Origin of the sequence: Microcoleus sp. FACHB-SPT15, from assembly GCF_014849525.1 — a bacterium.
In the GTDB taxonomy this organism is placed as follows: domain Bacteria; phylum Cyanobacteriota; class Cyanobacteriia; order Cyanobacteriales; family Coleofasciculaceae; genus Symplocastrum; species Symplocastrum torsivum.
In genome coordinates this window covers 173015-229970 of record NZ_JACJNU010000007.1, presented here as the reverse complement: position 1 = coordinate 229970, position 56956 = coordinate 173015, and the positions used below count along the sequence as shown (strand labels likewise).

At 46.2% G+C, this 56956-nt stretch carries 58 protein-coding genes (2 of these 58 cut by a window edge); 35 read left to right on the top strand and 23 right to left on the bottom strand.

What is annotated here, in order from left to right; all coding sequences use genetic code 11:
• Both H6F98_RS03610 and H6F98_RS03605 read left to right on the top strand, forming a co-directional pair.
• On the top strand, positions 1-599 hold the 3' end of the coding sequence (locus H6F98_RS03610) for a cytochrome P450 (RefSeq protein WP_192217299.1). 799 nt of this gene lie to the left of the window's left edge; the window shows 599 of its 1398 coding nt (coding positions 800-1398); its start codon lies off the left edge, out of view; it ends in the stop codon at positions 597-599.
• Between the two features lie 236 nt (positions 600-835).
• Positions 836-2218: a cytochrome P450 gene (locus H6F98_RS03605; RefSeq protein ID WP_192217298.1), complete on the top strand. Its 1383-nt coding sequence runs from the start codon at positions 836-838 to the stop codon at positions 2216-2218.
• A gap of 64 nt (positions 2219-2282) precedes the next feature.
• Here H6F98_RS03605 and H6F98_RS03600 read toward each other — a convergent pair whose 3' ends face one another.
• Positions 2283-2711: an anti-sigma regulatory factor gene (locus H6F98_RS03600; RefSeq protein ID WP_192217297.1), complete on the bottom strand. Its 429-nt coding sequence runs from the start codon at positions 2709-2711 to the stop codon at positions 2283-2285.
• 236 nt (positions 2712-2947) lie between these two features.
• Between H6F98_RS03600 and H6F98_RS03595 the strand changes: the two genes are divergently transcribed.
• Complete coding sequence (locus H6F98_RS03595) at positions 2948-4093, top strand: PP2C family protein-serine/threonine phosphatase (protein WP_192217296.1); 1146 nt, start codon at positions 2948-2950, stop codon at positions 4091-4093.
• Between the two features lie 30 nt (positions 4094-4123).
• On the opposite strand, the gene H6F98_RS03590 is transcribed toward H6F98_RS03595, so the two are convergent.
• Positions 4124-4450 carry an STAS domain-containing protein gene (locus H6F98_RS03590; RefSeq protein WP_192217295.1) on the bottom strand — a complete coding sequence of 109 codons (327 nt, stop codon included), beginning with the start codon at positions 4448-4450 and terminating at the stop codon, positions 4124-4126.
• A gap of 415 nt (positions 4451-4865) precedes the next feature.
• Between H6F98_RS03590 and crtO the strand changes: the two genes are divergently transcribed.
• Complete coding sequence (crtO, locus tag H6F98_RS03585; RefSeq protein ID WP_192217294.1) at positions 4866-6560, top strand: beta-carotene ketolase CrtO; 1695 nt, start codon at positions 4866-4868, stop codon at positions 6558-6560.
• Between the two features lie 86 nt (positions 6561-6646).
• Here the strand turns inward: crtO and H6F98_RS03580 are convergent, their stop codons facing one another.
• Positions 6647-6895 carry a hypothetical protein gene (locus H6F98_RS03580; protein WP_192217293.1) on the bottom strand — a complete coding sequence of 83 codons (249 nt, stop codon included), beginning with the start codon at positions 6893-6895 and terminating at the stop codon, positions 6647-6649.
• 108 nt (positions 6896-7003) lie between these two features.
• Here H6F98_RS03580 and H6F98_RS03575 point away from each other — a divergent pair, with 108 nt between their 5' ends.
• Positions 7004-8293, top strand: a complete 1290-nt coding sequence (locus H6F98_RS03575) for a DEAD/DEAH box helicase (RefSeq protein WP_192217292.1) — start codon at positions 7004-7006, stop codon at positions 8291-8293.
• Positions 8294-8314: 21 nt separating this feature from the next.
• Positions 8315-8494 carry a nucleotidyltransferase family protein gene (locus H6F98_RS34360; protein ID WP_313929791.1) on the top strand — a complete coding sequence of 60 codons (180 nt, stop codon included), beginning with the start codon at positions 8315-8317 and terminating at the stop codon, positions 8492-8494.
• Here the strand turns inward: H6F98_RS34360 and H6F98_RS34355 are convergent.
• Positions 8415-8576: a hypothetical protein gene (locus tag H6F98_RS34355; RefSeq protein WP_313929792.1), complete on the bottom strand. Its 162-nt coding sequence runs from the start codon at positions 8574-8576 to the stop codon at positions 8415-8417. The genes H6F98_RS34360 and H6F98_RS34355 overlap by 80 nt on opposite strands.
• Between H6F98_RS34355 and H6F98_RS03565 the strand changes: the two genes are divergently transcribed.
• Positions 8575-8826, top strand: coding sequence for a DUF433 domain-containing protein (locus H6F98_RS03565; protein ID WP_192217291.1), 252 nt, complete (start codon positions 8575-8577; stop codon positions 8824-8826). The genes H6F98_RS34355 and H6F98_RS03565 overlap by 2 nt on opposite strands.
• A complete protein-coding gene (locus tag H6F98_RS03560) occupies positions 8810-9178 on the top strand; it encodes a DUF5615 family PIN-like protein (RefSeq protein WP_192217290.1) in 369 nt (122 codons plus the stop codon). Before H6F98_RS03565 ends, H6F98_RS03560 begins: the two co-directional genes overlap by 17 nt.
• Positions 9179-9211: 33 nt before the next feature.
• On the opposite strand, the gene H6F98_RS33900 is transcribed toward H6F98_RS03560, so the two are convergent.
• A complete protein-coding gene (locus tag H6F98_RS33900; RefSeq protein WP_277927499.1) occupies positions 9212-9340 on the bottom strand; it encodes a hypothetical protein in 129 nt (42 codons plus the stop codon).
• A 113-nt stretch (positions 9341-9453) separates the two neighbouring features.
• Between H6F98_RS33900 and H6F98_RS03555 the strand changes: the two genes are divergently transcribed.
• Positions 9454-10005, top strand: a complete 552-nt coding sequence (locus tag H6F98_RS03555) for a nucleotidyltransferase family protein (protein WP_242058317.1) — start codon at positions 9454-9456, stop codon at positions 10003-10005.
• Positions 9947-10219 (top strand): hypothetical protein, encoded by a 273-nt coding sequence (locus tag H6F98_RS33065; RefSeq protein WP_206759632.1) that lies wholly within the window; start codon positions 9947-9949, stop codon positions 10217-10219. Before H6F98_RS03555 ends, H6F98_RS33065 begins: the two co-directional genes overlap by 59 nt.
• Positions 10220-10239: 20 nt before the next feature.
• On the opposite strand, the gene H6F98_RS34350 is transcribed toward H6F98_RS33065, so the two are convergent.
• On the bottom strand, positions 10240-10722 hold the full coding sequence (locus tag H6F98_RS34350; RefSeq protein ID WP_192217288.1) for a DUF3368 domain-containing protein: 483 nt from the start codon (positions 10720-10722) through the stop codon (positions 10240-10242).
• Complete coding sequence (locus H6F98_RS33895) at positions 10719-11012, bottom strand: UPF0175 family protein (protein WP_192217287.1); 294 nt, start codon at positions 11010-11012, stop codon at positions 10719-10721. Before H6F98_RS33895 ends, H6F98_RS34350 begins: the two co-directional genes overlap by 4 nt.
• A 47-nt stretch (positions 11013-11059) precedes the next feature.
• On the opposite strand from H6F98_RS33895, the gene H6F98_RS03535 reads away from it, so the two are divergent.
• The 3 genes from H6F98_RS03535 to H6F98_RS03525 all read left to right on the top strand — a co-directional run bounded on the left by H6F98_RS03535 (position 11060) and on the right by H6F98_RS03525 (position 12830).
• Positions 11060-11641, top strand: coding sequence for a nucleotidyltransferase family protein (locus H6F98_RS03535; protein ID WP_192217286.1), 582 nt, complete (start codon positions 11060-11062; stop codon positions 11639-11641).
• A 294-nt stretch (positions 11642-11935) separates the two neighbouring features.
• Entirely contained in the window at positions 11936-12322 is a 387-nt protein-coding gene (locus H6F98_RS03530) for a hypothetical protein (RefSeq protein WP_192217285.1), read from the top strand.
• Between the two features lie 19 nt (positions 12323-12341).
• Positions 12342-12830 carry a hypothetical protein gene (locus H6F98_RS03525; RefSeq protein ID WP_192217284.1) on the top strand — a complete coding sequence of 163 codons (489 nt, stop codon included), beginning with the start codon at positions 12342-12344 and terminating at the stop codon, positions 12828-12830.
• A 164-nt stretch (positions 12831-12994) separates the two neighbouring features.
• Here the strand turns inward: H6F98_RS03525 and H6F98_RS03520 are convergent, their stop codons facing one another.
• Both H6F98_RS03520 and H6F98_RS03515 read right to left on the bottom strand, forming a co-directional pair.
• Positions 12995-13213, bottom strand: coding sequence for a hypothetical protein (locus H6F98_RS03520; RefSeq protein WP_192217283.1), 219 nt, complete (start codon positions 13211-13213; stop codon positions 12995-12997).
• 267 nt (positions 13214-13480) lie between these two features.
• The gene (locus H6F98_RS03515; protein ID WP_192217282.1) at positions 13481-13720 is read right to left on the bottom strand and encodes a helix-turn-helix transcriptional regulator; all 240 of its coding nucleotides are present in this window, start codon (positions 13718-13720) and stop codon (positions 13481-13483) included.
• A gap of 116 nt (positions 13721-13836) precedes the next feature.
• Between H6F98_RS03515 and H6F98_RS03510 the strand changes: the two genes are divergently transcribed.
• From H6F98_RS03510 to H6F98_RS03485, 6 genes are all read left to right on the top strand, one after another.
• Entirely contained in the window at positions 13837-14127 is a 291-nt protein-coding gene (locus H6F98_RS03510) for a hypothetical protein (RefSeq protein ID WP_192217281.1), read from the top strand.
• Positions 14128-14146: 19 nt separating this feature from the next.
• Positions 14147-14356: a hypothetical protein gene (locus tag H6F98_RS03505; protein WP_192217280.1), complete on the top strand. Its 210-nt coding sequence runs from the start codon at positions 14147-14149 to the stop codon at positions 14354-14356.
• On the top strand, positions 14353-14904 hold the full coding sequence (locus H6F98_RS34345) for a hypothetical protein (protein WP_313929790.1): 552 nt from the start codon (positions 14353-14355) through the stop codon (positions 14902-14904). Before H6F98_RS03505 ends, H6F98_RS34345 begins: the two co-directional genes overlap by 4 nt.
• 41 nt (positions 14905-14945) lie before the next feature.
• Positions 14946-15560: a PAP/fibrillin family protein gene (locus tag H6F98_RS03495; RefSeq protein ID WP_192217279.1), complete on the top strand. Its 615-nt coding sequence runs from the start codon at positions 14946-14948 to the stop codon at positions 15558-15560.
• A gap of 188 nt (positions 15561-15748) precedes the next feature.
• Positions 15749-17638: a tetratricopeptide repeat protein gene (locus H6F98_RS03490; RefSeq protein ID WP_192217278.1), complete on the top strand. Its 1890-nt coding sequence runs from the start codon at positions 15749-15751 to the stop codon at positions 17636-17638.
• A 54-nt stretch (positions 17639-17692) separates the two neighbouring features.
• Complete coding sequence (locus tag H6F98_RS03485) at positions 17693-17848, top strand: hypothetical protein (protein WP_192217277.1); 156 nt, start codon at positions 17693-17695, stop codon at positions 17846-17848.
• Positions 17849-17855: 7 nt separating this feature from the next.
• Here the strand turns inward: H6F98_RS03485 and H6F98_RS03480 are convergent, their stop codons facing one another.
• From H6F98_RS03480 to H6F98_RS03460, 5 genes are all read right to left on the bottom strand, one after another.
• On the bottom strand, positions 17856-18119 hold the full coding sequence (locus H6F98_RS03480; RefSeq protein WP_192217276.1) for a hypothetical protein: 264 nt from the start codon (positions 18117-18119) through the stop codon (positions 17856-17858).
• 20 nt (positions 18120-18139) lie between these two features.
• A complete protein-coding gene (locus H6F98_RS03475; RefSeq protein WP_192217275.1) occupies positions 18140-18898 on the bottom strand; it encodes a PAP/fibrillin family protein in 759 nt (252 codons plus the stop codon).
• Between the two features lie 142 nt (positions 18899-19040).
• Entirely contained in the window at positions 19041-20387 is a 1347-nt protein-coding gene (locus tag H6F98_RS03470) for an N-acetylmuramoyl-L-alanine amidase (protein WP_192217274.1), read from the bottom strand.
• A 253-nt stretch (positions 20388-20640) separates the two neighbouring features.
• A complete protein-coding gene (locus H6F98_RS03465; RefSeq protein ID WP_192217273.1) occupies positions 20641-21756 on the bottom strand; it encodes an ABC transporter ATP-binding protein in 1116 nt (371 codons plus the stop codon).
• 152 nt (positions 21757-21908) lie between these two features.
• Positions 21909-22157 (bottom strand): Asr1405/Asl0597 family protein, encoded by a 249-nt coding sequence (locus H6F98_RS03460; protein ID WP_192217272.1) that lies wholly within the window; start codon positions 22155-22157, stop codon positions 21909-21911.
• A gap of 302 nt (positions 22158-22459) precedes the next feature.
• On the opposite strand from H6F98_RS03460, the gene H6F98_RS03455 reads away from it, so the two are divergent.
• A complete protein-coding gene (locus tag H6F98_RS03455; RefSeq protein ID WP_192217271.1) occupies positions 22460-23014 on the top strand; it encodes a Dps family protein in 555 nt (184 codons plus the stop codon).
• Between the two features lie 219 nt (positions 23015-23233).
• On the opposite strand, the gene H6F98_RS03450 is transcribed toward H6F98_RS03455, so the two are convergent.
• Both H6F98_RS03450 and H6F98_RS03445 read right to left on the bottom strand, forming a co-directional pair.
• Entirely contained in the window at positions 23234-23614 is a 381-nt protein-coding gene (locus H6F98_RS03450; protein ID WP_192217270.1) for a hypothetical protein, read from the bottom strand.
• A 169-nt stretch (positions 23615-23783) separates the two neighbouring features.
• A complete protein-coding gene (locus tag H6F98_RS03445; RefSeq protein WP_192217269.1) occupies positions 23784-25886 on the bottom strand; it encodes an ATP-binding protein in 2103 nt (700 codons plus the stop codon).
• A gap of 326 nt (positions 25887-26212) precedes the next feature.
• On the opposite strand from H6F98_RS03445, the gene coaD reads away from it, so the two are divergent.
• From coaD to H6F98_RS03425, 4 genes are all read left to right on the top strand, one after another.
• The gene (gene coaD, locus H6F98_RS03440; RefSeq protein WP_192217268.1) at positions 26213-26767 is read left to right on the top strand and encodes a pantetheine-phosphate adenylyltransferase; all 555 of its coding nucleotides are present in this window, start codon (positions 26213-26215) and stop codon (positions 26765-26767) included.
• Entirely contained in the window at positions 26674-27375 is a 702-nt protein-coding gene (locus H6F98_RS03435; RefSeq protein ID WP_192217267.1) for an ATP synthase F0 subunit B, read from the top strand. The genes coaD and H6F98_RS03435 overlap by 94 nt, the downstream gene beginning before the upstream one ends.
• Positions 27376-27527: 152 nt before the next feature.
• Positions 27528-28871 (top strand): glutathione-disulfide reductase, encoded by a 1344-nt coding sequence (gor, locus tag H6F98_RS03430; RefSeq protein WP_192217266.1) that lies wholly within the window; start codon positions 27528-27530, stop codon positions 28869-28871.
• Positions 28872-29136: 265 nt separating this feature from the next.
• A complete protein-coding gene (locus H6F98_RS03425; protein WP_199348264.1) occupies positions 29137-29925 on the top strand; it encodes a DUF3891 family protein in 789 nt (262 codons plus the stop codon).
• A 161-nt stretch (positions 29926-30086) separates the two neighbouring features.
• Here the strand turns inward: H6F98_RS03425 and H6F98_RS03420 are convergent, their stop codons facing one another.
• The gene (locus tag H6F98_RS03420) at positions 30087-31856 is read right to left on the bottom strand and encodes an N-acetylmuramoyl-L-alanine amidase (protein ID WP_192217265.1); all 1770 of its coding nucleotides are present in this window, start codon (positions 31854-31856) and stop codon (positions 30087-30089) included.
• Positions 31857-32004: 148 nt separating this feature from the next.
• Entirely contained in the window at positions 32005-32550 is a 546-nt protein-coding gene (locus H6F98_RS03415) for a pyridoxamine 5'-phosphate oxidase family protein (protein WP_192217264.1), read from the bottom strand.
• A gap of 237 nt (positions 32551-32787) precedes the next feature.
• Between H6F98_RS03415 and H6F98_RS03410 the strand changes: the two genes are divergently transcribed.
• A complete protein-coding gene (locus H6F98_RS03410; protein WP_192217263.1) occupies positions 32788-34500 on the top strand; it encodes a CTP synthase in 1713 nt (570 codons plus the stop codon).
• A 76-nt stretch (positions 34501-34576) separates the two neighbouring features.
• Complete coding sequence (locus H6F98_RS03405; protein ID WP_192217262.1) at positions 34577-34996, top strand: hypothetical protein; 420 nt, start codon at positions 34577-34579, stop codon at positions 34994-34996.
• A 69-nt stretch (positions 34997-35065) separates the two neighbouring features.
• Here H6F98_RS03405 and H6F98_RS03400 read toward each other — a convergent pair whose 3' ends face one another.
• Positions 35066-36304, bottom strand: coding sequence for a DUF4336 domain-containing protein (locus tag H6F98_RS03400; protein WP_192217261.1), 1239 nt, complete (start codon positions 36302-36304; stop codon positions 35066-35068).
• Between the two features lie 645 nt (positions 36305-36949).
• On the opposite strand from H6F98_RS03400, the gene H6F98_RS03395 reads away from it, so the two are divergent.
• From H6F98_RS03395 to H6F98_RS32655, 4 genes are all read left to right on the top strand, one after another.
• Positions 36950-41122 (top strand): filamentous hemagglutinin N-terminal domain-containing protein, encoded by a 4173-nt coding sequence (locus H6F98_RS03395; RefSeq protein WP_206759631.1) that lies wholly within the window; start codon positions 36950-36952, stop codon positions 41120-41122.
• A 38-nt stretch (positions 41123-41160) separates the two neighbouring features.
• A complete protein-coding gene (locus H6F98_RS03390; RefSeq protein WP_242058314.1) occupies positions 41161-43827 on the top strand; it encodes a CHAT domain-containing protein in 2667 nt (888 codons plus the stop codon).
• A gap of 406 nt (positions 43828-44233) precedes the next feature.
• The gene (locus tag H6F98_RS03385) at positions 44234-44965 is read left to right on the top strand and encodes a DUF928 domain-containing protein (protein WP_192217258.1); all 732 of its coding nucleotides are present in this window, start codon (positions 44234-44236) and stop codon (positions 44963-44965) included.
• Between the two features lie 75 nt (positions 44966-45040).
• Positions 45041-47911 (top strand): adenylate/guanylate cyclase domain-containing protein, encoded by a 2871-nt coding sequence (locus H6F98_RS32655; protein WP_199348263.1) that lies wholly within the window; start codon positions 45041-45043, stop codon positions 47909-47911.
• 35 nt (positions 47912-47946) lie between these two features.
• Here H6F98_RS32655 and H6F98_RS03370 read toward each other — a convergent pair whose 3' ends face one another.
• Positions 47947-49065, bottom strand: a complete 1119-nt coding sequence (locus H6F98_RS03370) for a precorrin-8X methylmutase (protein ID WP_192217257.1) — start codon at positions 49063-49065, stop codon at positions 47947-47949.
• Between the two features lie 208 nt (positions 49066-49273).
• Here H6F98_RS03370 and H6F98_RS03365 point away from each other — a divergent pair, with 208 nt between their 5' ends.
• Complete coding sequence (locus H6F98_RS03365; RefSeq protein WP_192217256.1) at positions 49274-51262, top strand: heavy metal translocating P-type ATPase; 1989 nt, start codon at positions 49274-49276, stop codon at positions 51260-51262.
• A 46-nt stretch (positions 51263-51308) separates the two neighbouring features.
• Here H6F98_RS03365 and H6F98_RS03360 read toward each other — a convergent pair whose 3' ends face one another.
• Positions 51309-51983 carry a response regulator transcription factor gene (locus H6F98_RS03360; protein WP_192217255.1) on the bottom strand — a complete coding sequence of 225 codons (675 nt, stop codon included), beginning with the start codon at positions 51981-51983 and terminating at the stop codon, positions 51309-51311.
• Between the two features lie 210 nt (positions 51984-52193).
• On the opposite strand from H6F98_RS03360, the gene H6F98_RS03355 reads away from it, so the two are divergent.
• Positions 52194-52664: a DM13 domain-containing protein gene (locus tag H6F98_RS03355; protein WP_192217254.1), complete on the top strand. Its 471-nt coding sequence runs from the start codon at positions 52194-52196 to the stop codon at positions 52662-52664.
• 170 nt (positions 52665-52834) lie between these two features.
• Here H6F98_RS03355 and H6F98_RS03350 read toward each other — a convergent pair whose 3' ends face one another.
• Positions 52835-54022 (bottom strand): RNA-guided endonuclease TnpB family protein, encoded by a 1188-nt coding sequence (locus H6F98_RS03350; RefSeq protein ID WP_192217253.1) that lies wholly within the window; start codon positions 54020-54022, stop codon positions 52835-52837.
• A 129-nt stretch (positions 54023-54151) separates the two neighbouring features.
• Between H6F98_RS03350 and H6F98_RS03345 the strand changes: the two genes are divergently transcribed.
• The 3 genes from H6F98_RS03345 (at position 54152) to H6F98_RS03335 (ending at position 56852) form a co-directional block, all read left to right on the top strand.
• Positions 54152-54880, top strand: a complete 729-nt coding sequence (locus tag H6F98_RS03345) for a DUF4079 domain-containing protein (protein ID WP_192217252.1) — start codon at positions 54152-54154, stop codon at positions 54878-54880.
• A 278-nt stretch (positions 54881-55158) separates the two neighbouring features.
• Complete coding sequence (locus tag H6F98_RS03340; RefSeq protein ID WP_192217251.1) at positions 55159-55314, top strand: hypothetical protein; 156 nt, start codon at positions 55159-55161, stop codon at positions 55312-55314.
• Between the two features lie 179 nt (positions 55315-55493).
• Positions 55494-56852: an ATP-binding protein gene (locus tag H6F98_RS03335; RefSeq protein ID WP_192217250.1), complete on the top strand. Its 1359-nt coding sequence runs from the start codon at positions 55494-55496 to the stop codon at positions 56850-56852.
• 51 nt (positions 56853-56903) lie between these two features.
• Here the strand turns inward: H6F98_RS03335 and H6F98_RS03330 are convergent, their stop codons facing one another.
• Positions 56904-56956: the 3' portion of a DMT family transporter gene (locus H6F98_RS03330; protein WP_192217249.1), read on the bottom strand. Its footprint extends 1003 nt past the window's final position; the window shows 53 of its 1056 coding nt (coding positions 1004-1056); its start codon lies beyond the right edge, outside the window; it ends in the stop codon at positions 56904-56906.

Sequence of the window (56956 nt, the reverse complement as noted above, 5' to 3'; positions counted from 1 at the left end):
CAACTGCCTTGGCTTGGGCATTGTACTGGATTCACAAGTTGCCATCGGTGCGCGAGAAGCTGATACAGGAACTCGATAGTCTGGGTGATGACTCAGACCCTAGTGCCATTTTCCGACTGCCCTACCTGAATGCCGTTTGCTGTGAAACCCTGCGGATTTACCCAGTTGCGATGCTAACATTCCCACGGATGGTGAAAGTCCCAGTATCACTAATGGGTTATGACTTTGAGCCAGGGACAGTGGTGATTGGCTCGATTTATCTGACGCATCGCCGGGAGGATTTATACCCCGAACCGGAGCAGTTTAAGCCAGAGCGCTTTTTGGAACGTCAATTTTCGGCTTATGAGTATTTGCCGTTTGGTGCTGGTGCTAGACGCTGTATAGGTTTAGCATTTGCCCAGTTTGAAATGAAGGTGGTACTGGCTAAGATACTGTCCCGTTTTGAACTGGCACTGGCAGACAATCGTGAGGTACGACCAACTCGTCGAGGTTTAGTCACAGCACCATCTGGCAGCATCCGGTTCGTGGTGACAGGTGAGCGCCAAGACAAAGAGCGTGAAGCAGAACTAGCCCGTTCGCGTAGCCTTCCCGTAGGGTAGAAAATCCCAGAAAGCGGCGCGAAGCCCACTTCTTCAAGCAAGGGGCGGCAGGGTCATTCCATCCGCCCTTTGTGTTTGTTGTTTGTTAAAGAATATAAATAACTAATAACCAACAACAACTAACAGTTTCATCAAGACCTTAAAGCGTGTGTGAAGATGAGTCCACATTGACGGCGAGGTCGTTATGCTGAAAGAGCATTCTACTGAATACTGTGTAAACGTTTCACTAATCGCTCATGAGACTGCCCGACGGCCCTCGTACACCGTCTTTGCTACAGACGATTCAACTCATTGCTCAACCCACTGAATTTCTAGACGCTTGTTACGAGCGCTATGGAGACCCCTTTACCTTGCGGGTACTCGGTTTAAATTCGCCACCAGTAGTCTTTTTCAGTCAACCTCAGGCGATTCAAGAGATTTTTGCTGTTCCTTCATCAAAGTTAGACTTTCGTAAGGCGACTCATGTATTTGAGCCACTAATGGGAGAACAGTCAATCATTTTGCAGGAAGGACGAAGCCATCAGCGTCAGCGTCAGTTGATGATGCCGTCCTTTCATGGCGATCGCATGAGAAGTTATGGTCAGCTAATTTGTGAGATTACTAAGCAGGCAACAGCACCCTGGACAATAGGTTCCTCTTTTTCTATGCATAAGGTGATGCCAGAGATTACCCTCCAGATTATTCTGCGGGTTGTCTTTGGTATCAATCCAGGTCCGCGCTATCAGCAGTTAGAAAAACTCCTGAGTTCACTTCTGGAAGACGTTACCAGTCCTTTATATTCCAGTCTGTTTTTCTTTCCGCCTCTACAACGAGATTTAGGCGCATGGAGTCCTTGGGGGCAGTTCCTACGGCGTCGTCAAGAAATTGATGCTCTGATTTATGCTGAAATTAGCGATCGCAGATCAACCTACGATGAGTCTCGTACAGATATCCTCTCACTGCTCATGTCAGCCCATGACGAGAACGGTCAGCAGATGAGTGATGTTGAGTTACGCGATCAGTTAGTCTCCCTGCTACTACTCGGTTACGAAACTACAGCCGCTGTCCTAGCGTGGGCGTTTTACTGGATTCACTCCTCACCGTCTGTACTCAAGACGCTGCAAGAAGAACTGAATTCTCTAGGAAATCCCTTAAATCCAGACGCTTTAGCGCAACTGCCTTACCTCACTGCTGTTTGTGCCGAAACCTTGCGTATCAACCCAATTGCTTTAATTTGTACACCTCGGAGGACTTTGGAACCTTTGCCGTTGGCAGGTTACCATTTTGATGCAGGTGTAATTCTGATTCCTTGTATTTATCTTGCTCACCAACGTTCAGAGACGTTTCCTAATCCCAAAGAGTTTAAGCCAGAGCGCTTCCTCAATGAAAAATTTTCGCCCTATGAGTATTTCCCCTTTGGTGGTGGTTATCGAGGCTGCATTGGAGCTGCATTTTCAATGTTTGAGATGAAACTAGTAATAGGCACAATATTGTCCCGTTGTCAACTATCCTTAACAAGGCAACATCCCGTGCGACCAATACGTCGAGGGATTACGATTGTTCCTTCTGGAGGAGTCTCAGTTGTTATGACTAGCGAGCATCCAGCCAAAACTGTTCAGCCTGTGCGAGGTAAGGAGTGAGAAGCAATAATTAAAAATTAAAACACCTACCATAAAGATTTGAAGTTTTTACGCCGTTTTCCCATCAAATCTCCTGATAGCGCTTCACAATCAACAGACAATTGCGGTTGTTATTTGTACGGGTATAAGTGATCTTGTCTGCGATTTTCTGCAAAATGGCGATACCGCGACCACCTCCCGCCTGCTCATCTACGAGTCGATCCAATTTCTGAAGACGCTGTTCTAAATCAAAGGGTTGTCCTTGATCCCAGATGCATATCTCTAAATGTTCAGGAAATAGAGTGACTTCGAGATCGATGGGAACGTCAGGTGAGAGGTTTTTATGGGCATGGCGAACCGCATTGGTAAAACCTTCCGCCAAGGCGAGTTGGCACTGTAACCAAACTTTCTTGGGAATAGACGGTTGTTCGAGTTGGTTAAACCAGGATAAAACCTCGTCTAACGCTTTAAGGTCTGTGAGAACTTGCTTTCTCGATTTCTTCAGGTCCTTCAACTGTTCAAAGCCTTTTACATCAACAACACCAAAACCTAGTCATAAATGCACCCATACACTGTAGAACATCTCAGTCTAGCCTGAATTTAATCCCTGTTTTAGGATTGATACCTTAACCTAGAGACTTGTACCACTTCCTACTCATTAAACTACACGCAACTGAATCCAGTTGCCGCCCTCATTGTCATAAGAGTGCATCTGCAATCTCCAAGAGTGACTTGTAGTACCTCGATCCCATGAACCAAATTCTGATTATTGATGACGACCCAGCTATTCAGATGTTGTTGAAACGAACACTTCATAACCAGGGTTATGAGGTTACCGTTGCCAGCGACGGTGAAGAAGGTCTAGAACAGGCACGACAGTTACGTCCGGGCTTAGTGATTTGCGATTGGATTATGCCACGCATGAACGGACTGGAGGTCTGTCGCCAAGTTAAAGCAACGCCTGAACTTTCAACGACGATATTTATTTTACTGACCTCTCTGGGTTCAGTTGAAGATCGGGTGAAGGGATTGGATGCTGGCGCAGACGACTTTCTGTGCAAACCTATCGAAATGCTTGAATTGAAGGCGCGAGTACGAGCAAACTTGCGGTTGCATGAAGCTAGCCACGAGTTGCAAGCTCAGAAACAATTGTTGGAGGCGGAACTCGCTGAAGCGGCTGAATATGTGCGTTCAATTCTGCCTGACGAACTGACAGAACCGCCAGTGACGATTGATGCGCGCTTCATTCCGTCACGGCAGCTAGGAGGTGATGGCTTTGATTATTATTGGCTTGATCCAGAGCATCTGGCAATTTATCTCTTGGATGCAGCCGGACATGGTTTGAGGGCAGCGCTACCCACACTTTCGGTGTTGAATTTGCTGAGGTCGCGAGCGCTTCCGAAGATTAATTACTATCAACCCAGCGATGTGCTGAGGGGATTAAATGAAACGTTCCAGATGACTCAGCGCAATGATAAGTACTTCACCATCTGGTACGGGGTATATAACCGGGTTAAGCGTGAACTTGTCTATTCTAGTGCTGGACATCCACCCGCTGTATTGCTGAGTGGGAGTCCAACAACAACGTCGTCCCTGGAAGTAAAACGCTTGAGAACGATGAGTTTACCCGTTGGCATGTTTCCGGATGCCAGTTATGTTGATCAATGCTGCGAAGTCGCAAAATCTAGCACCCTGTATATTTTTAGTGATGGGATTTACGAGATTAATCAAGCGGATGGCACCATTTGGGGACTCGATCCATTTATTCAGCTACTACTAGACTGTCGAAATAAGAGTAGCTCTAATCTAGAACAAGTGTTGCATTCCCTCAAATCTGTGAATCCCAAAGACTATTTTGATGATGATTTGTCCTTGCTAGAAATCAACTTCGATTAATTATCTTCCTTAGGCAAGAGGAATCTTGCCTTAACTTTTGGCAATAACAGTGTTATCGAAGTCTTCTCGCGTTGGAAAAATTTCAAAAACACGATCCATGCTAGTCAATTCAAATAACATTTTTATTTGTTCATTGACTGAGCAAACAAAAAGCTTGCCTCCGGCAGCACGAACTGTCTTCAGTGCCAGGACAAGCGCCCCTAAACCTGAGCTATCCATGAACGTAACATCTTGGAAATCAATCAATACGATATCGACATTAGATTCCACAAGATTACTAATCTCTTGACGAAATTGACCAGCTTTTGTTCCGTCTAAGATGCCAGAGGGTCGAACAACTTCAACAACAGGATTCATACTACTATAGGCTTGCTAGTTACACAGAACGTCTAGACTTTGCCAGTATAGCTGTGGCAATTAGTTTCAGCCAGACTGATTGGGCTTATTTGACAGCAATTTTATATTAGCTTTTAGGTAATGAAATAGGTGGATGGCGGATACAGAGTGTATTTTAGGATTTTGACATCAATATATTTATCGAGATAATTTTATAAATTTAACTTAAAGGCTTGCCAAAGCTGGCTGTTTTTGGCATAGCTCCAAAAAGGGCGATCGCATCATAGCCCTAGCATTAGTGAAGACTCAGTGTTTCTACCCCTCGCCTAGTCTCCCTAAATACAATCTCCTTCCCCTGATAGACCAGATGTCCGTTTTCATTTCTTTACAATGCAGGAAGTTACTAGGTTGTAGATAGTAGAACTTTATTAGATACATGCAAGCTTACGATGTCATTATTATTGGCGCGGGTCATAATGGTCTGGTCTGTGCTTCCTACCTGCTGAAGGCAGGTTATAGTGTCCTGTTACTCGAAAAGCGTTCTGTCCCTGGCGGGGCAGCAACGACCGAAGAAGTCATGCCAGAGGAAGCACCGGGTTATAAGTTCAACCTCTGTGCGATTGACCACGAATTTATTCACTTAGGACCTGTTGTTGAGGAACTCGAACTGGAAAAGTACGGGTTAGAGTACCTGTTCTGTGACCCTGTTACTTTTTGCCCTCATCCAGATGGGACTTATTTCTTTGCTCACAAGTCGGTGGAAAAGACTTGCGCTGAGATTGCAAGATTTAACGAACGTGATGCCAAAAAGTATGCAGAATTTAGTGACTACTGGGAGCGCGTTATCAAAGGCATTACTCCCGTCTTTAACGCTCCACCCAAATCAATTTTCGATATCGCAGGCAACTATGGCTTGAAAAACATTCAAGACCTTTTGTCACTCATGGGTGGCGTTGATAAGGCACTGGACTTGATACGCACCATGCTAACCAGTCCAGAAGATATCCTGAACGAGTGGTTTGATTCCGAGTTTGTCAAAGCCCCACTAGCAAGACTCGCCGCTGAATTAGGCGCACCGCCTTCCCAAAAAACCATTGCGATTGGAGCAATGATGATGGCGCTACGTCACAACCCTGGTATGGCGCGACCTCGTGGCGGCACTGGCGCACTTGTTCAAGCCTTATTAAAGCTGGTTAAGAGCAAAGGTGGTGTTGTCTTAACAGACCAACACGTCGAGCAAGTTTTAGTAGATGATGGTCGTGCTGTCGGGGTGAGGGTAGCTGGAGGGAAAGAGTATCGCGCGACGAAAGGCGTAATTTCCAATATTGATGCCAGACGCTTATTCCTGCAAATGGTTGACCCGGCTGATCTGGCTTCCGCAGACCCCAATCTACGCGATCGCGTAGAGCGACGTATCGTCAATAACAATGAAACAATCCTCAAGATTGACTGTGCATTATCAGAGATACCGCGCTTTGAAGGCTTCGATCACAAAGATGAGTACCTGATTGGTTCTGTACTGATTGCTGATTCTGTGGCTCATGTTGAAGAATCACACTCTTTAGCAACAATGGGGCAGATTCCTGACTCTAACCCTTCAATGTATCTAGATGTGCCAACAGTTCTAGACCCATCGATGGCACCAGATGGGAAGCATACACTCTGGATTGAGTTCTTTGCGCCTTATCAAATTGCTGGGGCAGAAGGAACAGGATTGAAGGGTACAGGTTGGACCGATGAGTTGAAGAACAAAGTCGCTGACCGAGTGATTGATAAATTGGCAGATTACGCACCGAATGTTAAAAATGCGATTACGGCTCGTCGTGTGGAAAGTCCAGCCGAATTGGGAGAGCGGTTGGGAGCCTATAAAGGCAACTATTACCACATCGACATGACGCTCGATCAAATGGTTTTCTTCCGTCCTTTACCGGAAATTGCGAATTACAAGACACCGATTGATAACTTATACCTAACAGGTGCAGGGACTCATCCAGGTGGTTCAATTTCTGGAATGCCAGGGCGTAACTGTGCTCGTGTATTCCTAAATACTGAGCAGCCAATTGCTCAGAAGGTGAAAGAAGCAGGGAATGCTCTCAAATCTCTGTTGACATCACCCTTTAATCGAACATAGCGGTTCTTTCTCACTTGTGCGTGGTACAGTTTTAACCTCTTTCCTACAAGGATATTGCTTGCGAATCAGGAGTAACACCCCTCACTTCAACGAAAAATTAATGCTTTCGGCTGGCGATCGCCTTGTTTAGCTTGCCTAGTAAACCCTGTAAATTCGTTGGAGTGAAGAGTCAAACTCACCATTCGCCAGCAGTATCCTACAAGGGCTAGGGTGAGGGCGAAAGGGCTAATGTATGGGCAAATGCTAGGCGATCGCCAACTTTCTCTCGATGAAGAGCCATAATTTCTGTTATGATGAATCGAAAGCCAGTACATTCCGGTCTGTTGCTGGCGCATTGGAAAAAGCTCATTCAAGCTATCCAACTGAATTACAAATTTCCTGCTCTTAGACTGGCCCCAGGCACTTGATTTGGGATAGGGGCACCACTAGGAGTAATTACATCCATGACATTTCGTAACCTCGGTCTTTCGACCGACCTACTTCGTGCTGTTGCTGACTCTGGCTACACGGAACCAACCCCCATTCAGCAGCAAGCAATTCCCGCTATTCTGCAAGGACAAGACGTTTTCGCCAGTGCCCAAACGGGAACAGGAAAGACGGCTGGATTTACCCTGCCTCTACTGCAACTTTTGGGCACCACCAACCCTAATAAGGTGCATCGCACACCTCGCGCCCTCATCCTCACCCCCACTCGCGAACTAGCAGATCAGGTCAACGATAGTGTCAAAACCTATGGCAAATACCTGTCCCTGAGATCAGCAGTTGTCTATGGCGGTGTCGGAATTGGGCCGCAAATTCAAATGCTGCGTCGGGGGATTGATATTCTAGTCGCCACACCCGGACGCTTGCTCGACCACCTTGGACAAAAGACCGTAGATCTCTCCCAGATAGAGATATTGGTGCTGGATGAATGCGATCGCATGTTAGACATGGGCTTCATCCACGACATCCGCAAAATCTTGGCGAAACTACCTCCATCTCGGCAAACGCTGATGTTTTCTGCCACATTCTCTAAAGAAATCCAGCAACTTGCCAACACTTTGCTAAAGTCTCCAACTCAGATCGAAGTGGCTCGCCGCAATACCGCCGCAGAACAGGTAGAACAGGTAGTTCATCCTGTTGATCGCGATCACAAGCGAGAACTGCTTTCTTATATGATCGGGTTCCACAACTGGAAACAGGTGCTGGTCTTCACCCGCACAAAACATGGTGCCAATCGTCTCGCCGAGCAGCTTGCTAAAGATGGACTGAAAACCGCTGCAATTCATGGCAACAAAAGTCAGGCAGCCCGCACCCGTGCCCTGCAAGACTTTAAGCAAGGGAAAGTGCGTGTATTAGTTGCCACCGATGTAGCATCACGGGGTCTAGATATCGATCAGCTCCCTCACGTCGTCAACTTTGAACTTCCTAACGTACCAGAAGATTACGTGCATCGCATTGGTCGCACAGGTCGCGCTGGCAACGAAGGACGCGCTGTTTCCCTGGTCTGTAGCGATGAATATCCACTTCTGAAGGACATCGAACGGTTGCTCAATCAAACTCTTGCCAAAGAAGTGATTCCAGGATACGAGCCAACATCAATTGCCCAACCTCAGGCAGAGCAACCGAAGCCTCAGCGATCGAATCAACGTCGCAGTAACCGGGCAAAGCCCCAGACACCATCGGCACCAACCCGCACCCAAAAGCCCACAAAAGCAGGGAATCGCCCTCGCAAACGCCTCCACACGGCTTAATCCCTCGGCGATTGCTGCCTAGTGAAGGCGAGATCCCGGACTTCTTTAAGAAGTCCGGGAGCTAAACCGCTAACTCACAACTCAAATAGGATTGCTCTATATTTACAGGCGATCGCATTTCTCAATCTCCCCAACTGGTGGTTGGCGGGTGGTGCGGTACGAAATACAGTTTGGCGATCTCACCAGATGTTGATTCGATAGCACAAATTAGCGATCGCGGCTTATCAAGTGCTAGGATTTCATCAACTAGATTTTCATCAACTAGATTCAGTGAACTCGTCATGAAAATCCAACAAATTCTTGACCGTCAAGGGATTGTTCATAGCGATCCAGAAATTATGAGCGGAGTTCCTGTCTTTGTTGGCACACGGGTTCCCTTACAAACCTTTTTTGATTACCTAGAAGGTGAATCAGGTTTAGCTGAGTTTCTGGAAGACTTTCCCCATCTGAAAATACCAGCCTTGCAAGTTTTGGAAGCGATCGCAAAAGCGATGCTAAACCAGGAGCGAGAAGCTAGTGCTCATTCTGCTTGATGAAAACCTGCTCAGCAAAAAACTGAAAAAACCGTTCCTAGATGTCGGGCACACCGTGCAAAATGTGGAAGATATGGGCTGGCGCGGCACAAAAGATCGAGAGCTTTTAGCCCTAGCAAATGTATTTCCATTTGATGTTTTCATCACATCTGACAAAAACTTACCCTACCAGCAAAATTTGCAAAATCTAGCGTTGCGGGTTGTAGTACTCAATGCCAGCAGTACCCGCCCCGATCATCTACTGCCCCTGATCGTGCAAATCATCCCTCTGCTGCAATCCTTAGTTCCTGGCTCCATAACGTTGATTGATGATGCAGGTGATATAACTCTTTTTAACTTAAGCAATATTTGACTTTCCTGAATCAACCAAGTGAAGGCGATCGCGCTAATGGATGTTGGTTTCCTTGATAAAGGCTTCCCGTGCTTTGCGCTCGGCTTCTAACCTCTGATCCTCATCGATTTCAGGAATCGCGATCGTGAACTTGACTTCAATCTCTTGCGAACTGACTGACACGACTGTTAACCTCGACTGGCATGATGATTCGGCTGCTTATCGCCATTATGAATCAGATTTACTGTGCTACGGAGGAGACTTTCGCTTCAGCGAACAGACAATCGGCAACAGCAATGGAGAGACAAAACATGGATAGTGCCACTCGCCTCCAGACGATTTTGGTTGATTCGCCTGTTGGAGCTGTATTGCCTGCGATCGCTCTTCTTAATCTCCCGAACTGGTGGTTGGCGGGTGGTGCGGTGCGAAATACGATTTGGCGATCGCTCTTTGGCAATGAGTGTCAGTTAGTCATCAACGACTTTGACATCGCTTTTTTTGATGCACTTGGCGATCGTTCTCAAGAACTCACTGCTAAGGCAACCCTCACAGAACAGTTTCCTGACTACAAATTTGATGTGAAAAATCAAGCGAGTTTTGCACGTTGGCGTCCTGGTCGCAGACCTTACAGCAGCACGGAAGATGGGGTTACTGATTGGCTCCACACGGCAACGGCTGTAGGGGTTCGGTTAGATGATGGAGGACAATGGCAGATGTTTACTCCTTATGGTCTGGATGATTTGCTTAATGGCATCATCCGACCGACTCCATCACATATACACAACCCGGATGCTGAGAGTAAAGCGGCTTCGTTTTTACAAAAATGCCCTTGCCTGCGTATGGTCTAGCAATATATGGCTGTCGTCAGTAACAAATTATCGTCAGCATCAGACGATTCGAGCTTTGATTTTGACTGGTGTAATCGCCTTTACAGAAGAACTGCCGCGATCGCTCTTCTCAATTTCCCCAACTGGTGGTTGGCAGGTGGTGCGGTGCGAAATACGATTGGCGATCGCAAAGCAAGAGACTAAGGTTGCTATATCGAACCATGCAGCCTTGTGACTTCTGCTAAACCACTCATGCTACTCTTGCGCTTGAGTTAGAACATCTTGATATAGTTTTTGACTGATGTATGTTCCCTGAGCAATCAGATCATCAAGTATTTGTCTGACGCTAGGAATCAGTCCTCGCCGTTTGGCAAGTAGCAGAACACCCACCGTACCAATAACAGGTAAGTTGCGAGATAGTGCTTCTGTGCGTGCTTCCTGGTCGTCTAGCAGTAGCCGAGTAGCACCCAACTCTTCAGCAAGGATAATCGCTCCACACTCCCCTAAGCCAAGTTGAGTTTGTGTTCTAAGCGTTGATACTTTCTGGGAATCGCTGACTGATCGCACCTCAATCCAATCAACTGCCTGTAGGGCGACTATGGCTGGATGGTTGCCTTTGGTCAACTCATCATGAACTTCTTTGGGAATAATAACTTGCCCAAAGACACCCTGTAAAAGAGCCACCTGTCCCACTTTTGCCAGTTCGCTCAAGGGTGTTGTGTCTGAGACGATTATCACTGCGAAGATTGCTCCAACAGACGGGCAGTTGCAGCAACTTCGCGTTCTAGTTCTTCTGGAGTTTGGGGTGCAAAGGGTGAGATTCGATAAAGTCCCATGAGATCGGACAACTGCCAGCGATCGATGCTTAATAGTTCTGCGGCTCGTCCAGCGCTGATGTTTCCCTGTCTGAGTAGTTCCATGATAAAGGCTTCCCGTGCTTTGCGCTCCGCTTCTAACCTTTGAGCCTTATCGATTTCAGGAATCGCGATCGTGAACTTGACTTCAATCTCTTGGGAACTGACTGACACGACTGTTAACCTCAATTGGCATGGTGATTCGCCTGCTTATAGCCATTATGAATCAGATTTATTGTGCTAGTGAGGAGGCTTTCGCTTCAGCGAACAGACAATCGACGGCAACACTGCACAGACAAAATCTGGATAGTTCCACTCACTTAGCTTGCTTGATCGCATTTCTCAATCTCCCCAACTGGTGGTTAGCGGGTGGTGCGGTGCGAAATACAGTTTGGCGATCGCTGTTTGGCAATGAGTGTCAGTTAGTCATCAACGACTTTGACATCGCTTTTTTTGATGCACTTGGCGATCGTTCTCAAGAACTCGCTGCTAAGGCAACCCTCACAGAACAGTTTCCTGACTACAAATTTGATGTTAAAAATCAAGCGAGTTTTGCGCGTTGGCGTCCCGGTTGCAGACCTTACAGCAGCACTGAAGATGGCGTTACTGATTGGCTCCACACGGCAACGGCTGTAGGGGTTCGGTTAGATGAGCAAGGACAATGGCAGTTCTTTACTCCTTATGGTCTGGATGATTTATTTAATGGCATCACCCGACCGACTCCAGCACATATACACAACCCGGATGCTGAGATTAAAGCGGCTTCGTTTTTCCAAAAATGCCGTTGCCTGCGTTTGGCATAGAAGTGTCGGCGAGGTCAGGCCAGAGAATTGTTTGTAATACGCTAGGTGATACATTTAGTCAGTTTATAAGGACTATTTTTCTCTCAAAAGAGTAGTAAAAAATAGCTATAAATATGAAAAAAATAATTGCATTTTAAAATAACTGTGTTAGGTTATCAGAGAAAAGAAAATAACTTTCCTCTCCAAAAGTGAATTTAAAGCTAGTGCTAGTTTATTGCTTCTACACTGCTTTAAGTATCTAATTTAATTTCTTTTCCCAGATTTAGTAGTGTATTTACCAAGGGTTTAGGGTACATGGAGCTAACGCTTTTAGCTGCGGAAGTCGCACGTTTCTTCTTTATGAAAGCTTCTGAGGGAGCTATTACAAAACTCGGTGAAGATTCTTTAAGCAAACTCTATAAATTGAAAGGTATAATACAAGACTGGTTACAAGAGAAGGCTATAAGAAAGGAAGCAGCAGAAAATCCAGAAGTTTTACAAGCAGAGATTTTAGAGGAGTTTTCCAAAAATGGAAATAATTCCTTCAAGAAGAAAGTGGAAGATTTAGTTGAAGACCTCCGGCAAGTAGAATCTAATAATGTCAATGCCAATCAAACTAATCAGTTTGGAAGCAATCAGGCTATAGGTTCACTTCAGGGAGATGCAATAGGTCGAGACAAAAATCAAAACTTTTTTCGCTGACCTAATTAATATTGTACAGTTGATATCAGTTCCAGAACTTAATCAAAAAACCAAGCTGCTAGCTCTTGAGCAATTACCATCAAGCATTGCTACTCAGTTAGCCATAGATGCAATTACGAAAGATATTCAGGCTCATAAGCAAGCTAAGAACTGGTTAAATCATCGAGAAGTTCGGCTGAATTTAGCATTTGCTCTAGCTAAGGCTGTTTTAGAGAATGAATCCTTAGGTGTTTATTCAACAGTCGAAGAAAAACGTAATGATAAAAAATACTTTATCTATAACCTATACGAGTGTTTAACCTGCCTATTTGAATCCTTTCGGACTGGTGTGGACAAAGAAATGGGTAGTAAGCTTAGAAGAAAACTGCTTAGGCATGATTTAAATTTTTATGTTAAAGCTCTTTGTATTTTAAAGCACAAAGCTAAGGAGGTTTTTGTCAACAAAGAAGATATAACTAATTTGATAGACGAATATATTGAAAACTTAATAAAAAAAATAGTAACCTAAGCTAAAATAAATTTTATTCAAAGAGAAATTCAAACATTATCTGAGTTTTTATATCTTTTGAAATTGTTGATGCAAAATCCTGGTTTCCCATTTTTCTTGGGTCGTCTAACTCAGTATCTACCAATTCTACGCTCTGATGTCATTGGAATAACTTTGTTCTTTTTTTAGAGTCGCTCGTCTTCGTCTATCCATTGAAGAATGTTCTCTTCTTCTGTATCTGATTCTCCTTCATACACTTTTTCTCTGTTATAATAATCTTCAAGAAATTCTATCACTTCATCCAAATATAAAATATAGCTTTCAGCTTGTGGATCGTTTAAATCAAACAAGCCTAGTCGAACCTTTTTTAAACTATTTATCCATAGAGTTACGCCAGTATTCATCAAAAGTTTTATAGTTAAACTAGATTACATTCCACTATTCAGGACTTGAAGGAGATTTCAGGATTTCCTCTATTGGCGTTTTGTAGATAGATAACAGGCAATCTGTTTGTGTTTCGTCGTGACAATCGCATCAGAGGTCAGAATCGAGCGATCACCCTTCAGTTGTAGGGTGGGCACTGCAAAGCCAAAATACTTGGTTTTCAGCAGTTAAGCTAACAGTGCCCACCTTGCATGTTGCAGTTGAGCGATCGCCTTTCTTCCCCTACGCTACTCCTCATCCTCGCTTGACTCATACATATAAAGCATCACAAACTCCTCAGCCGCCGCCGGATCGATTTTCTGAAGTCCCTGCCGAATTTCAAATGCTGCCTCAGCCGAAGGGTCTCTATTTTCACTCACCCATCGACTAACATTTGCAGCGGCGATAGCCATTGCGATCGCCAGTTGGTTTTGGCTAATGCCGTAAGTTTTTAACACCTGCCTGAGTGCTTTGCCTGCTCTTCCCATGCCTCAGATTCTGTCAGAGGCACATAACCGCGTAAATATTTCCAATTGGTACAACTTATGCGAATATAGAATTACCAATTGGTACAATTAGTATTTTTTAGCATCAACCATTACCAATGAAAAAATCCAAAGCGACCGAAGCACACCGAGTCGCCACAGATGTTGCTGCCATAAAAGCAGCACTGCATCAACGCGGCTACCAACTTCGCAAACTACCCAAACAGCCCGTCTGGAAAGTCATCCTCACCCCCGATCGCTTCTACACACTGACTTATCAACCTGCCCCCATCAGCGCCTGGGTACTTCACCCGCAAAACAACGACACCCGGTGCCAAGCGATCGAAACCATCATTCAACGCGCCATAAAAGACCAACCCGCAAACCTGATAAGGAGGGCAGGACGCTAGCGCGTCTCACTTCACTAACATGACCTACTTACAACGCTTGCATCCCTGGTGCATCATCCGCCCCTTCCCCGATATGCGTACCCTCATCGTCGGACGGTTTCGCCGCCGAGTAGATGCCGAGGGACATCTGCGAATCCTCAAGCAAATGATGCCCAGCGTTCCCTTTGAAATTGTTTTTGACGTAATGCCAGATGAGCTAGAAACCTGTGTGCAAAAGTCCCCGGAATGACCCCCCTAGCCCCTCTTATTAAGGCTACCGTCTACACACATCTCCTGATTGAGTCAAAGTCACTGCATTTCGCCCCCCTAGCCCCCCAATTTTGGGGAGAACCGGAAATTGAAAGTCCCCCAGAATTGGGGGATTTAGGGGGCAAATGCAGGGGAGGGGTTCTTCCAAGATTCAGCACAGACTGCACCGACTCCACCACAACCATGAACGTCCTGCACCGTCGCATCAACCCCAAAACCTTTGTCATTACCCGCAAACAACTCGCCAAATATCTAAAAACTGACCAGAACAGAGTTTGGCGTTGGGAAAAGTGGAAGCACGTACTTTGGGTGCATATTCAAGGCATTGGCGGCTACTTTATCAGCTACCGCCAGCTAGAGCAGTGGGTAGCCGCTTGCTGCACCTTAATACGCGCCTGCCAAGACGTGAAAGCACTGAAACTAGTCTGGTCAGCCATTGGGCGAGAAGCTACAAGGTACACACAAGAAGCATTCAACCGTCTTTCGGAGATTCACGCACAACGACAAGCCTATTTGCATCGTCACTAACCGAGATAACAATAAGAAGAAAACAATGGATATTTCAGTACATGGTAGAAAATGACGCAACAAGATTTGCCCTAAAAACTGAACTCTTGCAACGAGTAGAAGCATTAGGGCTACAGCAAGCGCTATTTCCATCAGATGGAGAGCAAATCGATGAAATTGTGCAACAGCTAGAAAGCATCAATCCCATCCCACACCCACTCCACCCCGACCATCTCCCTTCTCTACTCGGTAACTGGCAATTAGTGTACGCCTCAAAAGGAACAGTCGTTACCCGCCAGGTTGCATCAATTCCAGATTTTGGGGCAACAATAACAATCAAACGAGTGTGGCAAAAGTTGGTGGCAGGCGGTGCGGGGAAGATTTCTGCCTCTAACAGTGCTTTGCTTGACTTACCCCTACTAGGAGAATGGCAGCTACGAGCTGATGGCGTTTGGACGTGGGGTGCTTCTGAGGAGATGGCTAAGGTGAGCTTTGACAGTTTTTCTATACAAGCAACAAAGCCCTTTGGCATGGAAAGCTGGAGTTTTCCTGAGCTGAAAATCCCCGTCTTGGAATTCCTCCGCAATGAGGCAGAATGGACAACCTCCTACTTAGACCAAGAAATCAGGGTAGGACGAGGTGCAACAGGCAATCTGTTTGTGTTTCGTCGTGAGTAAGCTGGGCGTTCTGCACGAGAGCGTTCCATCAACTCAGCGATTATGGGGAAAGCGATCGCGTTCGAGTAAGATGATGCTTATGGGTAACTCGATTGGCTCAGATTAAGAGCATTCACAAAGTAATTTAGTAAAGTTTCTCGCAAGTTAATAACAACTTATATTTACAGTTCTAGCAGGAGTTTACAGGGATGAATCTCAAACTTTTGTTGGCTGCGTTACTGCTGGCTATCGCTCATCCAGGCAGCGCAGTGATTGGGCAAGATGCTCAGCAGGAGCACGTTCTAACTGAAAGCGCAGTGATTGGACAAGATGCTCAGCAGGAGCAGGTTCTAACTGAAGCAGAATTATTAGCTTCCCTTGCAGGAGGCTACACTACCATTAAGCAGCCTGACCGAGCTATTCAGCTTCTAGAAGAAGCTTTGTCTTTCAATCAAACCCTTGCAAACCCCTGCCATAGGCTTGAAATTTTAACCCATGTTGCGGGTAACTACGCCTTAGCGGGGCAAGAAACCAAAAGTTCTGCACTTTTTGCTCAAGCTCAAAAAATTCTTGAGACGACCAAATACTGCGAACCAGAACCGTCTTCATCCGCTCGGAACGATCCGGAGAATTGGGTACTTGCAGCAGCGGGAAGCAATGCTATAGATGGTCGCCATGACATGGCCCTTAGAATCGCAACGAGTTTTGGAGACAAGTATCTTGAAGGTATGCTGCTAGGGCTGCTAGATGCATACCGTGAAAGTGACTCAAGACAACCTGATCGAGAGGCTGAAATACAGCTAAAGTTAGCTGATTACTACAACAGGACAGGGCAATCTGACAAAGCTGTTCAAGTATGGCTTTCCCTAGTCAACTACTATAACGAGACAGGTCAGCCTGACCGAGCAGCCGAGCTTCAGAGTTTAGCTTCAAAGGTTGAGCGAACCTTCAACACTAGCGCCTCAAGCAACCAATCTCCACAAACTCAAGCACAAACAGAGCTTTCTCGCTGTTTTGCACAAAAAGAAACCGACGCCCTTTTGTCAATAAGAACAATTGTAGAAACTCTAGATCGAGAGCAGCTAAAGCAAGTTCTCAACATTTGCAAGGAAGTAGAACGAGCTGAACAAGCAGATGTTCCTCCACTGGCTTTTAAGGCTCTTGAACAAATCGTTGTAGCTGCACAAAAGATTGCAAATCCTATTTCGCGATCGCGTACATTTACCGCAGTTGCCAATCTGTATGCATATTTGGAGAAGGGTGCAGAAGCAGCCAAGCTTTTGGATAAAGCACTATCGGATTTACGAGCAGGTGCAGAAAATTTACGCTCGGATGCTCCTTTTGAGGCGAGTCGTGCGCTTGAAGAAATTATTGCTGGGTACTTAAGAATTGGACAAATCGATCGGGCACTCGAAGTGGCTCAACTGGTTCAAACTGGCAAACTGAATCTTGCCGCCTCCGACTTTTCTCAAGTTCCAGTAGACTCCAACTTTGCCTACCAAAGTTTTATGCCACCTATTGTTGCCTTCTATGCACAAAATGGGCGGTTTGAACAGGCACTCCAGCTTGCTAATACCCTTGGTAGAGGTCATCAAGACGAGGCGCTTCTTCGCATTGCCGAACAATATGCATCAAAAGGGCAGTATGCCCAAGCGCTTAAAACGGCTCTGATGATTAAGGGTCTGGAAGTTCAAAATAAAACCAACGTTATTTACAGCATCATCGAACGGGCTATTAACGCAGGAGAACTAAACTGGGCGGTGCAAGCAACTCAGACACTTGATTGGACAAAGCAGACAACTCAAGCAATTGGTCAAACAATCGATGGAGCGACGAATGAGACTCGTTTCTATCGCAATAAACTGCTGCTGGGAATTGCTCGTGAGTACGCTGAGTTAAGGCAGTTCGACCGTGCGATTGAAGCTGTTGATATGATGAGTTCGGATGAATTTGGTAACTATAGGAGGGTTAAGGCTCTCAGTGCGATCGCTCGTGAATACGCTCAAGCCGAGCAGACTGAGGAAGCTGTAAAGTTACTAGAGCAAGCCCTAAAAATTGCTCGCGCCATTTCGCCTCCCACACTCACTCCACCTCGATAATCTCCCTTCTCTACTCGGTAACTAGCAAATACCCAGAAATCAGGGTAGGACGAGGTGCAACAGGTAATCTGTTTGTGCAACGCCCGTGAGTCAGTTTGCCGTTCTGGACGAGAGCTTTCCATCAACTCAACGATTATGGGGAAAGCGATCGCTTATCAAGAAAATCCGATGAACTTCATTATCGAAGAATGCAACATTAAGCGAACCTAAAATCAGCCTAAAGTATCGCTTGAACACGCTCTATTAATTCATCTAGATGCTGTTCACAAAACCTCTCTGCCTCTGAAAGAGCCATACCTCTAGCGATAGCATATGCCTCAAATGCATTGTAAATCATCGCTTCAGTAAGCTCTGTTTCTTCCTCTCCCAGTGCCCAGCGATGCTCAATACATCCTCTAATTATTGAATTCACCAATTGTTGCTCTTGCCTGAGATCGGCAAGCAGTTGTTCCGCAATACTTTCGGAAGAGGGTTCGTTCATTTTAGAAGTCTCCTGCAAACCTACTCAAGAATGCGCTCACACACCAGAACAGTACCTCGCTCCCCTCGTGTGATACGCAACTCTTCATCGAGATAAAGCAGTTCGAGATTACCTTTAGGAGACCTCCGCATTTTGAAAGAAACTCGCCCCGTGTTTCGATCCATTCCTTGTGGTGGAACAATCCCGAACATCATCCTCAAAACGCTGGTCATCAGCCTTTCTTTTAGACCTGTTGTTGAAGGTTTGGACTGCTCTCCAAATACGGCTTTCCATGCTTCTATCTCATTTGGCGCCTTCGGTGCCAGTTCTCCCCCTGTGAACTGTACTTGCAGAGTGTTGTCATCATGAGGAGAGCAAATCCCTTGGTTGTGAACGATGCCTTGTAGCGTAGGAGTATTCTCGTCTACTGTCGTGAATTCAACAATGATGTCATGAGTCCGTTGTTGACCCTCGCCTACCGGAACTACAGGTTGCAGTACCCGATCAATTACAATCTTTAAGCTGGTGGGTTGAAACAGATTAAAGGCAAGCCGACCAAGGGTATAAACATACTTTCCATCACTTCGCAGTTCTCCATTGGGAAAGTTGGGCGTACTAATCAATAACCATTGCCCATCCATTAGCGCGTCACTGCGAGTAGGTGCTGCTGTTGAGTTGAGGTGTACAAGTTTCTCAATTGCTACGGCTACAGATTCGTGCTTAGTATCACCCCCGTAAGCAGCAAGTGCTTCCCTCAACCTTATCTTCGCTACTTTCCTATCTTGAGCCTCAATATCCATCTAACGATTGTCAGTGTTTCTCTTTCACAGTAATGCTCACATCTGGTATGCAGCTATCTCCATTATGAGAGCGTTGGTCTTAGTTGCTTGATTCCTGAGTGAGTTTGTTAATCTTCTTTTTGGTCAGGTGAATACTTCGCAATTAGAGCAAACCGGCTGAGTTGTACATCTGTCTTAAAATCGCCAAAATCTTATCACCATATAGCGGATCGGCCGACCAACGTCTACTGAGCAACTCAACCCTAGAGGCACTCCCCCGTCCGACCAAGCGAAAGCGAGGATCGACGACTTCCTGGACAAGTGGCTCCTGATTGGCGTAGGCTTTCAAGTGTTGGATGTGGGCGCGGACACCGAGTCGGGCGCTGAGAAAGGTAGCACCGTCTTTACTCCCCCCAATGGCAGCTAACCCACCGAAGTTATTCTGAATCGGCTTGAGAGTACCGCCAAAGCGAAAAAAGCCAGTTTCTAAAAGTGCTTGAGCGAAAGCCACATCAGGATTGACCCCCTCAATCGCCGCTTCTTCTAAGTAAAGCTTAGCGATATCTGGAAACTGTTTTAGCGCCTGCGGATTAACCTGTTTGAGGAATGCCTTCAAATCTGCCTCAGAAAGGTATCCCTTTCTAATAATTGCACCTAACTCCTCTGGCTTGAACGGTAAAATCGAACGCAGAATTACTGCACGGGAAGCTGCGTCCCAACCGATAAATACTCCAGCTTCTCGCAGATCGATGGCTCTAATGTAGGTAAGGTTACCGTAGTTGATGAGACGAACATTCGTTGGTTGAGTCAAATCCAGATTCAGTTTATCAACGATATTAACTGGGATGTAAGCATTGCCATTGATGATAATGCCATTCTCCCCATAAACCTTATTGTTGATACTGATATTAATTGGGGGGTACGGGCGAGTTAGGGAACTCGCCTCTGAAAGAGTAAGGCTCCAGGCAGCTAACCCATTAGCAATTCCCTGAGCTATCTCCTGAGGGCGGTTCTCAATCAGAGAGCGATCTTCTGGATTGGTGAGAAATCCAATATTGAGAACCAAAGAAGGGATAATCACTTGGCGGATAAATGCCAGATTACCCAGCCCCGTTTCTGTATCCGGTTTAACTCCTCGATTGACGAACAGAGGTACCTTCAGCAGGAGCGATCGCAGCAGAAGTTCAGCTTGGGCTTTGCGTTCCTCGTTGTTGGGAATGTAGAAAACGCTGCTTCCTCGCACCGTAGGGTTAGAAAAGGCATCGAGCTGAAGCTCTACGGCAACATCATCAAGACGGGAGCGAACATTAATCCAAGCGATCGATTCTGCCAAACTTAGGTTATCGGGAACCTCAAGGACTTCAAAGCCCTGCGATCGCAACTGAGCCGCCACTAAGTCGCGAAGCTTAATCAATTCCCTGGCTTCTGTGGTTCCTCCGGCAATCGTACCTGGATCTACGATCCCATCTTCCACACCACCATGACCCGCTGAGATAAAGATTCTTCCCATCTCTTACCTTTCCCCTACTATTTGATATCAATCCAAGCAGTGCGATCACCAATCCCTATAGACTAACGCTCCATAATCTTGCCAACGTGCTTGTCCGTTTTGAGTTTCTACATGCATACTCTGCGCTTGGAGAAAAGGATTTTCCTGCTAACTCCAGCTAATAATTTCTTCTGCTTCATTGTGAATTTAAAAGCGATCATGAGCTTCTTTATCCCAGTGTACGGCTCGATACATCGCTCAAATTCAGGACGAGTTAGGCAATTTTTGAACGCAGTGCAGGGGTATTTTCAGACATTGGTGCAGTGGTTGAAAAAATTTGTATTGATGAGCTAGCGACACTCAGCTTTACCCGTGTTCCTACTAGAACCTGAGTGTTTAGTGTTGTGCGAACTTGCAATTTTTTACCAGAGGGCGTTTCTAAAAAGTAACGGTACTCACGACCCAGAAAATGGCGATCGCAAACAGTAACATTAGCATCATCATCGGGCACTAGGCTCACGTCTTCTTCACGCAGCATTAATTCCCCCGTATCCAATGAAGTGTCTTGTGTGTCGAGTGTCCTCACTTCAAATAACCCCACCTCCGTTTCCCAAAGGTGTCCTCGACGTTGGGCGGGAAGGAAGTTTGCCTGAGTCACAAATTCTGCAACAAAGCGGGACTTGGGATGAATATAGATATCTTCTGGTGTCCCCAACTGCTCTAAGTGTCCCTGTCGCATAACGCCCACTTGGTCTGAAATGGAAAGTGCTTCTTCCTGGTCGTGGGTGACAAAAATCGCCGAAGTCCCTGTTTCCTTGAGGATTGAGCGTACTTCGTGGCGCAGTCGTAAACGCACTTGAACGTCAAGGTTGCTTAAGGGTTCATCTAGCAAAATCAAAGCGGGTCGTGGTGCTAAAGCACGGGCAAGGGCAACGCGCTGCTGTTGACCACCGGAAAGTTCGTGAGGGTAGCGTTTTTCCAACCCTGTTAATCCAACCAGTGCGATCGCTTCTGCACTGCGTTCCTTGATAGATACCCCAGTAGTTTTACCCCGACTCTTTTTCAACCCAAAGGCAACATTCTGGGCGACATTCAGGTGAGGGAACAAAGCATAGTCCTGAAACACCATACCCGTATCCCGTTGTTCTGGCGGTACCCAACAACCTGCACCCGCCACCAAACGCTCAGCCAATTCCACCGTTCCTAACTGAGGTTGCTCAAAACCCGCTACAATCCGCAACAGCGTGGTTTTACCGCAGCCAGAGGGACCGAGTAACCCTAGCAAATCCCCCCGCTGCAACGTCAACGTAACATTAGCAACTGCTGGGGAAGCTGCTTGCTCAAACTGCTTGGTAATACCCTCTAAATGCAGAATTGCCGATTGTGCCATGAAGATGTTTGGTTTTGGATAAAGGTTAGTAAGACAGTCCCTCTGGGGCGGGATGGAGAGTAGGGAACTTACGGGTGTAGTTTTTTTACCTTTCAGTAGACCAGAGACTCGTAGAGACAAGAAAGATTTTTCCTTGTCTTCTTCCCCATTCCCTAATCATGAATTTGCCAGCAGCTTTCCAACCAGGAAGCTAATTCACGACGTCCAAGCGTCAGTTGCCGAACAACGCTCCAGAGTTGAATCGCCTCAACAACGTTACCAGCCTTTACGATTAAAGGCTGGTTTGTCCTGCACTGACAAGAAATTCCTAGCTCTTGTAGGCGTCTATAAACTTGCCACCGATCTGCAAAAGCTATTTCAATCACTTGATCGGCTTCTGGGTTGAAACTAGATGAATTCATGCGTTTCAAAAAATGCAATATTTTATCATTAGTCGCTTCAATAAAGCTTCCGGCTTTTCCAAGAAGCTTAGCTGGAAAAGAGTTTTTTCTAATTAACCCTCATAAATAGATATAATTCAAATGCTAGAGATTCTCAACTAATACAACTAAATATATCCGGGATTACACCCAACTCGCGCAAAAACCCAGAAGCCAGCACATAACCTTTATTAAGGTAAAGGCGAAACCTGCTGAAATTTCTGAAGAGGGCGTGTTAGACTTTCATTGCAATAAAACTTCCTTAATGAAAGGAAACTACGCTTATGTCAGAAACTCAGGGTTTACTACGCACATTTGGCGAAGTCTACGACAATCCTGTCTTACTCGATCACAGTGTCACCGCACCTGTTTGTGAAGGATTAAACATTGCTTTAGCCAGTTTTCAAGGACTTTACCTGCAATATCAGAAACATCACTTTGTTGTAGAGGGCAGCGAATTCTACTCTTTACATGAGTTTTTTAATGAGGGCTACGAACAAGTGCAAGGTCATGTTCATGACATTGGAGAACGCTTGGATGGACTCGGTGGAGTACCCGCTGCTAGCTTCAGTGCCTTAGCGCAACTGTGCTGCTTTTCACCCGAAGCGGATGGTGTCTTTCCTTGCCGCCAGATGGTAGAAAATGACTTAGCCGCTGAGCAAGCAGTCATTCAATTGATTCGGCGTCAAGCTGGACAAGCAGAAAGTTTAGGCGATCGCGCTACTCGCTATCTATACGAAACAATTCTCTTGAAAACTGAGGAAAGAGCTTATCATCTTGCCCATTTCCTCGCTCATGACAGTTTAACGCTAGGTTTTGTTGCCGCATCAAACAATTAGCTATTCTCGTGCGCCTACAGACTGAATGAAGTCCTTGTTGGTTAACCAGATGGCAGATGATTGTAGGGACGAGTGTAGCGAATAATTTTGAACCACAGAAAACTCAACACCTAAAACCCGCCCCACTCAGCCGACTGAGAAGAGGGCGGGTTTTATATAGCTGTTCTTTGAATTCAACAAAAAGAATACAGAAGTTCAGGAGTTCAGGATAATCTTGAACTACTGACCCTGTTCAATTTGCTGAATTTGCTCTGGTGTCAGGAGATTTCCGATTTCGGTGTTCAAGTTTTCAATAACCCCAACAATGCCCTGTTTCTGCTCGTCCGTAAGACCTTGGATCGCATTCAGTCCTTGACCATTCTGTCTTGCCTGAGCAAACTGAGTGTTTTGCTCTGCGGTGAGGATCTTTTCAATGGCAGTAATAGCGTTTGCCTCAAGCTGCTGAAATTGAGTTTGTTGATCTGGAGTGAGTTGAATGCGAGTTCTTGTTGGTTGAGATTGTGGCGCGGTATCTTGAGCAAAAGCGGTGAGGGGAGTTGCAGAAATAGCGGCTGCTGCAATTAGCCCAACTATTAATGGTAAGAATTTGAGTTTCATCATTTTCTTAGAGAATTAAGAGGCATTAAGCCAGTCCTTACCAAGCTCTCAAACTGATTGGCAGTTGCCCTCTGTCAATTGGTATAGATGAGAAAAAGCGATCGCTTTATCGAGTGTCCTGATACTTAACTATTGCAGCAAGCCTTCTCACTGACATAACCCAATAGATTAATCAGTTAATTTCTTGATGCCAGAGGATCTCTGCTACTCGCGTTATGCCATTCTTTAAGTGACGCCTAAAGGTACTAAAGGGTAAATTGAGTAACTCAGCCGCTTGTTCCTGAGTGGGTGCTGGGTGTAGATAGGTATGATAAAGCGCCCGATAGCATTTAGCATCACGAGGGGATGCCTCTAATGATTCAGCCGATTCTCGTAGCAAACCCTGTAAAGCTGCAATTGCCTCAGTCCCTTCAGCGGTGACAGCCACTTTCTCCATCACTAAACGCGATCGCAACAACGGATTATTCTGTAGCGCATCTGGACGAGAAAGATCTCGCAGGGCATCGCGTACCGCCCCCATAAAATCAGCTTGCGAGAGAACCACTAACGGTTCAGTTACTTGAGATGATGCGATCGCTTGTGCCGAAGCCGCAATCTCCCGTTGTGCCAGCAACGCTTGCCACGCCTTCATGGGTAACACTCGCCAGTCATGCCCATATACTCCATAGCGTCGTCCTCCCACCTCAAAATCTGCTTCCGGAAGACGTGCCAAGTCAGCATAGGCAAACATTGCCGCCCAATCCTCCGGTTCCGCACAAGGAAAGAAGGTAAACGCAAGTCCTGCTGTGAGGCGATGATGTTGCACAAAGTTAATAAAAATCAGGCTTTGAGTTGGTGACGTTGTTTGGTAAGTCTCCCGCGCCATCCAGAAGCGAAATAGAGTTGCCCCTTCATTAGTTCTCAACGGTGCATGGTTTTGTAGGTAATGCCATGTTGAACGTGCCGCTGGATCTACAGTTAAGTCCTCGTTACTCGCCTGATGTAGCGCCACCATCATCACAAACCCGGCTGGCTGCTGTTGAGCGTCCCGAAACACCAACACCCCTTGTGGCTGCCGTCCTAGCCAGTAAGCCGCCAGACGCGCTGATTCCTCTCCTTCATACTCAGTAACCATCCGCAGCAGTGCTGGTTTGTCTGTTTCCCGAAAGGAATCCGTCAAGAGAGTGCTATTTTCCTGCCAAGTGAAACGGGGTCTAACGGCTGGGTTGTCCCGATGTAAGAAAATGTAGTCGAATAGAATCCGATGCTGCTCCTGACCTTGAGTCTGCTCCAAACGACTGGTGTAGTAGGTGCGAGCACGTCCGTGAAGTTCGGCATACCAGTCAGGATTACGCCAACGCAAATCTGCAATTAAGACTTCACGCGCCAAGTCATGAGGAAATAGTCCTTGTTGACCCGGTTCAATAAATGATAGCTCTCGCAGCCAATCAAATAACTCATGAACATCAGGCATCCCTAACATTCTGGCCAGTAAGGCTTCTGTTGTCAGGCGCACCAAAGCACAAGCCTCCAATGCCATGCGGTGAGCGGTGCTTGGAACCTGTTGTACAAATTTTTCCAACAACGCCTTTATTACATCCGGCACAGCATCAGGCTGAAATTGGATATCCCCTTTCTGAGCAAACACATCCGCCACTAGGGAAAGAGCTAGAGGATAACCATGGGTAAAATCTAGAACTGAGCGGTGTTGGACAGGTGGGACAGCTCGTTTGCTCAAATAGGTGCGGCTTTCCTCTGGGCTGAGGTTACGCAATGGCAAGATATGGATTAAAGCTTGCCATCCTGGGTCAGCTCTCCAAGTTGAGGAGGGAGAGTGCCGTCCGGCGAGAACAATTAAGGTTGTGGCTGGCAATTGAGGTAAGAAAACTTCTCGTAGCCAGTCATCAAGGGGTGCAAAGGTTTCGTAGGTGTCGATTAGAAGAACTTTATGTTCCAATTCGGCAGCGAGAACCGGAAGCGAGTCGTTGGGATTCAGGTTCATGGCGAACCGCAATGCACTTAAAAAAGACTCAGGAGCCGGTTCGACATTACGAGCGTCTATGGATACAGTAGGAGCCTGGGCTTTTTCACAAATCCGAGTAAACTCACTCAGCAAAGTTGTCTTACCAACACCACCCGGCCCAAAGACGTGCAGGACTTGAAACGGTAAATCAACGGTGTCAGCGTTGTGTCTGGTTGGGAGAATTACCGACTCAAATAGCTTCAGCTCCAAAGCACGCCCAACAAACCGACTATGCCTTGCCTCACTGAGACGTTCTGCCAGTGATGATGACATTGGGTGCCCTCTCGATTTATTTGCAGTCAATACTCTTTGTTTAACCTACTTTGATGGAGTTTTGACCAAGCACGGAGGGATAGAGGATGGTGTTGAGTCATCAAATATGACAGGAAATCTTTACCAGCCGTTAACGTTGATAGTTAAGAAGCGATCGCTAAATGTTGTTTAAGCATTTTTTCATCAACAAGCACGGCAACGGCTTTCCTAGCCGTATAGACACCAGCGATAGGAAAATCTCATTATTAATCGTCTTCCAATAATCGTGTTGAGGTTGACTGGTATCGGTATAATCACCTGAGTAACTTCCCTGATGCTCTTTTCTCGTGATTGCAATTTATCCGGGTAGCTTCGATCCCATCACCTTAGGTCACCTCGACATCATAGAGCGTGGCTCTAAGCTCTTCGAGCAGGTGATTGTTGCCGTACTTCGTAACCCCGACAAATCTCCCTTATTTACAGTGCAGGAACGAGTTGAGCAGATTCGTAAATGCACAATAGATCTACCTAATGTAGAAGTTGACAGTTTTGCTGGTTTGACCGTGGAATATGCAAGACTGAGGAATGCTAAAGTGCTGTTGCGGGGGCTACGGGTACTTTCAGATTTTGAAAAAGAACTCCAGATGGCTCATACCAATGAAACCCTCTGGGATGAGATCGAAACCGTTTTTCTCGCCACGTCTAACGAGTACAGCTTCTTAAGCAGTAGCGTGGTTAAAGAGGTTGCCAGGTTTGGCGGCTCTGTCGATCATCTTGTTCCCCATGCTGTTGCCCTAGATATTTACCGATGTTACGCCGAGACTCATCCAGGATCGACCCCCCCGACCGCGACGAACCCAGCAACCCCAACGACCCGCCTCCGAGTCGATCAGGAGGTGTAGACATACAGCAGGAACTCAACCGGATTGAGGAGATTCTTTTTGATAGCCCTCATATCCCCTTCACTAAGCGCACGTTGGTGGATGAAGAGGTATTGCTGGCTCAACTGGATTTGATTCGGGAGAATCTGCCGGACGCCTTTGACACAGCCCAAAAGATTGTCCGCCAGCGTGAAGAAATTCTCTTGCAAGCGGAAGAATATGCCCAAGAAATTATGGAAGCTGCTGAGCGAAGGGCTGATCAGCTTTTGGATGAAATGGGCATTATTCAGCAGGCAGAACTCGAAGCGAGTCAAATCCGACAACGGGTTCAGCAAGAGTGTGAGGCAGTTCAAGAGCAAACTCTGGCTGAGATTGAGCGGATGCGCCTACAAGCTCAACAAGAATTGGAGCAAATGCGCCAATTAACGCTTGCCGATTGTGAGGATATTCAAAACGGTGCTGACGAATACGCCGATTCAGTACTGCTTAGTATCGAGCAGCAGCTTACTGATATGCTTCGGGTTATTCGGAACGGACGACAGCAGTTACAACCGGAGGACGACTATCCGAGCCAGACAGATTCTGGTAACTCAGTACCCAGAAGCTCGGTACCTCCGCCTAAGAAGTGAGGGGAGATGGGGAAGATGGGGCGGTCGGAAGTTCATACACATAAAATTTTGGAGTTTTTCACTTATCGCCTCATCACCCCTCTTGTGCTAGTAAGGGTGTGTCATACTACTGCCCTAGTTCTTACACTTGAAGAGTAGAGGGAGGTTACCAAATGACATACGATTACGATTTGTTTGTGATTGGGGCGGGTTCTGGCGGAATTGCGGCGGCAAGACGGGCGGCTCAATATGGAGCTAAGGTTGCGATCGCAGAATTCAAGGACTTGGGTGGTACTTGTGTCAATCGGGGCTGTATTCCCAAAAAAATGATGGTTTACGCCTCCCATTTCCCTGACCTGTTTGAGGATGCTCAAGGCTTTGGCTGGAGTCCCGTACAAAGTACCCTTGATTGGAAAAAGATGATTACTGGCGTTCATAAGGAACTGGAACGCCTCAACGGGGTATATCAAAACATGCTGGATAAAGCAAGCGTGGAACTGTTTCGGGGTTATGCGAAGTTCCTCGACCCCCATACCCTGGAAATCGGAGACCGTAAAGTGACAGCGGATAAGATTTTGATTGCTGTCGGGGGATATCCAGTTAAGCCAGATATTCCAGGCATGGAATATGCGATTACCTCGGATGAGATGTTCCTCCTCGAAGAGCAACCCAAGAGACTCTTAATTATGGGTGGCGGCTACATCGGTGTGGAATTTGCCTGCATTATGAATGGCTTGGGTTCCGATGTGACACAGATTATCCGGAATGACCTGATTTTGCGAGGATTTGACGACGATATTCGTGCTGAGATTCAACAGGGGATGCAAAAGCATGGAGTCCGGATGCTGATGATTACTGACCCTCCAATCATTGAAAAGACAGCAGAAGGGCTGAAGGTAACGCTCGGAGGTAAGCACAACGAAACCATAATTGTAGATACCATTCTTGCAGCTACAGGTCGTAAGCCGAAGCTCAAGAACCTAGGGATAGAGAATGCTGGTGTAGAAATTAACAATGGTGCGATCGCAGTTGATCAATACAGCCAAACTTCGCAAGAAAATATTTTTGCCGTAGGCGATTGCACTGACCGTATGAATCTAACACCTGTAGCGATTAACGAAGGTCGTGCCTTTGCCGATACGCAGTTTGGCGGTAAATCCCGGACAATGGCTTACGACAATATACCCACTGCCGTTTTTTCGACACCGGAAGCGGCAACAGTAGGGTTAACAGAAGCCCAAGCACGGGAACAGTACGCTGAGGCGGTGAAGGTGTATCGCGCCAAGTTTAAACCCACGTACCATAGCCTCAGTGGTCGGGACGAACGAATCATGATGAAGTTAGTCGTTGAGGAGGATACCGAAAAGGTACTCGGTGCCCACATGGTCGGCGAACAGGCAGCAGAAATCATTCAAGGAGTTGCGATCGCAATCAAAATGGGAGCAACGAAAAAAGACTTCGACGCTACAGTCGGACTCCATCCTTCGATCGCTGAAGAGTTCGTCACGATGCGCTAAACATCATATCCCTTAGTACAGCAGTATTGTAGGGGCGCTGCGTCTTGCGCCTCTAAGTCGAATGCTTATTCTTTTAACCTTCTCCTAAAAGTCGGGAGAAATTTGGACAGGTTCATTATCTCTGTCTTGATGCAGTGGGAAACCCTTCAATTCTCCAGGTAACCTGTAACAGCGATTCATAGTTTTCGTTTTCCGGGTGATGAACCCGAAGCGTGATTAGCAAGCAACATCTCTAGCAACTAACCACTAATCGAATCACCTAAAAATGGCGATTACTGAATCGGCTCTACAAGGATTACAAGGAATAAAGGAGAATCATCATTTCGTGATTGTCAACCAACATGAGAATGGTTGGGAAGTGATTTACCATCGCGCCCACGCCTTGCTTGCTGCTCAACTAGCGGGACATTGGAAGAAAGAAGATTCTCCAGTTCGCTTATATGAAACAATCGCGGCAATCTCCCACCACGACGATTTAGAACGTGAATGGGAAAGTAACGAACTTACACCTGCGGGTACACCCCTTGACTTTACCCTCGACAAATCCACTTCGTTTGACAAGCTGAGAGAAATGACGAAGAATTCCCAATACCGAGGGCGGTGGGTTGCCTTACTCATCTCGAAGCATATGAGCTTTCTCAATGAAGGCAAACGCGGAGAGTCAAAGGAAATGGATCAGTTTCTTGATGAGCAACTTGAGAATCAACAACGTTGGCAGAAAGAGTTGAAGTTGAAAAAGAAAGACGTTGAATATGCCTATGCTTTTATGCAATTTTGCGATCGCCTTTCTCTAATTCTCTGCAAAGGTGAGTTACCTGTAGGTGAACGGGCTTTAGAAATTTGCAAAGGCGCAGACGGCACACGCTATGACGTAGTTCAACTCAAAGATGAAAAAGTCACTGTCAAACCTTGGCCGTTTCAAGAGGAACCGTTTACCGTCAACGTTGAAGCCTGCTACCTCTCGCAAGTGAAATTTGAGGATAACGCTAGCCTCAGGCAAGCCCTGCAAACCGCACCACTCAAGATACTAGAGTGGACATTTGTCAAAGACTAATAGGTAGGGCTTCTTATAGCAAAAGGCAGAGGGCAGAGGGCAGAAGGTTTATTACTAGTATGTGGTTGTTTAGACCTTTAAATCTGTCCTAACCTTTATGGCAACAGCTAAACCTTAAAGGAGAAAGGGGAAAAGGAAAATTTCTCCATTCCCCTTTCCCTCTACTTGGCTTGAGTTGTCATCCATTCAGTAACGCCATCTGCGATCGCATTTGCCAATTTCTCTTGTTCTTGCGGATTGATCACCCACTCAAATTCTTCTGGATTGATCATAAAACCCAGTTCCAGCAACACTGCTGGGGTACTGTAAGGACGAGTCAAAGCCAGGTTATTCCAAAACACACCGTATGACGGACGCTTTAACTCTTCAACTAAGTAGTTGTGCAGAAACATCGCGAGATTGTGGGCTTGGGGGTGATACCAGAAGGTACCAATACCCTTCGTATTTATCGCATCACCACTATCAGGAAGGGCATTGTAGTGAATTGAAAGCGCGATCGCAGGTTGCAGTTGATCGATCATCTTCATGCGATCAGCAAGCGATACCTCTTTATCCTCCTCCCGTGTCATATATACTGTTGCCCCCCGTGCAATTAGCTGTTCTTGCAGCAGCTTAGACACCACAAGGTTGACATCTTTTTCTGGATAACCATTTGGCCCAATCGAACCCGTTTCTGTGCCGCCATGTCCTGGATCGACCAGTATTTTCATTCCCCTTAGCGGTTGATTCGCTTGAGAGAGTCTTCCCCCACGCCCCATTCTTGGCGGATGACGAAGAGAGAGAATAAGGCTTGTTCCCTCGTATCTAAGGCTATAACCCCACTGTTGTTGTGATTTGAGGTTGAAGGTGTATTGCAACTGCGTAGGGTTCACTTGTTGCCAATCCAGACGGGAAATTATAGGGTCATCATCTAGGCGAATTGTATCGGTTTGGGCGGTTGTGTTGTAAAGCGTTAGGGTAAACGTGCGATCGCCTTGCTGGACACTCACGGGCACGGGTGTTTGTAGCGGAAACACGACTTCTGTTGCCCCTTCAACCTGACGGGCGCTGATACTGCGAATGAGTGACAACGGCGGTACCGCACCTGGCAGAATGCGAACCTCCGATGCTTTAATCCAAGCACCATAGTCAAGGCGTACCCATTCCCCTTCTCGTCCTGTAACCGTTGCCCGAACACCTTTTGGTAAGGGTGTTAGGCGAGAGTAATCTGTACTTGGGCCTGTTCGGGCTGCACCCGCTTCGGCAATTACTTCTGCAACCTCTAGTTTTGCCGGAGAAAGAATCGACACGTTTCCTGGTGCAGGTTGGGTTGTTGTTTTACCATTCAATGTGAGCTGAAATTGCGGTTGCCCTAAGTTAACGGCTGTCGAAGCTGTGGCGCAACCCTGATATTGACCAATCGCTGATGTTGTAGCTGGTTGATTTTGTGCTGTCAATATCGCTGAATTAGGTGGTAGCTGAACCGCTTGGGATTGTTGCGGTAAGGGAATTGTTTGTTCACCTAACTTGACGGATACCGTAGCATTTGGAGGTGCGATCGCGCCAAAACAAATCAGTTCTCCTGGTAGTCTGGCAATATCTACCGTTGGTGTCAGCGAATCTTTACCAAAGGCTAAGCCAACTGGTACTTCTGGTTGAGTGGATTGCCGCGTGACTCGAAGCTGAATCTCCTGGTTTTGATAGCGTAACGTGAATACATTTTCTCCCAGTTGCAACGGGAAACTCGGTGCGAAATTTCCTGCTGCACTCCGGGAAACACGAGAACCATTGATCAACACTTCTCCTGCTGGTGGTGCTGTGCCAATTAGGAAAATGCGATCGGCAGTTGTCTGATGTTTAGTGGGAGGATAGGCAACATAAAGCGGTTGTTCTGCCCAAGCCGGAGAGGTAATCAAAGTTCCTAACAACGCCAATCCCAGGATAGTTCTCATTCTTAAAACTGAATAATTCTTTAAAACTCTATAACTTACTCTAATTTTTTAGATTCAGTGGTTTTAGGTTAAATGTTCATCGCTTAATAGTCAACCATCAAAAAAATATACTAATTCAATATTTCAATCGACAGCCTTTAATCTAGCCTTAATCTTCCAAAAGCTTAGTAGGTAAACCATCAATGCTTTTCAAATTCTTTGCCTGCCAATATTCATAAAGTCCTTGTTCACCTTTATTATTTGCCCAATCAATAATCGCTTGACGTTCTTCTTTAAATTCATAAATTGGTACACCTGTGCCACAAGATGTTTGTGCAAAATCAACTTGCATAAAAATAATTTGGCGTTCTCCTGGCACAGGATTAAATAGTGAATAGAAAGATTGCCAGTCTTCATTTCTTGGATGAATTACCTTCCCTTGACCATAAAGCCTCAAAATCAAAGGTTTTTCAGAAAAGCTACAAAACATAATAGTCATTCGACTATCTTCATTTAAGTGAGCGGCTGTTTCATTACCACTGCCCGTTAAATCAAGATAAGCAACTGTTTTGTTATCAATGCAGCGGAATGTATCGATGCCTTTAGGTGATAAGTTTATTCGACCTTGGCGTGGTGCTGTTGCTGTAAAAAAAACTTTTTGGTCTTTGATGAAATCTTGCAACGGTGCAGTGATATCTGGGTAAAACTTAGCCATTGTGTAACCTGCTTAAAAAGAATGTAATACTTTCGTAAAAGTTAGCAGCGATTTGTTACCGTTCAGAATAGCGGTGATTACCGTCTGTCTGCCGTCGAAGGTAAAAGGGAGAAGCATAAAATTGCCCTTTTGCCCACTTGCTAGGGCAGAGCGTACCACCAGCAACCAACAATTCTTGAAGAGTGTGGCACAATTGACGGGGTGAATCTCTAAAAGTCTTGTATTCTTAAAAATTTTATGACTAAGTTTGTCTTTGTAACAGGGGGCGTTGTCTCTAGCATCGGTAAGGGGATCGTTGCCGCCAGCTTAGGACGTTTGCTCAAGTCACGGGACTATTCGGTTTCGATTCTCAAGCTAGACCCCTATATTAATGTCGATCCCGGTACCATGAGTCCGTTTCAGCACGGGGAAGTGTTTGTGACGGCAGATGGTGCGGAGACAGATTTGGATTTAGGGCATTATGAGCGCTTTACAGATACATCCATGTCGCGCCTCAATAGTGTTACTACAGGCTCGATTTATCAGGCGGTAATCAATAAAGAGCGTCGCGGCGACTACAGGGGGGGTACGGTACAAGTCATTCCCCATATTACAAATGAAATTAAAGAGCGTATCCATCGGGTTGCGAGGAATACGAATCCAGATGTGGTGATTACAGAAATTGGCGGAACGGTGGGTGATATTGAATCCTTGCCGTTCTTGGAGGCGATTCGTCAGTTTCGTAAGGATGTTGGGCGTGATAATGTGCTTTATACCCATGTGACGCTGCTTCCCTGGATTCCGGCAGCAGGTGAGATGAAAACCAAGCCAACGCAGCACTCGGTGAAGGAACTGCGTTCAATTGGTATTCAACCAGATATTTTAGTTTGCCGATGCGATCGCCCCCTACATCCTGGGTTAAAAGAGAAACTTTCAGAATTTTGTGATGTCCCCGTCGAATCGGTAATTACGTCTCCGGATGCCAGGAGTATATATGAAGTCCCCCTAATTCTGGAGCGAGAGGGACTGGCACAGCAAGCCCTACAGTTATTACATCTACCGCAACGCGAACCCAACTTGAGGCAGTGGCAAACGCTGGTAGAGCGTCTTTATTCTCCAACGCGCCAGATTGAGATTGCGCTGGTTGGTAAGTATATAAGATTAAGTGATGCCTATCTTTCGGTTGTGGAAGCTTTACGCCATGCTGCGATCGCGATAGGAAGTGACCTAAACCTGCGTTGGGTAAGTTCTGAAGAGCTTGAATCTTACGGGGCTGAACATTTTCTGGCTGGTGTAAGTGGTATTGTTGTCCCTGGTGGCTTCGGTGTCCGTGGGGTTGATGGTAAGATTGCAGCGATTCAATATGCCCGTGAAAATCAAATTCCTTTCCTTGGCCTGTGTTTGGGGATGCAGTGTTCTGTGATTGAATGGGCACAGCACGTCGCGAGACTGGAAGAGGCAAACAGTGCAGAGTTTGCTCCTAATGCGGCAAATCCGGTGATTAACCTGTTACCAGAACAGCAAGATGTCGTGGATTTAGGCGGCACAATGCGATTAGGTCTATACCCTTGCCGTGTAGCGCCGAATACACTGGCGTTCTCGCTGTATCAGGATGAGGTGGTTTACGAACGTCACCGCCACCGCTATGAATTTAATAACGCTTATCGCAATCTGTTTTTGGATACTGGCTATGTGATTAGTGGGACATCACCGGATGGTCGCTTAGTAGAGATGATTGAACTTCCTAGTCATCCCTTCTTCATTGCGACTCAGTTCCACCCAGAGTTTCGCTCTCGCCCTAGTACTCCCCATCCTTTGTTCCAGGGGTTTGTGCAAGCCGCAATTCGCCTTGCCGAAGGGGTGTCGTCAGGCACAGCACATGGCGAAGAGGCACAGAAGTCGCTTATGGATGAGAGTATTGCCCACTCTAGCACCGTCTCAACACAACCATCTCCAGCAGAGGTATCTTGAACCATGCTTGTTCCTGTAATTGGGCAACCAAAAGCGTTTGTTCTGCCAGAACTCACTTTGTAAGTGAGGAGGTTTTGTGGCGTACTGGATAAGAGTTAATTACGATCGCAAAGAATATGTCGTTGATCTTGACCGTCTCAGTGCGTTTGTGTGCGCCCCAAATGGCAAGATAACGTTCTGGTTGCCCAACAGTGGAATCCCGATTATCATCAACCAGCAAACTGACCCAGAGGATTATCAACAAGTTTTTGGCTACATCCAAAACGTATCAGCACACGCACTATCTGGGTCTTGGCTACAAGTGAGTTATGAGCGCAATGATTATGTCATTGACCTCAACCGCATCAGTAGTTTTTGTCACTCTGCTAGTGGTCGATTAACATTTTGGTTACCAGATAGTTCGATCCCAATCATTATTAATGAGCAAAAAGACCCAGATACTTACCAAAAACTCCTAGATTACATTAAGCGCAAGACTGGGCATATCCTAACTTAAGGGTTCCCTTAAGCTGTCTGTCATGCCATTATTAGACGAGCAGGAAAGCGATCGCAAAAAATCACCACCTCATACATTGTCCTTCGCTGGCGACGTGATGCCCCTCTTGGTCAGGTTCTCTTCGAGTTTCCTTATAAATTCTAAGTCCTCCTCAGGTAGAGGCTGACTTCCACTTCCCAACGTGCCCTCACCGGAGGGCTTCTTCTCAAGAAAAGTGAACGCCTGCCGGAACTGCTGCGACCCTACCTCAATGGGCGCATCAAAGTGGCAGGGAATAATCCGATTGAAATACCACTTCGCCACCTTATCCGCCCAGTCGAGTACTTCCCTCTGTCCTTGGGTGAAAATGAACATCTGGAGAATCGGTGCGACAAAGGGACGACCGCCTCCTCGCAGCGCCTGGAATGACTGCTTCCAGTCGCTCTTCCATCGGAATGGATACAAACCAAAATACGCCCTTCTAGATCGATCTGGCGCTTTGAGAGCCTCCCGAAATGCCTGCCCCAGCCCAATCGTCTCCAACCTGCTTGGGCCGAAGTACAAAGCAAACAGTGAAATGCGCTGCCATCCCTTGCGGCGGTTTGCCTCAGTGTCTTCAACCACCTCGAATGCATTGTCTCTGGCGTGGAAGAGTAAGGGGTATGGGTCAACTTGGACAATCTCTGGTGGTTTTTCGGGCACAGAAAGCACGGAATCTGTTACTAATAGAGTGCGCGATCGCTTGTGAAATAATGCCACTTCTTCAAAAGAACCCCGTCCGAGATTAATACTCAGCACCTCGTAGTCAAACTCCTCACCAAACGGAGTATCACCGCTAGCCTCTGGGAGTATCTGAGTCCGTTTAGTAGGGAAACCAAGCCAACCCAGTGGCAGATTCAGCGGAAAGCTCCACTGGTTTGCAGTCACAAAAACTTGTGAAGCAGGAAACTGCCTAGCGAAAGGACCAACGAAGACCTTGTGTTCTAAGCCAGAGGCAGTTGGCAGGATGATATACTTCACCTCACCGTGCTTCGCTTCCAACTCCTTAACAAGGCGGATACACTCTTTTGTCGGCGCAACTGGCGCATAAACGAGGAGTCCTCCTTTTTCGAGCTTAACCACACTCATGCGAATCGGTACGACAGTATAGAGGATGCCCTGCAACTGGTCGAACGTCCAGATCGTGTCCTTAACCACTTCTTTGCGAACAGTTCGCCGCCTATTGTATGGGTAGAGCGGCACAGTAAGCCAGAAACGCCAAGACCAGTCTCCAGGACTGATACTCGCACTATCCTGTTGCCCCTGCGAAATTAACTGTGTCCTCAACATATGCTTTTGGTACGCTTTCCGAAGTGGTTCTATCAACTCCACGACCCCTCCTAGTTCACAAATGCTCACGTCTGTTTTTGTCTAATCTCTAGATGCTGGAGGTAAGTGAATTTTTCAGTTGTAGGACTTACGCAAATTGCTTCTTTTAACACTATTCGTAGTAGTAGGTGGGTAGTGCCCACCCTACAACGAGAGAGGTTCTGCGTAAGTCCTGAGTTGATAACCTACCTTGCTGTCAAAGCTCTAGACTTTCATGATAGTTAGACTTCAGGCAAACGTGATGCAGTTTGTGAGCCTCCCGTAAATTTTTGCCACATCGCAGTTATTCGGGAAGTCGGATTGTTGCCTACGGTTGAACTCACTTTAAATAACAACAGCAATCCTCTGCCGATTTGTGAAATTTTGCTACGGAATGGTCGTTGGTGATGGATCTGGTCGGAGTCAGTTTTGATTACCGATTACCCATTACCTATCACCAGCCTTCACGAATGATTTAGTTGGTAGCCTTTAGTGTTGGTGAAGGACTATTCTGTTTACCAAAAGCTTGACAAGTCCTCGTTCTTTGAGCCACATAGAGGGAGAATGCTTTTGATTTAGATCATTTGAAGGCGGAAGGATAATCCTCCGATTTTAGCGAGCAATATCTTGAGTTGTAAAGACTGGATAAAACCTGTTGTTAAACTAAACTGTTCGCGCTCAGCTTACAACAACACCCCGGCGCGATTAGTTTCCATCACCTCTTGTTTCTTAGCGTCAACATTATCGGTACAAGCGCAAATTGTACCCGATCATACGTTGCCTCATAATTCTGTTGTTACTCCCCATGGCAATACAATTGAGATTATTGAAGGCACCCAATCCGGCACTAACCTATTTCACAGCTTCGAGCAGTTTTCGGTTTTCACAGGACAAACTGCGTACTTTAACAATGACTTAAGCATACAAAACATCCTTAGTCGCGTTACAGGAGGAGATGTTTCTAGCATTGATGGCTTAATTCGCGCTAATGGTACGGCTAACGTATTTCTCATCAACCCGAATGGGATAATTTTTGGACAAAATGCCTCGTTAAATCTTGGAGGTTCATTTGTTGCGACAACGGCTGATGCAATAGAACTAGGTGGGCAAGGATTTTTTAGCGCAACAAATCCCGAACAGAGTACTCTACTCTCTATCTCTCCAGGGGCATTGTTTTTTAATCAAATGGCAAGCCACCAAGGGACGATTACCAATGTCGGAAATTTATCAGCCTCAGGAAATCTTACCTTAGCAGCGGACAATCTAAATTTACAAGGTCAACTAAAGGCTGGGGAAAATTTAACGCTACAAGCCTATAACCAAGTACAAATTAGGGATAGTAGCACTACTCCTTTCGTTGCCGAAGCTGGGGGAGATTTACTGTTACAAGGAAATCAAGCTATTGATATTTTTGTTCTCAATCACCCAAACAGCCGCTTAATTTCTCAGGGAAATATGGTGTTCCGAAGTGCTAACCCAGCAGGGAGTGATGGACGCTTCACAGCCGGGGGTAGCTTTCGTATTGAACAATTAGATGGAAGTTTGGGAGATTTAGTCAGTCCTTATGATCCTGTGTTTCAATTCGGTGGTGATGTTGCTTTTCGTAACTATACCGGAGGTTCGCTACAAATTCTAGCTGGCGGAAGTGTAACGGCAGACACCATTAAGATTACTGGGGTGGGTACACCGTTTAACGACAGCACTGTTTTCCTCTCTGAGGGTACTTTGATCACTATTAATGGTACCGCTAGACCTGTAGTAGATATTCGAGCCGGAACCACAACATTTTTTGCGACTCCTACCCCGGCTGGGGGAACACCAACCCGTGCTGATATTAGCATCAACCGGATTATCTTTGACGATAGTATTGATGCCGCCAATGGCTTGGTTTTTTTGAGCAATCAGTTTACTCCGAATCTTGGATTAGCTGACGGCAATATTCAACTAGGAGCAATCATTCTTAAAAATTCGTTTGGGGATGGTGGTTCTGTAGTTATTGACTCTAGAGGTGGAATTAACCTAACTGGCAATATCAACACTAACGCTTTTGAGACGGTTAGTAATGGTGGGAGTGTTAATCTGATTGCCAACGGTGATATTACCAGTAGTAATATTTTTACAATTAGCGATCGCAACAATGGTGGCACTATTAGTTTAACGAGTACCAATGGTGCAATAGACACTAGTGAAGGCGTACTCATTTCCTACGCCGACTTTCCCGGTGTAAATGGTGGCGCGGTGAGTCTCAGCGCGATGGGTGATATTACCACTCGCTATATAGACTCTTCTGGTGGTGACTTTGGTGGGGGAGCTAACATCAATCTTACTAGTAGCAATGGCAGTATTCTTATCAATCAGGGGCAACTCGTTAGCACGACTTATGGAACGGGTGATGCGGGAGAAATCTCCTTGCAAGCTGCACAAAATGTCGTCATGACTAACAGCGTCCTCTATGCCGATACTGAGAGTACCATTGGGGGAAATGGAAACAATATTAATGTCGCGGCAGGTAATGACATTCTCTCTAATGACAGCGTACTAAATAGTTCAGCTCAATACTTTGCTGTCGGTAATGCAGGCGATATTATGATTACTGCTGATAATGAAGTCAGCTTTATTAAAGAGTCGGGTATATTTGGCTATCCGGGACTATTTGCATTTTCTCGCGGTCAGGGAGATGCTGGAAATATTACGATTAATGCTAGCTCACTGAATGTAGTTGGTAGCAGTATTGAAACAGGTATATCTTTCGAGGCAATTGGAACATCGGGAGATATTAATATTAATGTCAACGGGCCAATGGTGCTAGATGGCAGAGGCTGGCTATCATCAATTACAACTAATATTAAGCCGTCCGGTGAGATGGCAATAGCAATAGGGACTGGTGGCAATATTAATATTCAAGCTGACTCTTTATTGCTAAAAAACGGCGTAGAAATTTCTACTGCTGTTGGTGATAGTGGTATTTTCGGTGGACAAGCCCAGGGAAATGCAGGCAATATCTCTATACAAGTACAAGATGAGTTGTCGTTAAGTCAAAGCTATATCACCAGCCGAGTGTTTGCTAATGGCATCGGCAATGCTGGAATGCTGGACATTCAAGCTGGTTCGATTTCTACCTATCAGTCAATTATTGGTTCTGATACAGCCGGACAAGGTGATGCAAGTACTGTCTTAATTGAGGCAACTGGGGACATTTCCTTAGCGGATAGTGATGTGGCAACGGCAGTACAACCATCGGGAATCGGTGAAGGTGGCAACATTAATCTTGTTGGGCGATCGCTTTTCTTATCGGATGGTGCTCAAATTAATGCTGTAACATCGGGACAAGGTAATGCAGGTAGTATTGAGATTAATACGTCTGAAACCATTGAGGTTGTAGGAACGAACACCACGTTTACGCCAACAGATATCTTTTACGATGACATAAATTTCTTCTTTACCACTGCCCCAGATTTTGTGGATGGAGTTTCTAGCGGGATTTTTAGCAGCACCAATTCTGCTGGCGCAGGGGGCAATATTCTTGTGAATACAGGTAGCTTGAATCTGGCTGATGCTGCCGTCATTGATGCCCGGACTACCTCTGATGGAAACGGTGGCACGATTGCTGTCAATGCCAATACTCTCACCCTAACTGGGGGTGGGCAACTAAACGCAATCACGAGTGGCAGTGGTAATGGCGGTACGATTGACTTAGATGTTAGTGAGCAGATCCAAATCTCTGGAAACGACTCAACTTACCAAGCGAGATTAGAGCAATTCGGCACCGAGACGGATATTTACGGCAAAACACAAGTCGGGAATCAAGGCGCAGCAAGTGGCATTTTTGTCAATGCGGCACCTAATTCTACAGGTAATGGCGGTAATGCCAACATTTTTACTTTGAATTTTGACCTGAGTGATGGGGTGCTGGTAAGTTCTAGCACGGCGGGAGCGGGGGTTGCTGGTGATATTACAATTACCACAGAGCAATTGAATGTGAGCGATCGCGCTCAAGTCACGGTTAGTAGTGTAGGAGTAGGCAAAGCTGGGAACTTAGACGTTAACGCTGCCGACATTTTCCTCAATCACCAAGGACAACTTATTGCTTCCTCTGCCTCTGGTGAAGGTGGCAATATTCAGTTAGATGTCGAGAATCTCCTACTCATGCGCCGTAATAGTTTGATTTCCGCTGAAGCTGGAAACAATGGTAATGGCGGCAATATTGATATTAATGCCCAATTTGTGATCGCTGTTCCTGATGAAGATAGTGATATTGTTGCCAATGCTTTTGACGGGATAGGTGGCAAGATCAACATTACCGCTCAAGGTGTATTTGGGCTGGAGTTCCGAGACAGCCGCACCCCTTTAAGTGATATCAGTGCTAGTTCCCAATTTGGTATTGATGGGGTAGTCGTGATTGACACACCCGATGTTAACCCTAGTCAAGGATTAACAGAATTACCTGAAACGATTGCCGATAGCAATCAAATTGCCCAAACGTGTTCATTTCAAGCAAGAGTAAACAGCTTTGTCGTCACGGGGCGGGGAGGATTGCCACCGACTCCTAGAGAGGCGTTGAATTCGTCACCCAGTTGGACTGATTGGCGAGTCTCTCAAACAGAGGAAGTTGAGGCAAGAGAGGTTGGGAGAGTAGAAGAGTTTTCCCGTCCTCCTTCGAGTCAAAATCCGCTTGTTGAGGCGACAAGTTGGGTAGTTGAATTAGATGGAAGTGTACGACTAGTTGCTGATTCTAAGACAGACGTTTCTTCTAATTACTACTCACAAAAGTGCCAGGAAAATCAACCGATGCACCAATGAAAATTAAATTTGGAAGGCGGTATTTGTCCAAAACTACTATGCCGAAATGGTTAGTATTGATGTTCTGCATAGTTTTAGGGTTAATGATCGCTGTGGGCGTGAATGCGGCGACAAGCGATCGCATTATAGTAATTGGGTTAGACAAGAGCCTATTTCATACCCCCCCAACCCTCCTTGCTAAGGGGGGAGCAATTCAAGAAAATGTGTCGAACTTAAACCAAATTGGGATAATTCCCCTTGAACACAACCACTTCGCCTCAACGCGGCAAGGTGATACTCAACTCCAGACGGGACAAGCCTTCTACCAAGCCGGACAATTCTTAGAAGCGACTAATGTTTGGAAAACTGCTGCATCTGAGTTTCAGTCACAAGGAGATACCCGAAATCAAGCCTTAGTATTAAGTTATCTTGCTCTGGCTTATCAGCAACTCGGACAGCAACAGCAAGCCCAAACAGCAATTAATGAAGCCATTACCCTAATTTCCCCAACCTCCCCATCCTTAATTCAAGCTCAGATTCTCAACAATCAGGGACAACTACAGCTAAGCTTAGGACAATCAGAAACAGCCCTAAAAACGTGGCAAGAAGCACAAAGGCTGTATCAAGAAATAGGCGATCGCACAGGTGAAATTGGTACCCAAATCAATCAGGCAAGAGCCTTACAGATATTGGGGTTTTATCGCCTCGCTAAAGCTAGCTTAGAACAGGTAGAAGCGTCTTTAGCGACTCAAAGCGATTCTCAACTTAAAGTCGCTGGACTTTTGAACTTAGGCAACATCTTGCGACTGAGTGGTGATTTTGCCGCCTCCGAAAAAGTCTTACAGGAGAGTCTAGATGTGGCTCAAAAACTGCAGCTAATAGCAGATACTCAGGTGGTTTTGCTGAGTTTAGGTAATCTTGCCGAAGCCCAAGCCCAGCCCCAAGCTGCCCTAGAATTTTACCAACAAGCTGCCACCGACAACAGTCCAGTGAGACTGCAAGCCCAAATTCAGCAGCTAGAACAGTTGATTCAACTGAATCGCCGCGCCGAAGCCCAAAACCTATTACCGTCTATTCAAGCTCAGCTAGCTAATTTACCTGTCACGACAACCACAATTTACGCTCAAATTGAGCTAGTAGAAAGTCTTGTTAAACTTGATCCTCACTCAGCCACTACAGCGGCTCAACTTTTAGCTACAGCACAAAACCAGGCAAAACATTTAGGTAATCCTCGTGCCGAATCGTATGCATTAGGGCGTTTGGGACAGCTTTACGAACAAACACAGCAGTGGGAGGAAGCTAAACGCCTAACTCAGCAAGCACTGAACTTAGTGCAAGCGCTTCGGGCACCGGAGATTGCTTATCAGTGGCAGTGGCAAATGGGACGACTACTTGTAAAGACAGCGAATGAACGCGAAGGAAACGGTTCTGCCTATGCTCGCGCGATCGCATCCTATACCGAAGCGGTGAATACCCTGCAATCCTTACGTCAAGATTTGGTTGCCACTGAGCAGGATGTGCAGTTCTCCTTTCGGGAACGTATTGAACCCGTTTATCGGGAACTGGTGGACTTGTTGTTGCAAGACACGCCGGATTTGCCCCAAGAACAACAGCAAAAAAACCTTTCCTCTGCACGAGCAACGATTGAAGCCCTTCAGTTGGCTGAACTTTCCAATTTTTTTCGGGAGGCTTGTCTAGACAGTCAACCTCAACCGATAGAGAAAGTCGATCCAAGCGCCGCTGTGATTTACCCAATTATCCTGCGCGATCGCCTTGAAGTTATTCTCTCACTTCCGGGTCAACCACTACGCCACTATGCCACACCTGTGTCTCAACAACAGGTGGAAGATGTCAGCAACCGGATGCGTCAATCCCTAAGAAGTACCTCGTTTGCCCAAGAGCGATTACCTATCGCTCAAGAAATTTATACGTGGTTGGTGCAACCTGTGATCGCTGATCTCACACGTCAATCGATTAAAACGCTGGTATTTGTTTTGGATGGCTCATTACGGAATCTCCCGATGGCAGCTTTGTATGATGGCAAGCAGTTTTTGATCGAACACTACCGGATTGCGATCGCACCCAGCTTGCAGTTATTACCGCCTCAACCCTTTGCCCAGAATCAGTTCAAAATGTTAGTTGGCGGACTCACTGAAGGCACTCAGGAGTTCTCCCCTTTACCCGGTGTCCAGCAGGAAGTGAGTGAAATCAGTCTTAAAGTTCCTGCCTCAGTTTTGCTCAATCAGCAATTCACGGCGGCGGCAGTGCAAGACAAGGTGGGAACGCAGCCCTTCTCGGTGATGCACCTGGCAACGCATGGACAATTTAGTTCCAAAGCTTCAGAAACATTTATTCTTACCTGGGATGGGCGTATTGATGTTAAACAATTGAATACCTTGCTCTTTAACCGAGATTTGTCGAACTCACCACCGCTTGAATTACTCGTGCTGAGTGCTTGCCAAACGGCTAAAGGGGATAAACGGGCGGCTCTAGGATTGGCTGGAGTGGCAGTGCGATCGGGTGCTCGTAGTACCCTTGCCTCTCTTTGGACAGTTAGCGATCAGTCAACGGCAGAGTTTATGGTGCAATTCTACCAAGAACTGCTCAAACCCGAAGTCACTAAAGCCGAAGCGGTGCGACTGGCTCAACTTTATTTACTCAAGCAACCCCTATTCAGCCATCCCTACTACTGGGCACCATTTATTCTTGTTGGGAATTGGTTGTAAGCTGTCGCACGTTTAAATGTCGCTTGAGACGTTGGGGGTGATCGGCAGTTTGCTTGCCCTAAGAGGCTAGCCAATTAGCTGCACATCAATTAAAAGAATTAGTAATTACGTAAAGTTCAGCTATATAGCGGATGAATTAAGTAGTACCAGCCTATAAAATTACTACGAACCAAATGTTTTTAGAGTTTTGTTAGTCTAACCTACTCTAAAACATGGAATAGTAAAAAACTCTGGTTTTTAAGTTGCTGCTTTAAAACCTAATTCCTGACCAACTAAACCTGTCTCAAAACTGGCAAGTTCTCTGAATCTAGCTTTATCAACGTTTTACTTCCTTAGATGTTGGGTGGTTTACTTCTTCTACTAGCGTTAATTTCTTCACCACTTACTCTCAAAAGGTTACAAAGTTATGACTGTTGCTAAATGTACCTTGAGGTTGATCTTAGCTTTGATATCGTTATCAACGCTGGTACCTCAGTTGACAACAAAGGCATGGGCAGATAGTTACGCGATCGCAAGCTTTGAACCCCCTCCCGGTAGAGATGCCCCCCGTGGTGGTACAGTTGGCGGCGGTTCGCGCCCTGTCCAGACAGCTTGCTTGTCTAGTCCCACTGCAACATCTAGTTCCCTAACGGCTCTTAGCCCTGGGCATCACCTTGGGCTAACTCAAGCACCGCAACCGAGTTTCTTTGTTTATCTACCACAGACAACGGCTCAATCGGTGGAATTCAGCTTGTTTGACGAGCAAATGAACGGCATTTACCAAGTGAATCTTCCTGTATCTCAACAAGCGGGTTTAGTCAATATTCGCTTACCAGAGACAGCACCAGCATTGGCACAGGATAAACCTTACTACTGGAGTGTTGCTCTGGTTTGCACTCCAAGCGATCGCACCCAAGACTTGGTTGTCGGTGGTTGGATTGAACGCGCTGAAGTGAGTGAGAACTTAAAGCAGCAGCTAGCTAGTGTTGCCGCAATTGATCGCGTCTCTGTCTATGCTAAACAGGGCTTTTGGTACGATGCGTTAACAACCTTGGTGGAACTACAACGCACGGAACCAAATAATCCCAAATTGGCAGCGCTCCAAGCCGGGTTGTTACAATCGGTGGGCTTGGAAGCGATCAGCTTGGCTTTGCCATAGAATTGCAAACAAACCCTCGGAATCGCAGTATAACCGAGTAATCAAGTACCACTCGGCTAGAGGCAAGACACTTAGATGTGGGCAAGCGTCACGAGACTTTTGCGATCGCGTGGCATCGGAATCATTGTTATCGGTGTAACGGGAGCCGTTCTGACACTGCAATGGTCTGGAACTTTGCAGTTGCTCGAATCTGCGCTTTTAGACCAATGGTTTCGCCTGCGTCCGGCAGAATCTGGAGAATCCCGCGTCGTCATTGTCACCATTGACGAGCCAGATATCTCGCGCTTGAAACAGTGGCCCATGTCAGATGCCACACTCGCCAAACTGATACAAAAGCTCAAAACACAGCAACCTGCTTTAATCGGACTAGATCTGTATCGCGATCTCCTAGTAGAACCGGGACACCAGGAATTACTACAAGTCTATGCCTCTACGCCGAATTTGATTGGTATTGAAAAGGTACTCAGCGATGGTAACAAACCAGAGGTGGCTTCACCCCCCGTGCTTCGGGAGCGAAATCAAGTTGCTGCCAGCGATCTCGTTTTGGATACTGATGGCAAAGTCCGTCGTCACCTCCTATCAGTGCGTGACCCGAACGGCAAAACCAGCATGACGCTGGGGCTAAAGCTAGCATTAGCCTATTTGGAAGCTCAAAATATTACACCTGAAGCGAGTGGCAAAGACTCAACTCTGATTAAGCTGGGTATGGCTGAATTCCTGCCACTTCAGGAGAACGAAGGCGGTTACGTCCGTGCTGATGTAGGCGGGTTTCAGATTTTAGCTAACTTTCAGCGATTGCGTGGGGGAGTACCAAAAATTTCCCTGACTGACGTTCTAGAAGATAGAGTTCCTGCCAATCTAATGCGGGGGCGAATCGTGTTGATTGGCGTAGTTGCTGAAAGTCTGAAAGATACGTTCTATACCCCCTACACAACTGATCCTCAGACGCTATGGGCGGGTGTTGAGCTACACGCCAACCTCACCAGTCAAATTTTGAGTGCTGCCTTGGATGGCAGACAACTTCTAAGAGGCGTACCGGAACCGTTGGAATGGTTGTGGGTTCTTCTTTGGTCGGGTGTCGGGGCGGGATTTGGATGGAAAGTGCAGCTTCGTTGGACGATTGTTCTAATTGCTACTGTCAGCCTTAGTTTAATCGGCAGCGCTTATCTCTCTTTTTTAGGGGGTTGGTGGATAACTACCGTTTCACCATTCCTCGCCTTCGTTAGTACATGGATTTTGAGTCGTGGTTATCTCCTCTGGCACAAGTTGCAACTCTCCTACCAAGCATTAGAAAGCCATGCCCAAACCTTAGAACTAAAAGTCCAAGAACGCACCCAGAAACTAGAAACGCAAAATCTTCAACTCTCTGCTGAAATTGCTGTGCGGGAACGCGCCGAAGCAGAAATTCTGTTCTTACTCTCGACAACTCAAGCGATTGCTGAAGCAGATGACTTTGAATCAGCGTTATCAATCATTGTGCGTTCCTGTTGCAAAACAATTGGTGCAGATTTGGGAGAAGCTTGGATTCCGAATGCAGACAACACACTCCTGGAATGCTCTCAAGGTGGGTATGCCAGCGACCCAAGTTTAGAAGAATTTATACACTCTAGCTTAAACCTTACCTTTGCTCCCGGTATTGCACTACCAGGAAGGATTTGGTTATCCAAGAAACCGGAGTGGATTGAAGATGTTTCTGTTGAACAAGAGCCAATTTTTCAACGTCTTTACCTAACTGCCACAGGAATAAAAGCAGGTTTTGGTGTGCCGATTTTGGTTGATGACCAAGTATTAGCAATTTTGGTTTTCTTTATGAAATCGGTCAGTTCTGAACAGTCGCATTGGGTAGAGTTAGTGAATGTCGCTGCCACACAACTCGGTTCACTGGTTGGACGAAAACAAGCTGAAGTGGCTTTGCGAATAGCCGAAGAGAACTATCACGATATTGTCGAAAATGCGATCGAGGGTATTTTTCAGTCTACGCCGGATGGACGCTACAAAAGTGCTAATCCAGCTCTGGCAAGGATTTACGGCTATGATTCGCCAGAAGATTTGCTAGAAAGTATTGAAGACATTGGGCGGCAAGTTTATGTGGATTCTAACCGCCATCAGCAGTATATTGCTGAGCTTTCAGCCAACAATGAGGTGAAGGGGTTTGAGTCTTTGGTCTATCGCAAAAACGGTGAGGTGATTTGGATTTCAGAAAACACTCGTGCTGTGCGCGATGCTCAAGGGACGCTACTGTATTACGAAGGGACGATTTCTGAGATTACAGAACGTATATTGATTCAGGAGGCACTAAAATTTCAGCAGGAAGAAACTGAGAAATTATTGCTTAATATTCTCCCGGCATCCATCGCCAAACGGTTACAACAGGGAGAACGGGTAATTGCTGAACGTTTTGAAGAGGTCAGTGTTTTATTTGCAGACCTTGTAGGTTTTACGGAGTTTTGCTCCAGAAAGACACCTGAAGAGTTGGTAAACGTTCTCAACATCATTTTCTCTCACTTTGACGAATTAGCCCAGCAGCATGGCTTGGAGAAAATCAAGACGATTGGGGATGCCTATATGGTGGTTGGCGGTTTGCCAACTCCTCGTACCGATCATGCAGAAGCGATCGCACAAATGGCACTGGATATGCAAGCCGAACTGGAGAGCGTTAATCGCCACATCAACGAAACCTTTGAAATCCGAATTGGTATCAATACAGGCCCAGTAGTCGCAGGAGTGATTGGTCTAGCTAAATTCATTTACGATCTCTGGGGTGACACGGTAAATACAGCTTCTCGGATGGAGTCGAATGGAATTCCTGGTGAAATTCAAGTGACAGATGCTACCTACGAACGATTAAAGGAGCAGTTTTTCTTTGAAAAGCGAAGTCATATCTTGATTAAAGGTAAAGGGGAAATGACAACTTATCTTCTCAAAGGTCGAATCCGTTATTTATAGCCGAATGTCTACTCTCTTGAAGTGAAAAGTAGTCGTTACTTTAAATAACAATGACAGTCTGGCTTCTCAATTAATGATGCTGCTAAAGCATTCAATGTAACGGCTGCCAGTAAACCACCGCCTAAGCTTCCTTCAATGGTGATAAAGGGAACGCCTGAGCGCATCAACCGTCGCTTCGCGGCTGGTGCATGGCTAAACCCAATTGGCATCCCAATCACCAAGGCGGGTTGTAGTTGACCTTTTTCAATTGCAACAACCACTGACATGAGAACAGAAGGAGCATACCCAACTACCAAAACACAGCCTGATGGTAAGTGTTGCAATCGTTCTTGCCATTGGTCATGATGCCAGAAGGTAGTTTCGGCTTCTGCTGCTGTAGTGATGTGAGGATTAGCAATTAGGGTTTCTAGCTTGCAGCCTAAATGAGCGAGGCGAGTTTGGTCAATGGCACTCCCCACGGCTGGAACATCAGTAATAACTTGGCAACCCGCTTTGAGAGCTTCACGCGAGGCGGCAATTGCCCCTGCACCAATTCGTACAAACTGCACTAAACTTACATCCCCCGTCGCCAATACCAGTTTTGAGAGCAAGTCTACTTCAATCTCCGAACGGTCGGATAAATCAGGTAAAAGCTGTTGCAACGATTCAGTGAAGGCTTCCGGGTGAGCGTCAGTCGCTGCATCCAAGCCATCCCAAAGTTGCTCTAATGCATCTAATCCATCTTCTAGAGAGGCATCTTTACTCTCAACATCAAGGTGTCGTAGTTGAGCTAGTGCTTCCGCTTGAACCTCTTGGCAATGGCGATCGCGTCCTAGTAATCCTTCCAATGCTGAGGCGGTACGTCGCAGTCGTCCAAGTTTTTGAATCACTAGGTGATATTGCTGTTGTAGTTGAGTCGTTAGGGTGTCAACAGCAGTATCAGAATCTGCATCAAGTAAATTCCCAATATGCGATAACTGAAAGCCTTGTTTTTTCAGGGCAACAATCCGTTGCAGTCGCTTCACATCATCTAGGGAATAAAGTCGATAGTTACTTTGCGATCGCACGGCTGGAGGTAACAATCCAGACGCATGATAATGCCGCACCATTCTAGGAGTAATTCCATCACCAACCGCTTCTGTGAGTTCTTTAATCGTTAAGTACTGATTTTGCATGGGCTAAGCTGTTGTGCATTTAAGTCGCCTATTCAATGAATCGGTTTTAGGGAAAAGGGAAAGGGTTTTCCCTCAGGACTACGCACTACCGCCAGATCTTGTAGGGGCGCACAACTGTGCGCCCCTACAAATGACGCTCATGCCTTGACATTAACACTGATGTCAAGGTTTAGGCTGAGGAAGTCGTCAGATTGCACCTACTCCTCCGATGGCTCAACGTTCTGTCTCACCCCCCCACCTCAGCCAACTGATCAAAGAACATCCCGATGCTGTAGCCGCCGCTATTTGTGGAATTCTTGTCCCCCTTGGCTGGCTTGCACTACACCTGAATTGGGTTGGACTAGCGTTGCTAGTTCTCCCAGCCGCCTATGTCATCGGAGGCTATGAAAGCACTCGCGAGGGACTGACAACTCTTTTTGAAGAAAAACAACTTGATGTTGACCTATTAATGATTGTCGCTGCACTGGGAGCAGCTTCTTTAGGATTGTGGCGAAAGGAATACTATTTAATCGTTGATGGCGCAGTGTTAATTCTAATCTTCGCCTTTAGTGGTGCCTTGGAAGGCTATGCAATGCAGCGAACGGAGCGCAATATCCGCAGCTTGATGGCGGTAACGCCCGATACCGCAAGGGTATTGCTGCCTGGTACTGAACAGATGATTCCTGTTGAAAAACTCCAAGTGGGAGACGAAGTATTAGTCAAACCAGGAGAACTGATTCCTACAGATGCGATTGTTGTAGAAGGGTACAGCGCTTTGAATGAGGCATCAATTACGGGTGAGTCTTTGCCTGTGGAGAAGACGGTAGGAGATGAAGTTTTTGCTGGCACGATTAATGGTAATGGTGCTTTACGGCTGAGAGTGCATCAACCACCAGAAAGTAGCTTGATTCAACGGGTAATTCAGTTAGTGAAGCAAGCGCAAACTGAAGCGCCTCCTTCTCAATTGTTTATTGAACGCTTTGAGCGAGGCTATGCTCAGGTTATTGTGATTGCTGGGATACTGCTAGCGACTCTGCCGCCACTGTTGCTGAATTGGGGTTGGGAAACGACTATTTATCGAGCCTTAATTTTTCTAGTAGTTGCGTCACCTTGCGCGTTGATGGCTTCGATTATGCCGACACTGCTATCGGGGATTGCGAATGGCGCACGACAGGGGATTTTATTTAAAACAGGCGCTCAGTTGGAGATGATGGGGCGAGTAAAAGCGATCGCATTTGATAAAACTGGTACGCTGACAACTGGCAATCTCCAAGTCGTTCAAATTATCCCAGCCGCAGGGCAAACAGAAAACCGTGTCTTGCAAATTGGGGCAGCGTTGGAAGCCTATTCAGAACATCCTATCGGACAAGCGATCGCCCAAGCCGCCCAGCTTTCAAAGCTAGAATTACCACCAGTTGCCAACGTCAAAGCCGAAATTGGTCAAGGGATTAGCGGTGAGGTTGAGGGGCAACTAGTTCTAGCAGGGAAAGCGACTTTTGTAGAGAAGCCAAAAATTCCTGTAGGGGTGGGTTTAGAAGATACACTTACTGGAAAACAAATTACTTCTCAACAAAACCTGCCCTCTTCAACTCTCCACACTCATGCACAAGAATTAGAAGCAGAAGGAAAAACGGTTATTTGGGTTGCTTATGCAGGACAACTGCTTGGAATTATTGCGATCGCAGATACAATCCGACCTAGTGCTGCCACTACCCTTAAGCGCTTAAAACAGCTAGGTATTGAACAGATTGTCATGCTAACAGGTGACAATCAGCGTACAGCCGAAAGCGTTGCCCAACAACTAGGCGTTGATCAAGTTTATGCTGAACTCCTACCTGAAGATAAAGTGAGCGTGATTCGACGCTTACAACGGCAATATCAAACTGTTGCCATGGTAGGAGATGGTATCAACGACGCACCAGCTCTCGCTCAAGCCTCTGTCGGTATTGCAATGGGAGTAGCGGGTAGTGATGTTGCTTTAGAAACGGCTGATATTGTTTTAATGGCAGATCGTTTGGAAAAACTAGAACATGCAATTCGCTTAGGACGACGTTCACAAAACATTGTCAAACAAAATATTACCTTTGCTTTGAGTTTTATTGTCTTACTATTGATAGCTAATTTTGCGGGTAATATCACCATGCCTTTAGGTGTAATTGGACATGAAGGGTCTACAGTACTCGTAACCTTAAGTGGTTTGCGATTACTGAGGAATTGAATTGAATACTAACGCTCTTTCATCACTCTATGTAGAGGATATATTACTACTCCCTTAATACATATCCAACACTACGCACAGTGTGAATCAAGCGCTTTTCGTTGTTTTCTTCGAGCTTGAGGCGCAGGTAGCGAACATAGACTTCAATAATATTAGAATCACCTCCAAAGTCGTAACCCCAGACCCGTTCCAAAATTTGATCTCGCGTGTACACTTGCCGGGGATGCGAGAGTAAGTAATCGAGTAAGTCAAATTCTTTTGCAGTTAACTCGATCGCCCGTTTGCCTCGAAAAACTTCACGGGTGCGGCGATTTAAGCTCAAGTCTTCAAACTGCAACACATCCAAGTCAACTTCCTGAGTGCGACGCAGATGAGCACGGACTCTGGCTAACAGTTCTTCAATGCTGAAAGGTTTAACCAGATAATCATCAGCACCAGCATCTAACCCCGTCACGCGATCGCTCACTTCATCTCTTGCCGTTAGCAAAATCACAGGAACTTTGTTTCCGGTTGCTCGGAGGCGACGGCACACTTCTATTCCAGACAACCCCGGCAGCATCCAATCAAGAATCATCAACTCCGGTGCTGACTCTCGCGCTAGTGTCAACCCAGCCATCCCATCATTTGCCACACTGACGCGATAGCCCTCGCTGCTGAGTTCTAGTTCTATAAATCGAGCCAGTTTTATTTCATCTTCGACCAAGAGAATATGTGCCGTCATAACTATCGTTAACCTACTAGTCTGTTGGCTGTTTTATCCAAGAAATGCACCTAATGTGCAGGCAACACCACCATTGTCTGAGAAAGTCCTGAGATTAGCCTGAATCCCTTCAAGGATTAAATTCAGAGAAAGTCTAGTTTAGTTTCAGATGCACTTCAGTGACAGCGCTCATGATGACAAATAAGTGGATGACTTCTAGATGGTGTCTTTATGAGATTGAACTATTTCACAATGCTTGGTGCTGTCTTAGTGTTGACCCTGAGTAGTTGTGGAGCAACACTGACCAATCAGCCCTTGACTCAGGCGGAACAACCCACAGCGGCTGAACCGATTGCACAGAATCAGAATGCCATAAGATCTGGGACTTTCGTCAAAGCTGAGCATCCGACTACTGGCACAGCGCAAATTGTGACTCGTGATGGTAAGCAGGTTTTGGAGCTTGATCAAGCCTTTGAAACTTCCAGTCAAGGACCCGATTTATACGTGATCTTGTATCGCACCGAAGCACCACCCGCTTCCATTAAAGAGGGAGATTATGTGAGTTTGGGGCGCTTACAGAAGTTCAATGGTGCTCAGAGCTACGTCATTCCTGACGATGTCAAGCTAGAGGATTACAAGTCTGTGTCCATCTGGTGCCGCCAATTCAATGCCACCTTTGGATACGCAGCGCTTAGCTCGTAAATTTTGCTCAGTTCCACGGCTACTCGGCAGATTTGTCACACGATCTGCTTCATTTTCTAGGTTCAACGTTCCGTAATCTTTACCTAGTTCATGCTGCCTTGAGTTCCCACTTCTGCTAGAGGTTTCAGTTGACATCCTCCTCGGCGTAAACGCACGAGGATTCCCAAGACTCACGACTTGGTTTTCTGCTTCTTTCCATTGCTGGTTTTTCGCAACTGCCCTTTAGACTTATGCCCATCAGGTCTTACGTTCGCTCCACAGACTATCACCGCAAGCCCTGCGGCGAGAATATTTTGAGCGGCGTTGATGTCCCGGTCGTGGTGTGCCGCACACTCAGGACAAGCCCATTGTCGGATGTTCAACGGCAAGCGCTCAATAACGTGACCACAGTTGCCACAGCGTTTAGAACTGGGAAACCATTGGTCAATCTTCACCAAGTCTCGACCGTACCACTTGGCTTTATATTCCAGTTGCCGAACCATCTCACCCCATCCAGCATCACTGATGGAACGGGCGAGTTTGTGGTTTGTGACCATGTTTTTTACTGCCAACGACTCAACGGCAATCGTTTGATTTTCACGAATCAACCTTGTTGTCAGTTTGTGCAAATGGTCTTTTCTGGAATTGGAAATCTGTTGCTGAATCCGGGCAACTTTTACCCGCGCTTTATCCCGATTGTGAGAGCCTTTTTGCTTACGGCTCAAGGCTTTTTGCGCTCGTCGCAGTTGCTTTTTGCGCTTGTCAAAGTGTTTAGGATTGGCAACCTTTTCACCTGTACTCAGTGTGACCAGACTGCTGATTCCAGCATCCAACCCAACGGATTGTTGAGCCGGTTTAAGCGTCAAATCTCTAGGGTCATCAAATCGCAGACTTACATACCACTGTCCAGACCGATTCAACCTAACTGTAACAGTGGATGGCTCAACACCTTCTGGCAACCGTCTAGACCAGCGAATGTTCAAGGGTTCTTGACTCTTTGCCAGAAACACTTTGTCATCTTTCCACTTAAATGCAGACTTGGTGAACTCCGCACTCCCGCCATAATTCTTCTTTTTGAAGTTAGGATATTTCGCCCGACCTGTAAAGAAGTTGCTGAAAGCGGTTTGAAGATGTCTCAAGCCTTGTTGAAGTGGAACACAGCTAATCTCGTTCAAAAACTGGAGGTCGTCTTGTTTCTTCCATCCGGTCAACAGGGTAGAGCTTTGAACATAATCAATTCGCTCTTGTCGTTCATACCAGGCTTCAGTTCTCGCTGCCAAGGCTCGGTTGTAGACCAACCGGACACAGCCCAATGTCCGACGCAAGAGATTTTCTTGCTCAGAATTTGGGTAAAAACGATAGCTGTAAGCCTTTTCCATGCCTCACATTTTATCAAGACATCTGTCAGAGGCATAGATTGTTTGGCAATCTTGGCGGCATCGAACCGCGAAGATTGCTACTCCTGTCCCTCCCTGCCCTAGAACGGTAGGGTTTCTCGGAGAATTTCGATGAACAAAGATTTGCTTATATTACTGCATCCGTTCTTTGCCGTAGTTGTAGTCTTTCCATTGATTGGAGTTGTCGTGAACCGCGCTTGGCAAGTTCGACAGCGGCGATTGCAAACCCTCCAAGGAAAAAGTAAGATTCCGCCAGTTGTGGGACAGGAGCATGTCCAGCTTGGTCGCTGGCTTACGGGTGCTGTTGTTGGTATTGTCTTACTAGCATTAGCTGTCGATATTAGTGGCAATATTTTAGACAACCAAGTTTGGGATAAAGAACCCTTCAAAGTTGCCTTGATCGGACTAATCTTTGCCGTGGCGATTTCCTCCCTTGTCCTGCTCTACCAAGCAAAGCCAGTACTATGGCGGGGAATCTTTGCCACACTAACTGGGATGGCTTTAGTTGTGCTTGGCTGTCAAGATGGAATCTATCGTAAAACCGATCAGTGGTACATTTCTCACTACTATTACGGTATGACAGCCGCGCTCTTGATGATTTTTTCCCTAGCAATCGTACAAAACATTTACCAAGACCGGAAAAATCGCTGGCGCAACGTTCACATCGCTGTGAGTTGTCTTGCCCTTTTACTATTCCTTGGACAAGGCATCACTGGAACACGAGATTTGTTGGAAGTTCCACTGAGTTGGCAGGAGCCTTACGTGCAGAAGCTTTATGAACAGCAGTGTGAGATGAAGCCTTGCACCATTCAGGCACCTGCTGTTCCTCAAGCACCTTAGTTAACCACTACACAAGGATAAAAATAGTTCCAAATGAGAACTATTTTCCGTCGTTTCAGCCTTTATTTTCAAGACAAGTCTATTACTTAAGACTCAAGATACATAGTTTCTGTAGAAAATTAGCCAACTGCCCAAATACGTAAAGTACCTATAGCGGTTCTCATTGAGAAGATTCTCAGTTATTAATCGGAGAATCTTAAAATTTGAGGTACATCCTAGAACTATGACAACAAAAACCGTTCTCTCAACGATGAAGTAACTTTGGAACAATTATTAACATGAAACCGCCTCTCGACCTGCTCATTCAACGCATCAAGCAAATTACTCAACAACTCGAATTGTTAGAAGCCACATTTGCCCAACTTTCTCGTAGAGTAAAACAGGAACAACAAACAGAAGCCGCTAGGCATTCTACAGATTTAAACCAACATTAATCTGAGCTTCAACTTTATTGGTACATCGGTAGCCGTGTTTGTTGCAGTCTGGTTAGCAGTTTGACAAACTGCCTAACAAATTCATGTTTAAAGTATCGATAGCCGATGTGGGAAAGTGAAAGTGAGTGAACGACTTCCCAGAGTTCTATTGCCGCGAGTTTGTCGAGGAGTGAGTTGTCGTGTCTCTAGATACATTTCGTTGGCAGCAAGAGCAGCACGCATTAGAGGTTCTGTCCTCTCTGAGTTACCGGACAGATGAACTCAAGGATTACCTCCAAGCCGTGGCGCGAGGAGTGAGTGAACTAATTGGGCTAGATTGGTCTGTGGTAACGCTTTGTCAGGACGGGCAAGAACGAATCCTATCCAGTACGCTCGATTTGGGTGAAGCCGTAGATCGGGCTTACAATCTGCACGGTACGCTTACAGGGACTGTCATTGCAACTGGCGCTCCTCTGGTCGTTGAAGATGCCAAAGCCTGCACAGATTATGGGCAAGCTCCAGACGGCTACCGAGCGTATTTAGGTGTACCTTTGCGGACATCTATAGGAGAAGTCATTGGGACAATTTGCTCGTTCCAGCGACAGCCCCGCTGTTTCACAGACCAAGAAGTACGAATAGCTGAAATCTTTGCTGAGCGAGCAGCGATGGCAATCGACAACTATCAGCTTTATCAGCAGCAGCGTCAGTTCAATCAAATCTTGGAGGCAGAAGTTGCCCAACGCACCAAAGAACTACAAATGGCTCAGGCGCAACTGATCGAAGCCAACGAGCAGTTGGAGGCTCAGGTCGAACAGAGAACGGCTGAACTTCGGCAGACGAATGAGCAATTGCAAGCGGAAATGAATGAGCGCAAACAGGCTGAGCAAGAGATTGCCCGTTTAGCTGAAATTGGAGAGCTGGCGGCGATGATCGTGCATGAGGTTCGCAATCCCTTGACGACTGTGCTGATGGGGCTGAGTGCTTTAGGGCGGATAGAACTTCCGGAACACGCCCAACTCCGTCTGGTACTAGCTCTTGAAGAAGCAGATCGACTGAAGCGTTTACTGGATGAAATTTTGCTCTACGCCAAACGCCAGGTACTTGAATGTCAGGCACTGGAGGTAAACGATTTTGTGACTGGGATGCTTGATTCGATCCGTACACTTCCCGCCGCTAAAGGACGAAGAATTGAATTTGTTTCAATGTTGCCTTCAGCCTGGATTTTCGGTGATTGCGACAAACTCAAACAAGTATTTATCAACTTAATCGAAAACGCTTGCGAAGCTGTTGCTGACGACGAAGTTATCACTTGGCGTACTGATTTTGGCATAAGTCCTGATCGAGTCTGCATCAGCATTCACAACGCAGGCAATCCTATTCCCACGGACATCCTCTCCCAACTCGGTACACCGTTTTTTACTACCAAGCCCTGTGGTAACGGATTAGGATTAGCGATTGTTAAACGAATTGTCAAAGCCCATGCTGGTGAGTTAATAATTCAGTCTGAAGTAGGCATCGGAACTATTGTCAGCGTTCAGCTACCGAGGCTAGGCAACTGATTTTTATCAGTGTTCATTCCTCATCAACACTGATAAAAACATAAGAGTGGTTCAAATACCCTTGAATCCAACTTTACCTGCGATCGCTTGCTCCGCTTGCATAG

Excerpts from the sequence above, each read along its gene's own strand:
- H6F98_RS03605 (WP_192217298.1), top strand. The coding sequence starts at position 836 with ATGAGACTGCCCGACGGCCCTCGTACACCGTCTTTGCTACAGACGATT.
- H6F98_RS03595 (WP_192217296.1), top strand. The coding sequence starts at position 2,948 with ATGAACCAAATTCTGATTATTGATGACGACCCAGCTATTCAGATGTTG.
- H6F98_RS03590 (WP_192217295.1), bottom strand. The coding sequence starts at position 4,450 with ATGAATCCTGTTGTTGAAGTTGTTCGACCCTCTGGCATCTTAGACGGA.
- crtO (WP_192217294.1), top strand. The coding sequence starts at position 4,866 with ATGCAAGCTTACGATGTCATTATTATTGGCGCGGGTCATAATGGTCTG.
- H6F98_RS03580 (WP_192217293.1), bottom strand. The coding sequence starts at position 6,895 with ATGCGCCAGCAACAGACCGGAATGTACTGGCTTTCGATTCATCATAAC.
- H6F98_RS03575 (WP_192217292.1), top strand. The coding sequence starts at position 7,004 with ATGACATTTCGTAACCTCGGTCTTTCGACCGACCTACTTCGTGCTGTT.
- H6F98_RS03565 (WP_192217291.1), top strand. The coding sequence starts at position 8,575 with ATGAAAATCCAACAAATTCTTGACCGTCAAGGGATTGTTCATAGCGAT.
- H6F98_RS34355 (WP_313929792.1), bottom strand. The coding sequence starts at position 8,576 with ATGACGAGTTCACTGAATCTAGTTGATGAAAATCTAGTTGATGAAATC.
- H6F98_RS03555 (WP_242058317.1), top strand. The coding sequence starts at position 9,454 with ATGGAGAGACAAAACATGGATAGTGCCACTCGCCTCCAGACGATTTTG.
- H6F98_RS33065 (WP_206759632.1), top strand. The coding sequence starts at position 9,947 with ATGCTGAGAGTAAAGCGGCTTCGTTTTTACAAAAATGCCCTTGCCTGC.
- H6F98_RS03535 (WP_192217286.1), top strand. The coding sequence starts at position 11,060 with ATGAATCAGATTTATTGTGCTAGTGAGGAGGCTTTCGCTTCAGCGAAC.
- H6F98_RS03530 (WP_192217285.1), top strand. The coding sequence starts at position 11,936 with ATGGAGCTAACGCTTTTAGCTGCGGAAGTCGCACGTTTCTTCTTTATG.
- H6F98_RS03520 (WP_192217283.1), bottom strand. The coding sequence starts at position 13,213 with ATGAATACTGGCGTAACTCTATGGATAAATAGTTTAAAAAAGGTTCGA.
- H6F98_RS03515 (WP_192217282.1), bottom strand. The coding sequence starts at position 13,720 with ATGGGAAGAGCAGGCAAAGCACTCAGGCAGGTGTTAAAAACTTACGGC.
- H6F98_RS03510 (WP_192217281.1), top strand. The coding sequence starts at position 13,837 with ATGAAAAAATCCAAAGCGACCGAAGCACACCGAGTCGCCACAGATGTT.
- H6F98_RS03505 (WP_192217280.1), top strand. The coding sequence starts at position 14,147 with ATGACCTACTTACAACGCTTGCATCCCTGGTGCATCATCCGCCCCTTC.
- H6F98_RS34345 (WP_313929790.1), top strand. The coding sequence starts at position 14,353 with ATGACCCCCCTAGCCCCTCTTATTAAGGCTACCGTCTACACACATCTC.
- H6F98_RS03495 (WP_192217279.1), top strand. The coding sequence starts at position 14,946 with ATGGTAGAAAATGACGCAACAAGATTTGCCCTAAAAACTGAACTCTTG.
- H6F98_RS03490 (WP_192217278.1), top strand. The coding sequence starts at position 15,749 with ATGAATCTCAAACTTTTGTTGGCTGCGTTACTGCTGGCTATCGCTCAT.
- H6F98_RS03480 (WP_192217276.1), bottom strand. The coding sequence starts at position 18,119 with ATGAACGAACCCTCTTCCGAAAGTATTGCGGAACAACTGCTTGCCGAT.
- H6F98_RS03475 (WP_192217275.1), bottom strand. The coding sequence starts at position 18,898 with ATGGATATTGAGGCTCAAGATAGGAAAGTAGCGAAGATAAGGTTGAGG.
- H6F98_RS03470 (WP_192217274.1), bottom strand. The coding sequence starts at position 20,387 with ATGGGAAGAATCTTTATCTCAGCGGGTCATGGTGGTGTGGAAGATGGG.
- H6F98_RS03465 (WP_192217273.1), bottom strand. The coding sequence starts at position 21,756 with ATGGCACAATCGGCAATTCTGCATTTAGAGGGTATTACCAAGCAGTTT.
- H6F98_RS03460 (WP_192217272.1), bottom strand. The coding sequence starts at position 22,157 with ATGAATTCATCTAGTTTCAACCCAGAAGCCGATCAAGTGATTGAAATA.
- H6F98_RS03455 (WP_192217271.1), top strand. The coding sequence starts at position 22,460 with ATGTCAGAAACTCAGGGTTTACTACGCACATTTGGCGAAGTCTACGAC.
- H6F98_RS03450 (WP_192217270.1), bottom strand. The coding sequence starts at position 23,614 with ATGATGAAACTCAAATTCTTACCATTAATAGTTGGGCTAATTGCAGCA.
- H6F98_RS03445 (WP_192217269.1), bottom strand. The coding sequence starts at position 25,886 with ATGTCATCATCACTGGCAGAACGTCTCAGTGAGGCAAGGCATAGTCGG.
- H6F98_RS03435 (WP_192217267.1), top strand. The coding sequence starts at position 26,674 with ATGTTACGCCGAGACTCATCCAGGATCGACCCCCCCGACCGCGACGAA.
- gor (WP_192217266.1), top strand. The coding sequence starts at position 27,528 with ATGACATACGATTACGATTTGTTTGTGATTGGGGCGGGTTCTGGCGGA.
- H6F98_RS03425 (WP_199348264.1), top strand. The coding sequence starts at position 29,137 with ATGGCGATTACTGAATCGGCTCTACAAGGATTACAAGGAATAAAGGAG.
- H6F98_RS03420 (WP_192217265.1), bottom strand. The coding sequence starts at position 31,856 with ATGAGAACTATCCTGGGATTGGCGTTGTTAGGAACTTTGATTACCTCT.
- H6F98_RS03415 (WP_192217264.1), bottom strand. The coding sequence starts at position 32,550 with ATGGCTAAGTTTTACCCAGATATCACTGCACCGTTGCAAGATTTCATC.
- H6F98_RS03410 (WP_192217263.1), top strand. The coding sequence starts at position 32,788 with ATGACTAAGTTTGTCTTTGTAACAGGGGGCGTTGTCTCTAGCATCGGT.
- H6F98_RS03400 (WP_192217261.1), bottom strand. The coding sequence starts at position 36,304 with ATGTTGAGGACACAGTTAATTTCGCAGGGGCAACAGGATAGTGCGAGT.
- H6F98_RS03390 (WP_242058314.1), top strand. The coding sequence starts at position 41,161 with ATGCCGAAATGGTTAGTATTGATGTTCTGCATAGTTTTAGGGTTAATG.
- H6F98_RS03385 (WP_192217258.1), top strand. The coding sequence starts at position 44,234 with ATGACTGTTGCTAAATGTACCTTGAGGTTGATCTTAGCTTTGATATCG.
- H6F98_RS32655 (WP_199348263.1), top strand. The coding sequence starts at position 45,041 with ATGTGGGCAAGCGTCACGAGACTTTTGCGATCGCGTGGCATCGGAATC.
- H6F98_RS03370 (WP_192217257.1), bottom strand. The coding sequence starts at position 49,065 with ATGCAAAATCAGTACTTAACGATTAAAGAACTCACAGAAGCGGTTGGT.
- H6F98_RS03365 (WP_192217256.1), top strand. The coding sequence starts at position 49,274 with ATGGCTCAACGTTCTGTCTCACCCCCCCACCTCAGCCAACTGATCAAA.
- H6F98_RS03360 (WP_192217255.1), bottom strand. The coding sequence starts at position 51,983 with ATGACGGCACATATTCTCTTGGTCGAAGATGAAATAAAACTGGCTCGA.
- H6F98_RS03355 (WP_192217254.1), top strand. The coding sequence starts at position 52,194 with ATGAGATTGAACTATTTCACAATGCTTGGTGCTGTCTTAGTGTTGACC.
- H6F98_RS03350 (WP_192217253.1), bottom strand. The coding sequence starts at position 54,022 with ATGGAAAAGGCTTACAGCTATCGTTTTTACCCAAATTCTGAGCAAGAA.
- H6F98_RS03345 (WP_192217252.1), top strand. The coding sequence starts at position 54,152 with ATGAACAAAGATTTGCTTATATTACTGCATCCGTTCTTTGCCGTAGTT.
- H6F98_RS03340 (WP_192217251.1), top strand. The coding sequence starts at position 55,159 with ATGAAACCGCCTCTCGACCTGCTCATTCAACGCATCAAGCAAATTACT.